We start from the raw sequence: 57,671 nt of genomic DNA, 5'->3' as shown, positions 1-57,671 counted from the left end.
ACACCGCCGATGTCGTCTCAGGAACAACGATTGGCGGCCAGCCGACTGCGACCGACGATCGCTCGTACCCGTGTCCTGTCCGTACTGGAACAGGCGGCGCCGCGCTGTCTCGATGCCAGTCAAATGTATCGCATCCTCTGCACGCAACTCGACAGCCTCAAACCGGCCTCGATTTACCGTGCTCTGAATGATTTATGGACCTCCGGCTTGCTGGTCCGTACGGAGGGCGCACAAGGCCGCGCACTCTACGCGCTCAAGCCGGACAGGAAGAACCTTCAGAACGACACCGTGCGCTGCGACTGTGGCGCGCGGTTGGTTTTTATTGAGGATCGGGCATTGCACGAGCATCTCCGATCACTGGCGACCAAGGAAGGCTTCGATCTCGACAAGGAGCCAGCTTTTACCATCACCGTGACGTGTGCGGAATGTCGGCCGTTACGCAGGAGAAGAGAGTAGGTGACCTTAAACCGAGGTCGCCCGATCTGACAGTGGCTCGCCGCTTTTTGCTGCCAGGCCTCCATGCTCGGTGGACGACGGCACGCTCCACTCAAGGTGAGACTTAATCGGGAAGCACGATGCCGCGTACGGCATCAGACTGCGCGTTTGTCGTTCGATCGGAAAGGTATCGTGCTGGCGGCTTGCCTACCGCCTTGCGGAACATGGTGATGAACCCGCTGGCATTTTCGTAGCCCAGTTCCAGCGCCACCGTTTGCACGCTTTCGCCGATGGTCAGACGTTGAAGCGCAAGGATCACATGCAGTTGCCGGCGCCAGCGTCCGAAGCTCATGCCGATTTCGTGCAGCAGAAGCCGGCTCATGCTTCGCTCGCTCATGCCAATGCGGGTGGCCCAATCGCCCTTTGAGGTTTTGTCGGTAGGATCGGCCAACAGCATTTCCGCGAGCCGGCGCAATCGCGGATCACGCGGCATCGGCAAATGCAGGTCTTCTACCGGAGCCGCCGCCAACTCATCCAGCAACGCGGCAATCAGTCGGTCTTCCCGGCCTCCCGACGGGTATGACGCGGGGAAGCCGGCCACCTTCAGAAGCAACTCGCGCAGCAATGGCGAGACGGAGATCGTGCAGCAGGTTTTCGGAAGATCCGGTGCGGCATCAGGCTCCACGAACAGGCAATGACATTCGGTTTCACCGGATCCCCGTGCCGAGTGGGGCAAGTCTCCCGGTATCCATACCGCGCATTGCGGCGGCACGATCCAGACACCGTTTTCGATTTCGCAGTTGAGGATGCCACGGACGGAGTAAAGCAGTTGCGCCCTGCGGTGCCGATGCCTCGCATGTTCCCAGCCCTTTGCTACCGACATGGCACTCAGGGCGACAACGGGCCGGGGCAGGTTATCCACGTCCTTGGCCACGGCCGGATCGGTGATGGCAATGCTTGACATGATGCGTATCGGGCTTCGGGTCCAAGATGAGGCGCTGGCCTAATTGAAAAATATTATGGCCAACTTGTGCAATGACGTCCAGCTATTCCGTCGGTATCGTGTGATTGACCACGCTGGTCGTTCTGCTCGCCAGGGCTATTGCGCTTCCGGTCCGGAGGGGTATCCCATTTTCTTGACGAAGTGGGGCTGCCAGCTATTTCCCGTGATGCGCCGAAGGAGTATTGGCATGTTGATTGACGCCTCGAAGTTCCCCTTGGTCTGGATGCGACTAAACGCACCAGGCACCGCCCCCACAATCTCGCCTTTTGCCGAGTTCGAGGGATTGCTCGCACGGAAGGAAGTTTTCGTTTTACTCAACGACGAGGGGCTTGATAAAGGCGAACACGAACATTCGCCGGAAGAAAGGAAGCAAACCTCGCTTTGGATGAAACGCCACAAGAGCGAATTGCGGACCTTCGTCAAGGCAGGGATCTACATCGAACCGAATAGCGCCAAGCGACTGGCGACCAAGGCGTTTGCTCTGGTGTACGAAAAATTTTGGGGCTATCCCATGCTCACGGTTGCGACGAAAGACGAGGCGCTGGCCCTGGCGCGGAGGTTGTTGCTGGACGAGCAAACGGATGCATGGTCGCACTAGCCCCGACTAATGAGGTCGGTCGGAATCTGGGGGCCGGCGCGTTAAGAGGCGGTACGAGCACCGAAGAAATGAGGCAGGTCAATGGCATCGAAAACGGTCGAAACCGAGCGCTCCGTCTCCGTCGGCAGCAAGATTCGCTTGCTGCGCCAGCGCCAGGGTCGCACGTTGGACGACGTCGCGACCGTCTCGCAGCTTTCCAAGCCCTTTCTTTCGCAGGTCGAGCGAGATCACGCCAGCCCGTCGATCACTTCGCTCGCGAGCATCGCGAAAGCGCTGGGCGTGTCAGCCAGCTATTTCATCGATACGCCGACCGAGGAAAGTTGCGTGTGACGCCGTAAGGATCTGCGGTACTTCGCCTTCGCCGATTCCGCCGATCTGCTCGCGCGCCTGTCGATTCGGCCGGGCGACCGCCAACTCGAAGCGATTCTCGTGCGCATGTCGCCCGGCGAGCGACCAGGCAAAGCAACCACGCACGCGTGCGAGGAATTCGTGCATGTGCTCAGCGGTGAAGTGACGATCACGCTGGAAGGCAAAACGTTCGTGCTCGGCGTGGGTGACAGCGCGCACTATGAATCCACAATTCCGCATATCTGGACCAACACGCGCGACGACGAAGCCGTGCTGGTCTGGGTCGGCACGCCACGGCTGCTTTGACCGGCGCGCGGCGCGCACATGGACGCGCGGCGACTTTTGTGAGGCCGTAGACGCTTTTCGTGCCCCCACCATCGCTTCCGGCCCCCCCTCCGATCCGTACCTCGACTCCTTTCCCCCGCGAATGGCGTTTCCGGCAGACCCAAGCCATGATGGTTGAGCGAGATCATGTTGCTTTCTGGGTCACGGGAAAGACCCACAAGAGTTGATGGGTGATGCGTCGCGCGTGTTCAGCGGCCGGCGTCGTAAGGCGAACGGCGTCGGCGCCGCGTGGTGGGGCAGAGGGAAATTCGCTGATGTCACGACACACGGAACTTGTGCTCAATTCCGGCGATATGCTGGCGCCCCCATCATCGCGCCAGTTACGCCGCCATCGACATACAATTCGGCGGCTTGCACGTAAGACGATTCATCCGAGCATATAGCACGAGGAGTGCTGACTGCGCTTGCCGCTGAAACGCTCATTCATTGCGCTGCTGGTTGCCCAGTTCCGTCGAGACACCTGGGCAGGGCCGTGACATTCCCAAGGACGACTTTTCTGAGAATTCCCGGGGCCACGGACATCTTTTCTGAGACGAGAGGCGCGTAGATTTCTCAAAAAAGATGTCCAAGCCCTTGATCTGTCTAGGGGACCAAAGACACCTTTTCTGAGAGCCCACAGTTGTTACGTGTTTGTCTCGCAGAAAAGATGTCCGCGGTCTCAATATGTTGTCTTTGAATAAAAGGCGACATTTCACAGACTACGACGGAATCCGACCTTCGGGGTTCCGTTCAAAATATTGGTGGGAATCAGGTTACACTCGATCACGGCCCCTAGGGAGCGGCCGTCGCGAGGCTCTCAGCATTGCCTCGGGCGTGGCCATCAGATCACCAGTCTGTCGTTGCAGTGATTGAGCGAGCGTTTTGGCACTTCTGAAATTTTCCGCTTCGTTGTGAGCCGCGTCTGATGTTGTTCGGCCAGTTGTCACGTGAACCAAACTCAATAGAGCGTCGCAGTTATAGCAAGCTGGGAAATCGTCCCCGGCTTCGCCGAGCGTATTGGTCGTTAGTCTTAGTGTAAAGATGACAGTGTCCGCTGGGCTCATATTGTTATTCAAGGACCAGTTAAATGCCTGAACCTCTGCATGTAGTGCAGGGATTCCATAAAAATTGGAGAGCATGCCTCCATTGCGACTTTCAGTCTCCGCGATGTGTAGGCGTGTAATTTTTTCAATGCCTTTGTGAAGATGGTTGGTGCCGTAAGCTTCTTTTATGCTTGAAATTAATGTGTCTTTGTTTGTAACAGAAAAATTTGCCCCTTGTAGCTCTATGCCGTCAAACGATTCTTTTTGACTTAAGCTTCCTTTAAGATTAACGAATTCACTTTTGTATGCTTGGCTTTTGAAATTGAATGCGGCTGCAAATGCATTGTATGTTTTTAAATCGCTGTTTCTTGGTTTTAGCTCGATATCTCTTTCTAGTTTTTTTCGTGGCTTTAGTTTGTTAAATTCAGTGGTATTATTTTGGGCCTTCTTCAAGAAGGCTTGCGCTTCTTGGGAAACACGCTCGTAAGCGTCCCGAACGCCTCTGCGTGCCATTACTGCAGTGTTCACGCGATGACGATCCGGTGCTTCCGCCAAGTCGAGCCAATCGGCGACTCCGTAAAGCCCCGCCACATCCGCTAGCGTCACCGGATTATTCCGCACCATACGATAGAGGTTGAGCCCATCAATAGTTCCGGCGGGGTCGGGGTTGAGCCAGCGGCCGAGCCAGGGCTGGTAGTAGCGCAAGCCGTAGTAGTACAGCCCGGTGGCATCGCGCTCCTTGCCCGAGTAGCGGTAGTGTTTCAACTGCACTTCGGCGGCATTCTTGCCGATGACGTAGCTGGTCCCGCCATAGGGAAAATATTCCTCGTAGGTGATGACGAGGCCCGTCGCGTCCAATTCGAACACGGCCGACCCCAGGTAGTTTTCCAGCTGATAGCGGACCTGCGGCGACGGCACGCCGGACGGAGGCGCGCCGATCGTCCAGTTCAGGCGCTCGGCGAGGCAGCGCTCGCCGTCCATGACGCGGATCGTGCGATATGCGTCGTCCACCGTGCCATTGGTGGCATGGCGCCGGATTTCCATGCCGTCGATGTAAAGCGTCTCGTCGACGTTTTCCGTTGTGCCGCCATTGCCGTAGCGCCGGGTGATCTTGCGGATGCGCTGGCCCTGGGAATCATAGACGTAAAGTTCGATATCCGAAGGACTGCTGTCGCGTTCGACGAGCGTCACGCTGACGAGCAGATTGTCGTAGCGCCAGGTGACGGCCTGCTTGCCCGCCATGGCGATCTGATTGCCGTTGGCGTCGAAAAGCGTATCTACCCGAGCCGGATCGGTGGTCAGGGCCGCTGCCACCGCGCGGTTGCTGGTAGGCGAGACTGTCATGTCGGAAGTCGCCGGCACGCTGCCCTGATGGGCGATCTGGTAAAGATTGCCCGAGGTGTCGTAGCGATAGCGCCGCGTATAGTTCTGCAACGCTTGGCCATCGTTCAGCGCGGGCAGCGAAACGAAGTGATCGCTGTCGCCGGCCGACAAGGCCGGATGCTCGCGTCCGGTCGCCGTGATCAGGCGATAGACCGCATCGTAGGCATAGGTACTGACCGGATCGACCTGCTGGTTGGCATGGAACACCGTGGATTGCGCGTCGTCCGCGACGGCGGTGATATTGCCGACCGGGTCATAGTAATAGCGCAGCGACTGCAAGGTCGCGCCGTCGCTTTGCCGGACCGAAACGACGGTCGCCAGGAATTGCGTGGTCGGTTCATAGGTGTACCGCGTAACGACGCCGTTGCCATAGACGATCTGCCGGCGCTGGCCGTTGGCGTCGTAGGTGATGCTGTCCGCATAGGTCTCCGAAGCGGTTGAATCCGATGGCGTCAGGCTGACGGCGTCGACATGGCCGGCGATGTCGTAAACATAGGTCACCAGATCGGGACTGGCGGCGTCCGCACGCTCGACCGCCTGGGTGCGAATCCGCCCCAGCGCGTCGTAGGTCCGGCGGGTCAGGTAGATGTCGACCGGATCGAGCTTGCTCCAGTCGGGGATTGCGTCCGTGCCCTGGAGCAATTGCCGCTTCTGGTCCAGCAGCTCGCCGCCGATCGTATAGGCGTCGAATGTCATCACGCCGGCGGCGTCGGAAATCTGATAGATCTGCTCCCGCAGGTTGTGCCCCGCATCGCCGCTGACGCTTTCACCATAGATCGTCTTCCGGGCCACATAGGGCGCGCCGCTCGCTTCCTGCACGGTCAGCTCCAGCGGGCGCTGAAGCGCGTCGTAGGTGGTGGTCTGGATCGTGCCTTTGGCGTCGCGGCCATAAGCCGGATTGCCGGCGGCATTGTTCAGCAGCCACCTGACGCCGCTGTCCACGCTCGTGCTGGCCAGCTTCTGGCCGTCGAGGCCATAGACCACGGTCAGGTTTTCCAGCCCCGCGGCGCGCATCCGGTCGTCGGCGCTGGCGACCAGCCGATTCATCGCATCGAAGACATTGCGGGTCGTCAGGCCGGAAGGGAGGAGCGACGGCGCCGGCGGCTGCAGGGTCTGGGTAATCCGTACCGCGTTGCCGGACGGATCGAACTGGCGGATCGTCGGCGTGTCGTTGAACAGGGTGGCCTGTTGCAATGCCGCGCGTTCCAGCGCATCCAGCAACGGATTGTCGATATTCGCCTGGTAGTAGCGTGATTCCACGACCGTGTCGTCGGCGTCATAGAGCCGCTCCTCCCAAGGCGAGAATTCGACCTTGGTGAAGAACCCCTTGGGCGTGTCGACGCGGATCTCGCGGTCCAGCGGATCGTAGTGGATCAGCGGGCTGACCCCGAAGCGGTTCATTTCGGCATTGTCGATGTAGGCCCAGCCGTCGGCGAAGAACGGGTCGTATTGCTTGATCGGATTGCCCTTGTTGTTGTAGACGACTCGGCCGGAAACCAGCCAGCGATTGTCGCTTTCGACCTGCGTCACCGAACCGTCGGGATTGACGCGGTAGCAGTTGCCCGGGTCGACGTAGTCGATTTTCTGGATGGCCCGCCCCAGGCCGTCCGAATATGCGGCGACGTACCGGGTGCGACCGGACGTGCCATATGTTTCGGCAGCCAGCGCGACCGAATGCACCGGTGTCGGCGTGACGAGCGCGACGATGCGGGCCTGCACCGCAGCCGCCGTCTGCGCTGGAATGCCCGGCAGAACCATCGGGCTGTCATCGCCTAAGGTGCGAAAGCGGTGCAGGACGGCGCCACTGCGAGCGATGTAGAAGCCGTCGATCAACGCTTGCCAGAGCGCGTCGGAATTCACGCCCAATCCGGCGAGATCCGACGGAGCGATCCGTCCGCACCAGGAGAACAGCTCGTAAGCCGAGAAGGAGGCGGTTCCCTGGAGATAGACCTGCGGCGTCGCCATGGCCGCAGCCATGTCGAAGGCCGGGGCCGTATGCGCGAGCGTCAGCGGCGCAAAGCCGACGGGCCCGGTGATCTCCGTGCCCTGCACCGAGGTTGCCCACACCCAGCCCAGCGCGTTGCACAACGCCTGGGTCACGGTGCCGTTCGGGTCGGTCATCTGCCAAGGGCCGACGGTCTGGTAGTCGATGCCGGTGACATGGTTGACGTTGCCCAGCGGATCCTGATTGCGCACGACGAGCAGGTCGTAAGGATCGTAGAGGACGGCGGTCACGCCGCCGAACGGATCGACCGTGTCACCGGGCAGGTAGTAATCGTCGGCGCCGAGGAAGGTTTGCAGCAGTCCGGGATTCCACCACAGGCCGTCCGACTGGAGATACTGGCAGGTTCCGGCCAGCAGGGTCGCGAGCTGATCGGGCGCAAGCGCGCCCGCGAAGGCTGCGTTGAGGTCCGTCGGCGTGCCCAGTGCGTTCTCGATACGGCACAACAGGCCTTGGCCTGTCGCCTGGCCCAGCGGCAGCGGCTGCTTCGCCGCCGGATCCCAGTAGTACCGACGCTGGCGGCCCAGCAATTTCAATTTGCCGGCCGGGGCGAGCAATGCGGCGTCGACCTGGGCCGAGATTTCGTCGAAGGTAAAGATCTCGCCTGCAGGCGGCACCGGCGCAACCAGCCACCCATCCGACTCGTCGATATCCAAACCGAGGAGACGCAGATCGGGGCCGGTCAGGTCGGCCACGCGATGGGTCTGGACCGTTATCCGCAACTGCACCTGTTCGGGAAGGCGGTCGGCCGCCGATGCGCGGCGGGCGTAAGCGATCGAGCAGGCGCGCGTCGTCGCCCCGTAGGCGTCGACTGCCAGGGTGACATCGTGGGTGACGCGCGGGTCGGTCAGGTTGCGTTCGTAGTGCAGCGTCAAGGTTTCGAGCGGATAGATGAAGAAGGCGCCGTAGCCGTCTTCGGCGACTGCCTGGTCCTGGCGCACGCCATAGGTTGTTTCGGTAACCTGATAAGGGACATTCGACTGCGCCGAGCCGTCCAGGCCATAGACCTCCTCGCGCAGCACCATGCCCTTCAACGCATAGTGCGCTTGTCGCATCGTGTCGCCGTCGGGATCAGTATCCGAATAGGTGAAGCGTGCCGGCGGCAGGCGCGACGCCAAGGGGTCGCCGTGAAAATAGTCGACGTCGAACTCGTTGCACGGACTGGCACCGCCGCCCCAGGCGCCCGTGTGGTACCAGCTCCGGGTCAATGACGGCGGCGCGTACCCGTCAGGGGCGGCGTCCTTCGTGTTTGCCAGGTAGTCGTCGAGGCCGAGGCTGTCGATGCAGTCGACCTGGCCGAAGCCGCAAAATTCGCGCTCGACGGGGTCGTAATAGCCGTGGCGATAGTCGTAGCGGGACACGAGGCGAGTGCCCGAGACTGCATCCAGGACCTCGACCTCGTCGACCACCTGCACCGGGAACGGCAGCTCGGTGGCCCATGGCATGCCGGCCTGCCGATCGCGCAACGCGTGGTAGGTCGATGCCCGATACGAGAGATGAGTCACCAGACCTGTATTGTCATCCGCCATATTCAGCAGATAGGGCTTGGTTCTGCAACCGAAATCGTAGGCGATATACAGTCTGGGGCCGTCCGCCGGCGCATAGACCAGAGCGGTCGTGCCATTGCCGCGCACATCGGCGAATTCAACCTGGGCAGCCGGCTGCCAGCCGCCCGGCAACGGGATGGATACCGCGTCGGCGAAGCTGTTGCCGCTTTGATTGACGTAAAGGTCGATGTGGCCGTGATGAAGATAGAGCAGGTCTGTCGTGCCCGAGCCATCGATATCGGCCAGGAAGAGCCGGCTGGCATCGAAATCGTCGCCGAAATGCGGTGCATTGCCCAACGCGATCTTCCGGCCGAACTTGCCGTAACCGAGATTGGGCCAGACCTCGACCGAACCATTCGTGATCCTGACCAGATGTTCTCGGCCGCTGCCGAAGATATCGGTCATCCGCACCAGGACCGTGGCGGATTCCTCGCCGCTCATCGGCATGTCGCCGGCCCGCGGCAGGACGAGGGCGGGGCGATACCCTTGCGCACCGCGCGAAGGATAGACGCTGACGGTTTCCGGGTCGAGGCGCAGAAGGTCGGTCAGCCCGTCGCCCGTCATGTCGGCAGTCATCGTGTCGGGCTGGAACAGATCGGTGGGCACGGCCGGCAGGGACAGGAAGGGCGCCCACGAGCCATCGGCCTGCGCCTGGGAGAATCGGGTGCCGTCCGGCGCCGCCGCAACCAAGGCCGGACGGCCGCACCCCGTGATGTCGATCAGCGCGGTGTCATCGGCGAGCCCCAGGCCTGGAAAACGCGCCGGAGCACAGGGTGGCGCATAGCAAATGACTTCGTCGGAGACATCGGGGCCGGCCTGCGGATTGGGCTGCGGGCCCAGCGGCGCCAGGAAGAGAACCGTGCTTTGCAGCCGGAAAAGAATGCCGGGAATGCCTTCGCCGTAAAGATCCGCCAGTTGAAACGGCCCGGGCGGGGTGACTCCGGGCACCGGCCGACCGAAACCATCCACCATCGGTTCGAACTGGCCGGTCGAGGGGGCAAAGGGGGTGTAGCCAAGCTCCAGCGGTGGCAATGCCTGTGTCGTATAGGCGTCGCCGTTCAGACGACAGCCCAGCGCTTCGATCATGCGCAGTTGCGTCAGCACCGGCGATTCGCTGTAGCTGAAGCGTGTCATGTGAACCAGTACCGGCTCAGGGCCCAGCTCCGCGAAGCGATGGAACATCAGCACGTGGCGGCACAGGCGGTAGGTGCGTATTTCAAAGCCGGCGTTGTAGATCGAGAAAGGATCGGCACGCGCCGCCCACAGCGCACCGGCCGGCGGCCGGTACGGGTCGGGTGGCAGAGGGTCCAGCGAATATTCGCCATAGTCGAAGACGATTTCGAAGTGCCACGAGGCCTGGTCGAGGTCGTTCAACGCATGGACCGGCCGGTCATTGCCATAGAGAATTCGGTCCGGATACTTGTTGGCATTGGGCGCGCGTCCGTGTTCGTAGATCGCGGGCGGGACGTTGTCGTCGTTCTCGGGCCGATAGCGGTACGCGACGGCATCGCCGCGCGCCATCAGCTCCGCGTCGATCAGCCAGGAGAAGATATGCGTGGGCGCCGACGGATCGGCGATCCTCGATGCATCGTCGCGGCCGAAGAAGGTCTGGCTGTTGTCGCCTCCGAGCACGCGCCAGAAGCTTTTCTGGCTCACCGGGTCGATCCAGTGCTCGATGGCCGCGAACGTCGATTCGACGCGGGGCCGATAGGTGAACACGTCATGGCCGTCGCGATGGCCGACGGGAACCAAAGCGTCGCACACGAGCGGCGTGCCGTCGGGCAGCAGGAAGGTATCCGTACCGTCATAGCGCGGTTGGCCGCTGCTGGTCTGACGGGTGATCGCCGGCAGGCCGATATCGAAGCCGAGCCCGTAGAGGCCGTTGCCGCTGCCGGATCGATATTGCAGGGTGACGTCGGGCGCGCCGCCGCGGCAACTCGTGACGGGAATGGGAACGGAGAATGCCGCGGCGCCCGTGAAGCCGCCATTCTGGAAATTGGCGCCGATGCCCTGAATCGCGCCGCCGCCTTTGGGCAATGCGACGCGGGCTGCCTTGATCCGGGCGCCGTCACCAGCCGGCGCGCCGCCGTCGCCGGATGCGGGCACCTCGGTTTGCGGCGCGACCGGCTCCGGAATCATACGGGTGCCTCCGACAGCGGACTGCCCCAGCGGCTGAAGCCGGGGCGGTTCGGATCCTGGCCGGGACAGCGCTCATCGGCCAGCCGGGCCTTGTTTTGCGTGACGCAGCCGCACAGCCCGCAGATCTTGCGATTGGCCGCGCCGCCGGTCAGGGCCGCGGCGATTTGATAGGCGACCTTCCGTTCCGGCTTCGTATGATGCGGACAGGCGTCGCACGCGGCCAGCCGTGCCGTATAGAGGGCATCGTCGGCCGTCTTGAAGCCGCTGCGGCCCCAGGCGACGAAGGATTTGGCCGCCTTGATCAGCAGGGCGGCGCTGCTCTGGTCCTGGGGCGTCTCATCGGGAAGTTGCTGTGCCGTGCGCTGGCAGACCTCGGGATGGTCCAGCAGATGGTCGCGGAAGGCTGGCGCGCGCCGGGCGGCGAACAACGTCGTCGCGTAGGTCGGATTGTCGATCACGGCGGCGAAGACCTGTCGCGAGACGGGACGGCCGAGGCCCAGGTAATGGCCCAGGCTTTCGCAGCCTTCTTCGACGCTGGTCAATGTCTGGAAGTCGGGTGGAATGGTCGTATCGGTCATGGCGAGATTTACCGGGAAGCAGAGGTTCACTCCGCTCCCCATACCGGAGCATGGGGAGCGGCTCCTTACGTTGCGTTACGGCGTGTGGAAGCCGCTGCTGACGTAGTTCGGATCCAGCGTGTTGCCCTCGCTCGATTTGACGTTGGAGGCCGTGACGGTATAGGCGGTCTTCGGGGCAAAGCCGCCCGTGATGGTCACCTTGTTGCTTGCCTGGCCGTTGCTGATCTTGAGGATCTGGTCCATGTGCGGATGGAAGAAGTAGTTATCCTTGTCTTCTGCCGAGGCCATGTCGATCGGCGCGCTGAAGGTCAGCGTGACGCCCGAGTCATCGGTCGAGGACGTTGCGGACAGCAGCCTCAAGTCGGCTGCCGGCGGGCCGCCGGCGCACACCGGCAGCGGATTGAAACCGATCGCCTGGCGATAGGTCGTGATCCGGCAGTCGAGATTCGTCGGATGGCACCCGGGGGTCGGTTGATCGGCCCTGGTCGGAATCAGCTTGAAGGTGGCTTCGACCTGGCTGATCGCATCGAAGATCACGTCCGGATAAAGCCGATTGAATACGGTCTGCAGCGGCGCGGGCGCGTAGTAGTCCGCCTCGGGCTTGCAGACGAAACCGGTCGGTTGTTGCGCCTGATTCGGGAAGCGGCTGACCAGGTAGCCCAGTACCAGCGAAAGGCCCTGCCATTCCAGCGGTACGGCGCGCACGAGACCGCCCTGCACCAGGACGTATTTGGTCGTGCCCAGATAGAAGGCGTAACCGTTGGCCTCGCGTGCCGACGCGTCGAAGACGAAATGGATATCCGGGAAAAACGCGTGGAAGAGCTTCATCAGCCAAAGGCAATCGCCGGCGCGCTGCGGGTTCCGCGTGACCGGATGGAGGCCCCCGATCCTCAATTCATCGGCCTGAATCTCGGTGAGGAAGCCACCTGTCATCGCAGCCGGCGGGACCGCCAGGGTCGCACTGTGATCGCCGTGCAGGGTGACCGCGCCGCCTTGGGCATTCGGCTGCCGAATCACCTGATGGGCGCCGGTCGCCGTCGCCAGGAATTGCGCGAAGTCATGGCGCGGCCGCGCAGCCAGCGTCACCGCGGCATTGGCGTCGGCGGCCTGGTCGTGCCCGCGCGTGGTCACCGCCGGATAAACACCCGGCGCGGTCGCCAGCCCCTGCTTGACCAGATCGTCATAGAACGTCTGCACGGCGAAATCGCCCGACAGGATGCCGTCCGTATCGATCAGGTGGCCGTCGAGATTGATCGGCTTGCCGATCGAGGTCGCGATGTTCCACACGCCGCCGGTATAGGATTTGATCTCCAGTCTGGTGACGGCGGCGGTCGTGCCGTCGGCCAGCAGAAGGCCGGTGCCGACCGACAGCATCTGGGCCTGAATCAGCTTGCGCGTGTCCGCCAGGAGGAACGTGTGATTCAACGTCACGGTGACCGTGCGTTCGTCCGCGCCGATCTTGAACGATACATAGGCCATTTCGGGCTGCACGCTGATGGCCGAGGTGCCGTCCGAAAACGCGACGCTGCGTTGCTGCGATGCGCCGGTCGGATCGAAGGCCAGGACGGGGTCCTGTAGCGCGAGCGTTTGAATGGCCTTCGTCTGCGTGGCCGACACCGCAACCGGCGTGTCGAAGGCCAGGCACGAGCAGGTGCAATTGCAGCAGTACCCGGTGTTCGGGTCACAGACGAGGACGAGGTGGTTGACCTGCCAACCCTCCTTTTTGCAGGTTTCGTTGATTTGCTGGGAGTTGGCGCTGCAATGCTGTGCTGAGCAAGTCGGTGTTGCCATGCGACCCTCCGAAGTTGACGTTAGAGTGGTGAGACGGGCCGTCCGCAAGCGCATCGCTCAGGGGCGGCGGGCACTGTAGGTCGGCAGAAGGCCGATCGACAGAACTTTGGCGAGGTCGATCAGACCGGTCACCGCATCGGCCAGGCCTGGCGGGACGCCGCTTTTGGCCACGATCAGCGACCAGGGTTGATCGACCCAGTCGTTGATGCTCTGGCCGGTCAGGCTGGCGGCGCCGTTCACGGCATCGAAGGTCAGCGACAAGCTGGTCGCGCTGTTGCCCGTGCCGATCCGAAGCGTCGCCGTCAAGGGGCCGCCCATCGATACGCCTTGCGCCAACTGCAGGAGGGCGTCGATCTCGGTGATCTGATTCAAGTTCAGATTGGCCGGGAACCAGTCCTGCGCCATCACGATGTCGCAGGACTGCTGGGTCGCGCCCGCCGGGGGGTGGGTAAAGCCGAACCACGCGGTCGGAAAATTGGCCGCCAGGTTGAACGCGCGCTGGCCCTGGAAAGGAATGCTGTTTATCTTGTTGCGCACCTGGGATGCGAAGACCGCGCCTCCGTCCTGCGCGGTATAGCGCAGGCGGATGACGACGTCGGTCAAGGTCGAATAGTCGATGCGATTGGTGTCGAGCGGCATTTCCAGGCGCCACGACGAGATGGCGCCGGTGCCCTCGAACGGCATGTACCGTTCGTCGTTCAGTTCGTCCTGGAACGTGCCGGTATCGCTCAGCCCGGTGGACAGCGCGACCTTTTGACTGGCTCGCCAATTGGCACGCAGCACGCTGGTATCGGGCGTCGCCGATCCCAGGCCCAGCAGATAGTCCGCGCCGTTGATATCCGGCTTCAGGAGGATCTGGCTGCCGGTCTGCATCAGGATTGCCTTGATGTTCTGGTTAGGGCCGAGGATCGCCGGTATGGTCACCGCGACCGATTTGATCTGCCGGGCGTACTGGCCGGGATAATCCAGATCGAACAAATATTCGCTGAACCGGATATCGCACGTGCCGGTGCGCTGGAATCGCAGGAAGGCTTCCGGATCGAGTGCGAGCAGTGAAATCGTCTTCTCGATTTCAAGGCGCCGATTGTTGCCGCGGTAATAGCTCGACGTCATCTGGGCGAGGCTGGCGGACAGCTGCTCGCCGGCGAGCAGGCCCTTGCGCAGCCCGTCCCAATAGTCGAAGGTGATGAACTGGTCAACCGTATTGGTTTCGAACTGATAGCACTGCTGGGCCGACACGGCCAGTTCGAGCGCCATCCGATAGGCCTGGCCGTAGATCGTGCTGAGCCGCGAAATCATCCATTGGTAAAGCTCGGCATTGGTGAATTTGCGGCGCAGGAAATCGTCGACCTCGACCGCATTGTCCTGATTGCGCCGGTGAATGGACAGTTGATGTTGGGCGATCTGCAATTGCAGATTGGCCGCACGGATCTGGCTGTCCAGCACCTCGACGTCGAAACTGGCCTGGATCAACTGCTGTTGCCAATCCTGGTCGCGCCGCTCGAAGCCGCCGACGGTCTGGCTGACCTCGCCGACGCCTTTGGTGGTCTGGGCCAGGATGTCGAACACCGTGGCGGCCGCGTGCAGGCTGCTGCCGATTTCCCGGCCGCCATAGGTCATGGCGAAAGGCGAGCCGATATCCGGCACCAGGAAGGCGCCCGAGGCAAAGGCTTCCAGCACGCCGCTCGTCGTGCCGAAAACGGTCGACAGGATCTGCATGGCGATCTGCAGGCGCTCGACCGGCAGCAGGCCGGTATCGATCAGTGATTGATAGAAGTCGCGCCGGGACGTCGCGGCTTTGTGCGACACGGTCAACCCGGCAATCTGTTCCTGGTTTTCCGAAATCTGCAATTCCAGCGACTTGGTGGTCAGGTTCAGGATCTGGACCGTCTGAATCGCGTTCAGCCGCGCCAACGCTTCGGCATCCTTCTTTTCCAGGGCGGACAGGAGGAGATTGCCGAGCTGGCTGAGCTGGGCGGAAAAGTCGCCGGCCATCCGCGCGATAGTGGAGAAGCGATAAGGCGGCGCACCGGACTGCAACTGCTCGGCGACGCGCGCGCCCATGCCGGCGGCTGCGGCGCGCACCAGCGCCATGGGATCGATCGGCGGCTCGAACAGCGCCAGTTGCCGCACGACACCCTGGATGTTCATGCAATGCCGGATCTTGTAGAGGCGGTCTTCGACCAGATCCCAGTATTTCATCAATGCGCTGTTTTCCGGCGCGCAGAAATAGGCATCGAGTTCGTTGACCGGAACGTAGCGATCGGCCTGGTCCAGTTGCACCGAGCTCTTCGACGTCGGCGGTGCCACGTTCTCCATGTCGATCAGGAATTGCGGGATATCGGTGCCGTATTTCGCCTGGATCTGATTGAAGGTCGAGGGTGGTTGCTGGGTGCAGGCACCGACATCGACCGGTCGCGGTCCCAATATGTCGCGCGCCAGGACATAGAGGAGGGTCGCCTGGGTGATCGATTCCCAGCTGTCCTTGGTGAATTCGAAATCGCCCCATTCCAGCAGAATGTCGATGTAGCGCATGACGATCGCCTTTTGATAGGCACTGCCACGCAAGCGGGCGATCACGTGCGGCTGGAACGGGTAGTTGTTGTAGGCCCTGATCTGGGCCGTGTCGGTCAGGATCGACTTCAGGGATTCGACGTCGAAGGTGCGGAACGGTATCAGGCGCCAGAAGCGCTTGGACTGGTCGCTGACCGTCGGATCGGAATTGATCGGCACGGTGGGGTTGAAGATGTATTCCAGCCAGCTCCGTGCTTCCGGATAGCGCTGATTGGCCCGCAGCTGGTTGGCGATCAGCCACGGGCAGTAGAGGAACATCTCCCAGAAGTACAGGCCGTAGGGGCCCTTGTAATCGATCGTGTCGCCGGCGAGGTAGGCGGGAGGATCGATATTCGGCGGCTGCTGGCCGTCATCGTAGAAGCGCGTGAACGGATAGATCGGAATGATCGGGGTGGCCTGGGTCTGCGGCTGAAGCAGTTGGGGCACGCCGCCGACGAACAGCGCCTTGTTGAGGCGGGCGGTCGCGCCGGTCGACAGCCGCTCGGCAGACCAGACGATGTTGTTGAAGTTGCCGGGCGTGTCGGTGTATCTGGTCGAGATCAGATTGGTCTGATTGGTTTCGCCTCCCGCATTGACGTTGGCGTAATCCTCCAGAAGCTTGATCCCCGGCTCGGTCGACCGGATCATGAAGGTCTCGTCGCCGTTGTCCCAGATGAACCAGAACGGCTGATTGATGGTCGGCGCGGTGAAGCCCGCGCGGTCGTTGACGTTGTAGAGAAGCGTCAGGTAATTGACGGGCGTCCAGGGGTAGTCGGCGCCCTGGCCGACGGCATTCATGAGGAACACGTTGCTGAAGTCGGCGATTGTCATGACCGAACTACCGGCCGGCACGACCGTGCGCGGGACGATGGGCACATAGGGCTTGGGCGCGCCGGGCGCCATGTCGTAGATGCCGTCGATCACGTAGGTCGGCGACACATCCAGCCCTTGCAGCAGCAGCCGGCCCTGATTGACGTAAGTCGAACCACGCAGGCCCTGATTGGTGGCCTTGACCGCGTACAGGCTCGACTCATAGATGTTGGTGGCCAGCGCGTAGGCGTCGGGATTGGTAATGACGCTCGGGTCGGGCTGCGTCGGATCATTGGGCGAGCCGCCCGGCAAGTCATAGAACTGGCCGTAATTGACGAGGATCGTATCCTGGGCGCCGTTCTTGCCTTTGATCAGGAAGGGCACGGCCGTCTGCCATTGGACCTGGCTGACGTTGAAGTTCGCCGGGTTGATTTGGGCCGTTTTGTAGTTGCCCTGCATCGGGGCAAAGTTGATCGTGAAATGATCCAGCGTCTGCGGCAACATCCATTTGCCGCTTTGGTTGATGAAACTGTATTTCAGCGTGGCGCCGGTATCGAGCGAGTTGGTCGCGCCGCCCCCCTGGATCTGCGAGGCCGAGGTCGCGTTCTGCTCGACCCAGAACAGGAACATCCGGTCGTACGCATAGAGCGGCGCGGCGCGCGGCGTCGGCATCGTCAGATCGATCTTCTCGAAGGCCGTCCAGCTGGTGTCGTCGATCTTGCGCTGCGCGTAGTAGTCGTAAGGCTCGGTCGCGGTGCGTGAAAGCAGGTAAAGCGTCGGGGTCATCGCGCCCAGTGCATCGGGATCCGGCATCACGCCGCTATAGGAGCCGACACGCTTCAGCGCGGTCAGCGCGCTGAACGATTCGAAGTACTCGACGTAGGTGTCGTTGACCGTCTCGGGCGTGATGTCATTGGAGGTCAGGGTGTCCTCGGCCGTCTGGAACTGCTGCGTTTTGTCGGGACGCAGGCCGGGCTCGAGGTAGTTTTCCGGATAGAGAAAGACCTTTCGATTGGCTTCCCATAACCGGTAGGCGCTGAGCCATGTCCACCAGACTTCCGGAATGGCCACGTCGGTAATGCCGGGCTCCAGCATCATGCGGGCGCGCTGCATGTAGAGCTGTACCGACTGGATGGCTTGCGCGATATAGGAAATATCGGCGCAGCCGCACATTTCGACGTCGATCAGCAGGTACGTGTAAAGGCTTTCCGAATCGGTGATCACCGGGTATTTCTTGCCGAGACTGAAAACCGCATACGGCATCAGCGCATCGCGTTTAGCCTCGTTGACCGCATTTTCGATCGGCCGATAGGCGGCTTCCCATTGCGGTCCGCCGTAGCGCGCCTTCAGCGAGCCAATCGTCGCGGTAGCGGCATGGTTGTATTCCGTCCAGGCGACGTTGTCGACTTGGGCCGGCAAGGCATTGAGCCGTGCCAGGGTCAGCGCGCCGTGGATATCCAGGCCGAGGCTCGAAGCGGTCTTGAAACACGCCGCCATTCCCGCCAGGCCCATCACCGTGTTGTAGCTGGATGCGGTGCCGAACAGGGCCGTGCGCAATTCGCAGATCTGGTCGATCGGCCAACCGGTCATGAGCGACAGGTCCTTGACCTTGGGATCGCTCGCGCAATCGCCCTGGTCAGGCGCGGCGAAATAGGCCGGCAGGCGCCCGTCGTTGTCGTTGAAGTCCTGCCGCAGCTGCCGATAGGTCCAGAGCGCACGAATATTGGCGAGGCTGAGGGTGGTCAAATCGGCAATGCCGAAAGGCACGGGACATTGGACGACGAAGGTGACGTCGTCGGCGGTCAAGGCCAGTTGTTGAAATAGCGTGACGAGGCGCGTCATCAACGCCATGAAGTCCTGCAGCTTGACCGGCGGTGAATTGCCATCAGGCGGCGTCAGGAAGGCCGCCACGTAGTTGTCCAGTTTGACCGCGGCGGCGACGGCCGGCCCCAGTGCGAGCATCGTGCCCGTGTCGGACCCCAGCGCGACGCCCAATTGCTCGGACAGGTGAAAGCGCTGGATGCCGCGATTGGGATACTCGACCGTGGGGGCGCCGCCGAAGTTCAGCAGCACGTCCACGACATGGTTCAGCCGGTCCCGGGTGGCCAGGAGAATCGCGCGCACGTCGGCGATCATCGCCAGGCGGTCGGGGAGGCCGGTGAACAGGTAGGCCAGATTCGTCGAGGACGAGAATCCGGCGCTGAGCACGCCCTGCTGGTTCAACACCTGGTGCGTGATCAGGTCGCCGTAAGCGCTCTGGGATTGGGTGGCGGAAATCAGCGGCGTGATGAAGGAGTCGCCGTGCAGCGGGTCGATGAACGCGATCGCGGCAAAATCCACCGCCTTGTCCAGCACCGCGCCATGAACGGTCAGGAAGCCGGCCTCGGAGGCGGAGAGCTGGAGGAAGTAGGATTGCGACTGGTCGGCGGTGATGTCCTGGTTGATGAAGCCATCGCCGAGAACCAGCCAGTTTTGTGCCGTCTGCCACAGGGCGGCCAGGAAGTTCGGCAGGTCGGCGGAGAGGAACGCGGGCGAGAAGTTTTTCGATACCCTGCCGGTCATGCCGTAGTCCAGCGCATGGATGCTGAGACGCGAATGCTTCAGCCATGCGGCCCAACCTGCCGCGCTGATGGTCGTATCGAGGTCGGCGGTTGCGCCGATATTCAGCAACTGCAGCAGGGTCAGGTATTCAGTCACCGTCAACCCGGTCTGGCGCGCCAGCTTGGCATAGGCGTACAGCAGCGTCATGTTTGGCACGGTCAGCGGAATGGCCGTGGTGCCGGCGGTCAAGGCCCCCGAGGCGATCAGCCAGTTCAGCGCCGCCTGACCGATGGCGGTCAGGTCGTTGTCGACGACGTTGAGGCCCGAACGCAGGCGCGACCGGACACCCGCCACCTCCGGCCCCGTTCCCGCGTCGGCCGCCGGCGTCCAATTGGCGACGCTGTCCTGGTAAAGGGGGTTGCCGGCGTACAGCGGGTGGTAGATCGGCAATGCGTCGGATGGCGTATCCGCGGTGGGGATCACCACCATCGCGGCATTGCTCTGGGCCTGGGTGAACGCCGAGCCAACCGTCAACGTCGTATTGGTGGGGATGGTCGATACCACCCGTACCTCGCCATTGACGCGCACGCGCATGCCGGGGGATATCTGCGTGGTGAAGCTGGTTTCGGAGCCGGTTACTGTCGTGCCGGCGGCGGCGATCGTCACGGAGCCCTTGGCCGTGAAAGCCGGCATCGATCCTGCCGGCGTACCCAGGACCGACGGCGCGTTGAACAACTGGTCGAACGGATCGAGCGGCCGCCTCGGGTCACCGACGCCGATCGTCTTCAGTGGCTGGAAGAGGGCGCTGGCTTCCAGCAGCGTGCAGGACAGGCTCTCGGCCAGTTGTTGCGTCCGGCCAATCCTCGAAATGGCCGCAGCGTCGATTTTGCCTTGGCCGACCGTCTGGATCATCCAGTCGAGATCGGCTGAGGCAATGCCGCTGGCGTTGGCAAGGCGGATGAAACGGTTCAGCCTGTCGAGCGCTGACAGGTCCATGTTGGCGATACGAGAAACCGGGTGGTTCGGGTCGGTTTGATCGACCGTGAGCGCGAGGCAGGTCTGCGCAGTTTTGCCCTGGTTGACGAACAATTGCACCGCGATGCCGGCAGCTATTTCGGCATCCGACAGATTCTGCGACAACAACCGGGACAGCGCCTCATAGGTCATGCCCGTGCGCTGGCAGAAGACCAGCGACGTGCCGAGATCGGTCGGCGGGGACAATAGCTTTCCATCCGCAATGCCGTAATAGGGGCCGATATCCGTGGGGGTCGTCAGGACGGTGGTGACGATCTTCTGCGTGGTCGGGCTGAGGCCGATCGCCTCCCGGCCGATCGCTTCGGGCCCAGGCAAGTTCGATGCGGGCGGCGTCTCGTTTCTGGCCGCGAAGACGTCATAGAGCCGCAGCAGCGTCGTACCCAACGCCGCGCTGTAGAGCCGGGTCTGGGTCAACGGCAGGATGGTAGGAAGCGCGAACGGATAGACCTGGGAGGTGAACGCGCGGAACACGTCCGGCCATTGGGTCGCGCCCGCGATATTGGCCTCCAGCGTCTCATTGACGATCTGAAGGTAGGGCACGACCTGCCGGGTCATTTCCGGCGTCAGCGGAATGTTGCCGATATCGGGCCGGCGCTGCGCCAGGTGGCAGCCGTCAGGAATGCCGGGGTTGTAGGTCGCGGTATCGATGTACTGATAGACCACGCGCAGCAGGTCGACGAGATAAGCTGCCGGACTGAAGATCGATTGGTCCGGATCGCAATTGCAATAGTCCAGTGAACCGAAAAAATCCTGATAACTGGGGATGCCCTCGACATAGTCGAGCATGTCGTTGCCGACCGTGTTCATGGCGCCGGCGCGATAGGCAGCCGAGCCAACCGAATAACGCAGGGCGAAAGCGGCGTTCTGTGCGCGAATCTTTGCCTGGACCGCGCTGCGATGCAGGGTGCGGGCATCATCCTCGGTCAGGCCCAAGTGCCACATGTGCTCGACGATGAATTGCTGCTCGGAATTCTGAGCGATCTTGTGTGCCGAGGTCAGCCCCGCGGCGACCAACCGGTCGGCCAACTTGCTGTCGTTAGTGATTCGCAAGAGTCGCTGATACGTCTTCAGCATCTCTATCTCATGCGTTGCCAGCGTGTCCAGGCCAGGGGTTTCTTCCGCAGGGTGCCGGAAGAAATCATGCGCTACGAGATCGAAATCCGGATTGCTGTTTACGACTGCGGAAAATCTTCCATCGGCAATATCGTTTAGATAAACCACAATAAACCCCTGTATTGGCTAACAGGCTGTTGAAAAGCCGCCCGCAGTTGTCGTCCGGGTGGAAACCGCAAGCCCGGATCGCCGATTCGCTGACGCGGATCGGCACGGCAAATTCCGGTATGGGACTGCTACCAATCGCCAGCGAGCTCTGTGACTCGGTGGCCAGAAACGAGACGCTTGAAGCTCAAGTCGCATTCGATGTGGCGAGATATTCCGTTCACTTGAACGACGCCACAGTGTTCTGCGTATTGCCAATGCTGCCAACGAGGATGTATCTGAAGACGAGCTGTTTTTCGGTAGATCGTGGTGCGCCGTCGATTGCAGCAACGGGCTTGTTCAGCCTGGCTGATTTGTCGAACGTACTGCCGATGCTTGGTCTTGGCGGGATTCTAGGGAAGGGCTTCTGGCACGATTTTCTCCTGAGTCCTTCTAATGCAATTGGCGAGACTTCGGAATTTTTCTGATTTTCTTGTGCGTCGAATGAAAATAAACTGGTCTCTGAGAAACGCCAACTGTAAAAATTGATAGGTAAACGGTCTGACTGGTATTTCCCATGTGATTTTTGGGTGAAATCGAAACGAATTCTATAATTGTGCATTTTTGCATCTTTGAATTTAATTCGTGATTCTTCGCCGATTTCTGCATCTATCGAAGGAAAAATGACCTCGTGCTTGAATGAAGACTGGCGGCTCGCGAAAGCGCAGTAGCAAATGTAGGATAGATTTTCTCCCGAATCGATTACACGTGATTACGGCGAGTGTCAGGGAAACGCTTTTATCGACGAAGCGCCGCGTGAAGGATGCTCGCGCAAGCATTGCGACTCGCCATGGATGCGCTCAAGCGCGTGGAGGCTGGACTAGCGGTACCGGACCGGTGCCGGGAGTCGGGCATCAGCACGGCGACGTTCTACAAATGGCGCTCGAAGTACGGCGGCATGGACGTGTCGCTGATCGCGCGGATGAAGGAACTGGAAGCCGAGAACGGGCGGCTGCGCAAGATGTACGCCGAGGAGATGCTCAAGGCGGAGATCGTAGCGGAGGCGCTCGCAAAAAAGGATTGAGGCCATCTTGCCGGCGCGAGATGGCCAAGCGAGCGGTGTCCAGCCGGGGCGTATCGATTCGGCTGGCGTGTGAGGCGTTCGGGATCAGCGAGACCTGCTACCGGTACGTCCGGGTGCGCGATGCCGAGAACGACGAGATTGCCAGTTGGCTGCTGCCGCTGACCGACAACCATCGGAACTGGGGTTTCGGGCTGTGCTTCCTGTACCTGCGCAACGTGAAAGGCTTCGGCCAGAATCACAAGCGGGTGTACCGGATCTATCGCGAGCTTGAACTGAACCTGCGAATCAAGCCGCGCAAGCGGCTGGTCAGGCAAGCCCCAGAACCGCTGGCGGTACCGTCCACCGTCAACCAGGTCTGGTCGAGGACTTCATGCACGACCAACTGGCCGATGGGCGTAGCATTCAGCTGTTCAACGTGATCGACGGCTTCAATCGCGAGGCGATTGGCATTGAGATCGACTTCTCGCTGCCGTCGGAGCGAGTGATCCGCGCGCTGCGACAGATCATCAGTTGGTGTGGCCGACCGAAGGCGATTCGGTGTGGTAACGGGCCCGAGTACCTGAGCGCGGCGATCACCGAATGGGCGAAGTAGTACGACATCAGGCTCGACTACATCTAGCCGGGCAAGCCCCAGCAGAATGTCTATGTCGAGCGATTCAATCGGACCTTGCGGTACGAATGGCTGTCGCAGTACTACTGAGAAGACTTGGACCACGTACAGCGTTTCGCGACCGACTGGATGTGGACTTACAATCACGACCGCCCGAACATGGCCTTGGGCGGATTTACACCAAAACAGCGGCTGGCCATGGCCGCTTGGTTTCTACTTCCGAACCCCGTGGAAAACGGGGGATTACCGGCCAGCCGCGCGAGCGTTTGGTTTGTATATCGATATGCAAGGCGGCCGCGAAGCGTTGTGCCGAGACGATCGGCGCAGCATCCTCTGGGTCCCTCAAGGACGCCATGAGCTGGTCGAAACTTCCGGGTGGTGTAGAGCCGCGCGCTGCGTAGGGATCCATGGTCGATTCCACGGCGCACACCATTTGCACATTTATAGCGCCAGCAGATCAGCTCTGCTGGACGACGAAACGCACTTCTACAGCACTGCTTGTTGCCAAGTTTCGACGAGGCGCCTGGGCGGGACCGCAACATTCCCAAAGACGATTTCTCTGAGAATTTCCGTGCCCAAGGACATCCTTTCTGAGACGAGCAGCATGCAATCGTCTCAAAAAAGATGTCCAAGTCCTTGATCTGTCTAGGAGGCCAAAGATAGCTTTTCTGAGAGCCCACAGCTATCTTTCAGAAAAGATGTCCACAGTCTCACTATGTTGTCCTTGAACATAGACCAGACAAGTAACACTGCCGACTGATCTCATGCCTTCGGGCCTGATCTGCGCGGACAAGGCTGGCGACACCAACGCGTTCGTGTCCGATCCGAAGCACACTGGCATGACTTTCCGCTGATCACGCCAGGAGAAGTACTGCTGCCGAAAATCCATGATTCCGCTAGCGACGATATCGCGCGGCTGACAGCGTTTCCGACATTCGACGAACCACCCTCGCCGCCTGAAGCGAGGCTGCGGCGAAGTATCGAATCATGGTCGTCCTTGTTCGTCTGAGCGTGCGTGAGCAGAAACGCGCAACTATCGGGACGGACCGGTTCACCAGAGTGTCAGAACGTCGTTCACGAGCATGGTTCACACGAGCGTGTGCTCGTATTCGTGCAACAACAATGGATCTACTGATCCCGCACGGCCACGTCGCTCGACAGGCGCGCAGCGATAGCGCGCGCTGCCAGGTCCAGCAGAAAGCCCAATACGCCGATCACGAGTATGACGGCCATCAGTTCCGAATATGCCAGCCGGTCGCGTGTGTCGAGAATCAGATAGCCGAGTCCCGCGCTCACGCCGAGCATTTCCGCCGGGACCAGCACGATCCACAAGATGCCGATCGCGAGGCGCACGCCGGTGAGCACATGCGAAGCGATGCCCGGCACGTAGATGTGCCAGAGCATTTCCGCGCGCGTGGCGGCAAGACTTTCGCCAAGCTGGATCCAGCGCCGGTCGAGATGCGCGACGCCCGATGCCGTGCTCATCACGAGTGGCCAGACAGCGGCGAACCCGAGCAGGAAATGCACCGCACGATCGCCGACGCCAAGCGACATCACCGCAAGCGGCATCCACGAAAGCGGCGAGATCATACGGAGAAACTGCAGCGTCGGCGAGAGCGTCCGTTCGAGCCAGCGCAGACGACCGAGCGCGAATCCCAGCGGCACGCCGACCACGACCGCCCACGCAAGCCCGACAGCGATGCGCTTGAGACTGGTCGCCACATGCACGAGCAACTGATCTTCGGCTATGAGCGAGGGCAGGGCTTCGAAGGCCCGCTGCGGGGCGAACTGTGCGGCCATCGCATTGTGGCCCGCGAGCAGCGTGACGGCGAGCCACCAGAGCGCCAATGCGGCCGCCAGCCCCGTGCCCCCCAGCACGACGCTGCGCCAATGCGTGGACGCAGGCGCACGGCGCCGCGCGGACGACGACGTTTCCCGGACAAGCACGCTAGACAACGATCGTCTCCTTGCGCGTATAACCCGTATCCAGACCGAACGCCGACAAGCCCCCCAGTGCTTCCATGCTCTTCTTCACGAACCGGTCGTCTACCAGATCGCTTGCGACCCGTTTCGGATCGAGCGACGCGAGGAATTGGCTCGCACCTTCCACTTGCGTCGTTTTCAGCCGGCGCACGAGCTCTTCCGTGTAGCTCGGATACGGGTACGGCTGAAAGTCGATGCGCTTCGAGCCCCAGTTCGCGTGCTGGATTGCCCGATCGCCGAGATAGCGCCCCTCATCGGCTGCTTGCGGCGCGAGCACGCGTGCGAGCAGTTGCGATGCGTGCGGCGTGTAGCGATTCGGGCCTTCTTTCGACAGCAGTTTTGCTGCCTCTTGCGGATTGGCGCGCGTCCACAGTTGCGCTTTGACGATCGCATCGACGACTTTCTGCGACCACGCCGCGCGTTGCGTCAGGTCCTGCTCGTGCATGAAGATCACGCAGCATGCGTGGTTGCGCCACACGTCGCCCGTGAAGCGGAGAATCTTGCCGACGTTCAGTTGCTCGGCCGCCGCATTGAACGGCTCGGCGACGATATATCCCGCGATCTTTTTCGAGGCCAGCGCGGGCGGCATGTCGGATGGCGCCATCACGACCAGGTTGACTTCCTTCGGCCCTGGCGAGCCCGAATGCTTGAGCACGGGCGTCAGACCTTGCGCGCGCAGCATGTCCTGCAGCACGACGTTGTGAATCGAATACCAGAACGGCACGGCAACCGTCTTGCCGCCGAGGTTTGCCACGGTGTTGACGTCGGGCGAAACCGTCAAGGCCGAGCCATTCACGTGATTCCATGCGACGACCTTCGCGGGCGCCTTGCTGCCGTAGCGCGCCCACACGGTCATCGGCGACAGCAGATGCACGACGTTGACCTGCCCCGAGAGGAAGGCCTCGACGAGTTGTGCCCAGCTTCGCAAGAGCGTCGGCTTCTCCGCCTGAATGCCGGCCGCATCGAAATAGCCGTTGTTGTGAGCCACGAGCAGCGGCGTCGCATCGGTGATCGGCAGATAGCCGATGCGCACGGGCGCATTCGGATCGGCTGCCGCGCGCGCCTCGAACGATTTCAGAAGCGGCGCCGCACCCGCGACGCTAAAGAGCGACGCGAGCTTGAGCCATTCGCGTCGTGACATAGGTACGTTGCACATGAAGATTCCCCGCTTGTGTCTGCCGGATTCAAGCCGCCTCTGATATCGAGTTCTGCAGCGCTTGAAGAATGGATATGCGCAGCTCGCCGAGCGAGCGCACCTGCGTGTGCCGCGGCTGCGGAAGTTCGACTGCCCAGCGTCCGACCAGCGTGCCGCGATTGCCGAGCAGCACGATCTGATCGGCGACGAGGAGCGCTTCGTCGATGTCGTGAGTGACAAAAAGCGCTGACGCGCCCGTGTTTCGCACTGCGGCGATCAGAAGCTGCTGCATGTCGGCGCGGGTCACTTCGTCGAGCGCGCCGAACGGTTCGTCGAGCAGCAGGGCGCGCGGCTCCCGGGCCAGACAGCGCGCCAGGGCCGCGCGCTGCGCCATCCCGCCTGAAAGCTGCGAGGGCAGCGAGTGCCGCGCATGTTCGAGTCCGACAGCGGCCAGTGCGCTGGTCACGCGTTCCTTCCGGTGCGCACGCGTCAAGTGCGGTTGACGCGCGAAGGTGAGCCCGAACCCCACGTTGCGCTCGACCGTGAGCCACGGCAGCAGACACGGGTCCTGAAACGCGAGTGCGACTTCGGGGCGGGGTCCGGCGACCGTCTCGCCGTCGACGCGAATCGTGCCGGATGTGGTTCGCGTCAGACCGGCGATGGCCCGCAATAGCGATGACTTGCCGCAACCGCTCGGCCCGAGCAGCGCAACGAGTTCACCGGGTGCGACCGACAGGTCGACGCCGTTCAGCACGCCGCGCGAGGCATACCGGAGCGTGACGTCGCTCGCGACGATATGCGCGCCTCGTGTCATGCCGCCGCCGTTTGTCGATGCCGCGCGAGCTGCGTTTTCAACTGGACGAGGCTCGGTGTCACGATGGGGATGAACGAAGCCTCGCGCACGCGTCGTGCACCGCCGCTCTGGCCGCGCAGATAGCCGCGTCCCCCGGTGGCCTGTACTTCGAGCGAGACCGCGTGCGTGACGGTATCGACGAGCGCGATGCGCAGTTCGAACATCGTCGCGGGCGAATGGAAGAACGTGCCGTCGAGCACGCCTTGCTTCAGTTGCGCTGCCTGATGGGCGAGCTTCGTCTCGAGTTCGCGAATCTCCGCGCCGATCGATTCGCGCGACGCCTCGCTCGCCTCCAGCGCAGCCAGCAATGCACGTCGCGCGAGTCCGATCGACATCCCGCATTGCAGACCGAGAAATGCCGGGCGCAAGCGTGCAAGCCAGGCCGGTGCGTTGGTCGCGAGGCGATACGTTTCGGCGAGGACGGTGTTGCTCACACGCAGCGCGGCCGTATTGCTCGCGCGCAGGCCGATCAGGTCGAGATCTTCGCTGCGCTCGACGCCGGGCGCGTCGTGCGGTATGGCGAAGATGGAGGGCGGCGAGCCGTCGTCGTGATCGAACGCAGCCGCGGCAAGGAAACCTTCATGCCGCAGGTTCGTGATCCACGGCAGGCTGCCGTTCAGCACGAACGAGGTTCCCCTGCGTGCCGCATGCATCTGCAAGGGCTCGATGTCGGACAGATACTTCATCGCGTTCGAAAGACCCGTGGCTCCCGCGATCTCACCGTTGAGCAGTGGCGCCAGCCAGCGTGCGCGCAGTGCGTCGTTATCGCTTTGCAACACGTATTCGATGAAGGTGCGATGTCCCCATAGCACGAAGGCTGCCGTCAACGAGCGTTGCGCGACGGCGGCCACCGTATCGATTGCGTCCGCGATCGTGCCGCCCGTGCCGCCCGACGCTTCCGGCACGCCGACGGCGACCGCACGCGAGCGCACCAGCTGCGGCAGGATATCTGTCGCGCGGGACGTGTCGACGTCGAGTGCCTCGGCGTTCGCGTCGAGCCAGGCGTCGAGCGCCTGGAAGCTCACCGGCGCGTTCATGCTGCCCGGGCCTTCGGCTCCCAGCGATACGCTTCGAGCTGCGGATTCAGTGCGTTGCGCGCCAGGTTGTTCGCGAAGTTGCAAAGCGTCGCGAGGCTGACGCCGAGTATCACTTCGAGCGCGCCGGCGTCGCTGTAACCGGTGGATTTGAACGCGGCGAGCGCTTCGTCGGACACGGCGCCGCGCGTCGCGATCACTTCGCGTGTGAAGGTAGCGACGGCATTCAGGCGTACATCGGACAGCGCACCCTGGGTGCGGATTTCATCGACGAGTGCTTCGGGCAATTGCGCCTTCTTCAGCGCGGCAGCCGTATGGCCGGCGACGCAGAAACCGCAGCCGTGAATCGCGGCGGCGGTGATTTGCACGACTTCGCGCTCGGCCAGCGTGAGACCGCTGCGCGAATTGATTTCGCCGACGGTCAGGTACGTTTCGATCGCAACCGGTGCATTGGCGAGTGCGGCGACCAGATTGGGCAAGAAACCATTGGCGGCTTGCGACTTCTGGAGGAAAGGACGGCTGGCTTCAGGTGCGCTTTCGACGGTTTGGAGAGGCAGGCGACTCATGGCGTTCTCGATCGGAAAGCCATCATTGTTGGCGGCGCCGGTCGGGCCGGCAATGCGCCGCCGTCTCGCTTTCATGCGCGTTTGTCTCAAGTCAATGTACGGGTGTTGCGCCGATGCTCTCGGGCTCGCGGCGGCATGTACCCGGCGGCAGGCCGGTGACGCGTTTGAACGCCTGTGCAAAGGCGGATTCCGACTGATAACCGACATGCTCCGCGGTGCTGAGCGTCGATGCTCCATGTCGCAGCATTTCCGCCGCGACCTTCATGCGCAGCAGCGCAAGGAATTGGGCGGGGGGCTGTCCGCATGCCTGCGCAAACTGCTTGCAGAAACGTGCGCGGGACATGTGGCAAAACGCCGCCATCGCGTGCGTGGTCCAGTCGTCGCCGGGCTTCTCGATGATCGCGCTGACGAGTGGCGTAAATTCGGCGCGACGCATGACCGACCACAGGCCAGGCGCAAAATCGTCGTTGCTCGCGACCGCACGCAACGCGTAGAAGAACAGGACATCCGTCAGACGATTGACGAGCGGCGACGGCGCGTCTTGCGCACGCGCCGCTTCGGCGCGGATCAGGTCGAACAGTGTGCGCGTGCCCGCCATCTTCGCGTCGTTGTGCCGCGCGACGATGTGATCGGGCAGAAGACTCGTGATCGCATCGCCGAGATCGGAACGGAATTCAAAGAAACCGCACGCCAGTGCGACGCCATTTTGTGAAGGGTCGTGCGCGGCGAGCGGCGTCATTGCGCCGATACGCACGGTGTATTCGTCATCGGACGGCACGTTCGAGTCGGGCGTGAGGCAATGCACCATGTCGTGCATCAGGAATACCGCATCGCCTGCGACGAGGTGTGTGCTTTGCGCGGCACGGCCGTTCCTGGCGGGCAGGTGCAGCCAGCATGCGCCTTCCAGCACGAGATGGAAGCTCGCTTGCTGATGGCCGGCCGTCGATGCGCGATATACGCCGCAATACCGGCCCACGTGGAAGAGGGTACTGCGCAGTTCGAGTCCGGAGAGCAGCCAGTCGGCAGCCTGTTCGGCGGAGGTCGGCATGATGGGCGAAAGCAGCGAGGCCATTGGGAAGTCGACTGCGAGCCGTGATCCTAGCGTCGTACCGTTGCGTCGTAAAACAAGCGATCGTGGAAAGCATATATGCTCGCGGCATATGTGCTCCGTGGCCTTGGTGTCGACAGGTCGGTACTTTTGCCCTGCGTCGCGCCGATTTCGAACGGACGATGTGTTTCCTCGCGCCCGCTTTCGGCCACGCTGCCGTCGACGATTTGCCGGACTGAACGCCTGCGCCAACAGGCTTCGTTTCGAACAAGCTGCCGAGCGCGCCGTCGGCAAGGAAGGCGCACGTTGGTGCGGTCAGAGAGCGGCCAGCAACCGGAGTTGATGTTCGCTTTCGGCCCCGCGAACCAGTGCATAGGCCCGCATCTCCATGCGCTCAAGGAGCGAAATGGATTCCGAGCCGGAAAAGCTGCTCCATGCGTCGTCCGCGATCGAGGTCGGCGCGCCGTGGGCTTTCGCGAATGCTCGCAGGAGAAGGCTTGCCTCGCGGCGCAGGACATGGCGGTCAGCGTTCAGAACATACGGCGGACAGTCAGCGCGTAAAACGAGGTAGTGCGGAATCGCCTTGCGATCACTTTGCATGATGGCGAAGAAGCAGATGTGTCGACATGTTGACCCCCTCCACAGGGGACGACTCACTACACGGCAAGCGTCGCCGGCATGACGCATGCATCGCGGCGCAGCTGCTCGACCGCATCACGCTACCGTACACGCTTCGACCCGCTGACCGGCCCCGCCGGATGTGATGAGGGCGCATTTCGGGTTCGATGTTTCCCTCTCCGCCCGAACGAGGCTTTTCATTTCCGCCGCCGCAGCCGGCTCAGCAGCTCAAGCGCCATCGTGTCGGCGTCGTTGTTGATCATTTCCGCTTGCAACAGCAGGCCGCCAACACGGACGGCTGCATCCCAGCTCTCTTCGGTCATTGCCTGATGGTTGCGCGCAAGCTGTTCGGCAAGCGTCAGGAGCGCCGCCATCCTTGCTGACTCGCCGGAAGCCCGGCGCTCCTCTCTCCCGGCAATTAGCCGGAACAGCCCAAGGACCGACTCGGCGGTAACGAACGGGATAGTCATCCGGACTTTATACGCCCTTTCCTTCCGCTCCGCCCATATATTCGCGGCATACCGGTTAAGGCCCATCATGGCCGTAATGGGACTACACTGAAGGCGCTTTCGCAGGAGGAGACAGTGATGACAGACTTTGACCTCCCAAACACCTTCCGGGGGCTGCCGCTAACCGCGGAGCAGGACGCGGAGGTGAGGCACTACATAAAGGTCCGAATCAGGCGCGGCCTGCCGTGGGACACGCCGGAGCTGAGCGCGATGCTCAAGGACATGCTGCTTCCCCCGGGTGACGGCAACAGCGATGTCGACTCCCCGGAAGACGAAGCTAAAGCGGCCGCTGAGCGCGCATCGGCCTCGGTTGACGAAGCGATGGAACCCATCGAGGCGAGTGAGGAGCGGAATGCGGCCATGGAGTCGGAAAGCATGAAAGGACCCAGACGATAAAACCGCAGGCAATGACGCTTGCTGCCGGGTAGCGCCGTATGTGCGGGATCGCGAGGTATTCCGCATGGATTCGGCGCGCATGATTTCAACGCTTGAACGGGTGCCGTCGGCCCCCGTGACGTCGAGCCCGCGCATCTCCGCTGAACACGAGGGGCCGAATATGCGGCTGATCGAACCGGATGAATACAGAGACTTTCTGGCGACCCTGGAGCGCCATGGTTTGGCAGAGGGCGATTTCGATTTGCAGGAAACGGACACGACCGACCCGAAGGGTGACGAGAACCTCGGTCTGCAGGGCTACGTCACGATAACCAGATGCTCGACGCAGATTACGAAGGAATACGTGATCGGCGACGAAAGCGACTGGCTACTGCATTTCAGGAAAGATCTCGAAGCGGGTGCCTTCGACAGACAGGAATGACATCCCGACGCGACGCGCCGCACTTGGGAGGAAGTTCGGTTGACGGAACGTGGAACGCATGCGGCCCGATGGCATCAGCGCGGGAAAGATGAGCGGCGCAGTGGGGGCGCATCCCTTCAGAAGGTCAGCGCAATACGACGCTGCTCGATCCAATGCGAGTGCACGGGAGCGACCCAATAGTCAATTGGCCCGCCCGAAGACGAACTGGATGCCAGGATCTCGTTCTGCTCGTCCGAAGCGCCAAGTCCTGTCGCCAGTTCATCGCAACCCACAACGCCAACCTTTGACCTGCTCCCCACGCTTCGCGCGGTGACGGTGCAGAGTCCGTTCTTGTGGTGATGATCCCGCTTGAGGGCGTGCTTGCCAGGCGATGCTCTCGACCGATTTTCGACGGCGTCAGTCTGCCTTGGCCGCAGCATGTATTGCCGTCCGCCTCGATTCCGGCGATGCCCTCATTGTCCGGGCGGCTGGCGTGCCACCCGAAGTTCAATTTGTCGATGCCGAGAGATCATCGGCCCAATGCGCGTCGAGCCATTCGAGCGCCCAGTTTTTCGCAAAGGCAATCGCATCCTCGCGCACGTCGAAGCCAGCCAGATCTCCGCTCAGTTGAACGTCACACTCACTGCCGTCCGCACGATTGATGCTGATCCGCGCGTGTGCCATGTATTCCCCGTCGGCCCTGCGCGGTGTCGGGTCGATATGGAATCGGGTTGAATCGAGTTGCATTTGCCTTCTCCCTTCAATCGCTGCGGGGCCACTTGGCCACCGCGAAGCATTTCATCGCGACAATCGCGAATGGCGCGGTCCAGCTCCGCGCGAGCGTCAAACGACAGGAACGGCTCGATGACACCAGAACCATCGTGTCGAATCCATTTCAATGGGTCTTTCCTGTTCGTCTCCAGCCTCCCGACGTTGCCGGCGCGCCAAGCGCCAGGCGTGTTTGAGTCTGTGGCGGCGCCGCGGACGCAGAAGCAGGATGGACCGAGGAGGAGATCAGGACGCGCTAGCGAACATGCTCATGTCCTGTAGACACGCATCGATCAGGCGCTTCGCATACGCAGTCGATACGCGTCGCGCTCGTCCGCATTGCGCGGTTTCGATGAGAGGCCCGATCACGTTCGGAGGGGGGGCGCCATCAGTGGCGCGGGAATCGGTAGCGAGTCAGTCAACAAATGCAGCTTACGCCCATTGGCGAACTTGTACAGCGAAAGCTCAGTGCGAACCGCCGGATGGCCTGCTGCATCGATTGTGCGCAGGGCGGGCCGGCCCAGCCAAGTGTGAACAATCTCCGATGCGCGGGAGGATGGTGCCCTGATGTAATCGTCGACACACTTCAATTAGAAATTCGAAACATCTCGAAGACACGGAGGCAAGGGTGCGCGGCGGAGCGAGCCTTGCCGATCGAGGCGTGTTCTTGTGCTGCCGCGAAATGCACCGACCGAAACAGCTTGACAGGGTGTCTGGCCCAGCGTACGGTCGATCTCTGAAGCCTTCAAGAAGCGCGATTGCTGCTCATCATTGACCGCGGAACGCGGTACTCGTTGTCCTCTCCCTCCTTGATCCTTTTTCGTGCATCCCTATCGGGGTGCATACATGCGTCCAATATCAGGAGACTTTCCATGGATACCGGTACCGTCAAATGGTTCAACGACAACAAGGGTTTTGGCTTCATCACGCCTGACAGCGGCGGCGACGATCTGTTCGCGCATTTCTCGGAGATTCGCGGCGATGGCTTCAAGACGCTGGCTGAAGGACAAAAGGTCAGCTACGAGACGAAGCGCGGGCCCAAGGGGCTGCAGGCCTCGAACATCATTCCTCAGTAATCCGCATCATTCGCCGGTCCTGCATGTGGGATCGGCCACGCAGTGATCGGTCGGAGATCTTTCGCATAAGACGACCTGCGCGGATAGGTGCGAACGTGCCCCGCAACAAGGCGCTCCAAGGATTGGCAGGTGCCCGGCGCGGCGCTGAACCGGGTGCCGCCCAAGGCACGTTCTACATCCACCGAATCGAGCGGAAAGAAGCGCTCCGCCGAGAGGCGATAACCAGGCACGTTAGCGCCCCGACGAGGTACGGCCCGCACGTCGTGCTGGTACGCGCCTCCATGCACAAGCGTTTCCGATATTTGCACTGAAACCGTTCCCTGCCGGGGACCGGAAATCCGCACGCCGCTGCAATTGCGGCGCGTCACATTGATCGGAGAAATTGATTTGGCAAAGGAAGAATTGCTGGAACTGGACGGCGTAGTGGATGAGGTGCTTCCGGACAGCAGGTTTCGCGTTACCCTGGAAAACGGCACGGTCGTTGCAGCATACGCATCGGGCCGCATGCGCAAACATCGCATCCGCATTCTCGCTGGCGATCGGGTCAGGCTGGAATTGTCGGTCTATGACCTGACCAAAGGGCGTATCAATTTCCGGCACAAAGACGAAGGGGCTTCGTCCGGTTCGCCTCGAAACCGATTTGCTCGACGCTAGCGAGGCGCGGTGCCGCGCGTCGCCGGCCCCCGGCGCATGGCCGTGATGTTTTCTCAAACAGATTGACGGACACGCGGCCGCATTGCGCAACTGCCGCGCTACGCGCTGATGGACGTCGTGTCGCCAATCGACGCTGCGTAGCGACCCAGCCGCCCAGGCAGGTTCAATCGATGCCTTGCGCCTTTCCGTGCTCCAGCACTTGTTCTTCGAGCAAAGTGCGCGCGAGCGCTCGAGCGGCGTCGCGCGCCTCCACGTCCGTCGCAAAATTCCCTTCGGTATCGTATTGCTCGAAGGAGCCTGGATCCTCTCCGATGTGGTGCAAGTGGACGATTCCGCGATAGCGCCCAGACACGGTCTTCATCACGCGAAGGCGTGCTACGTGCATATGGGTCGTACACACTTCATCATCCATGATGCCTTCCTTGCCAAGACCCCTGGCGAGACAACGACATGGCCGGCTTCACTCGCCCGCCGGCCTCGGTGAGCCTGATCCCCGGCAAACTTCGGCATGGCGGGGTGATCGCCGCCCGCGCAGAGACGTCAGTGTTTGCGATGCATCCACCCCAAGTGATGGGAATCCAGCCACTGGACGATTTCCATACTTGAATGTTCGCTTTGGTAACGGCGCGCCAGCGCGACTGCAACCACCGCGATCACCGCAAGACCAACCACCCAACCAATCATCGACTGAGTCATGACAGCCTCCTTCTGGAATGCGGCCATGACTGAATTTTAGGCGTTTCGGGGGAAGGATTCCGAAGTCTTGCGCCACGCCGGGCGGACGAACCGCCTCGCGGCCGACGCGAACGCGCGCAGCCGCGTGGCCGGTTCGTGTCCGTGAGGTGAACAAACCATCGCGCCCGTACGGCGCGTAACCTGCCGAACCCGTCGACGCGGAACGTCACGGGTCATTGGCCGCAGTAGCGGGCAGCCCGCCGGCGGCCGTCGCCACCCAGCTCACCGCGTCACGATCGCAGCACGCCAACCCTCCTTCTCCCCAACGGCTCGCCATAGGCGCATCGGAATACGAAGCCAGGCAGCCGCGCGACAGTCCGTCCCGATTCCGTCCGACAAAAACGCGCCCCGAACGCCGTCCGTAGGGGATTTCCCGGGACTGCCAAATACACGTTGACTGCCGAAATTCGGGCTCATATATTGAACATGTTCCTTCATGTTCCTTACATTGAGGACGAGTGCGGACGAGGGTCACACGACCCGTGACAGATCGTCAGGTCAACTTTCATTTATTGGGAAAGCGATGAAAACCCACGCCTATGCGGGTTGTGCTGCCTTGTTGGTATGCGCTGGCGCGCACGCACAATCGTCCGTGACGATGTACGGCATCGTCGACGAGTTCGTTCAATACGTGAATACGGGAAAAGGATATACGGCCGCCATGGGTTCCAGCGGCGAGTGGGCAAGCCGATTCGGCCTCAAGGGAAGCGAGGAAATCGGCTCCGGGCTCAAAGTCAATTTCCAGTTGGAGAATGGTTTCAATCCAAACGATGGGTCCATGGCGTCACCGTCGCAGATGTTCAATCGACAGGCGTGGATCGGCATATCCGGGAATTGGGGTGAATTCAGGATGGGGCGCCAGAATTCGCCGGTGTTTTACGATCAAGGCTATCTCGACGCGTTCGGCGCCTCCACGCAGGCCTCGGGTTTCAGCAACCTGATGACGTACGTCGTTCGAACCAGCAATACGATTTCCTATCAATCCCCAGTCGTGGCGGGCCTGCAGGCGGGCCTGTACGTCGGTTTCGGAACCGAGGGCGGATTGCGTTCGGGCGGTTCCAGCTACCAGGCCGATCTGCAATACAACCAAGGTCCGATCGCGGCGGCGGTCGCGTGGCAGGCCGTAAGAAACAAAGCCAGCAATTCGACCGATACCGCGATAGAAGCCGGCGCGTCATATCAAATCGGAAAGGCGACCATTTTTGCCGGATGGAATGCGTCGCGCTGGACGGATATCGGATTGAACGTTCGAGTTTATGGCATTTCAGGTAAATACCAGATAACACCGGCGAGCATGGCGGCTTTAGGCGTCGCCATGCTGCGCGATCAGACGGCGGCAAATAACCACGCCCGTCAGATCAGTGCGATGTATCAATACGACTTGTCGAAACGAACCAGTCTCTACGCGACGATTTCGTATCTGGATAATCGCAACGAGGCGAGTTACACCCTGGCCGGCTCGGCCAACCCCGGATTGCCGCTTGCCTATCCCGGCGCACCCGCGCGGGGCATTTCGCTCGGCATGTTCCACAAGTTCTGACCGCTTGCGTCCGCCTGATCTTCCGATACCATGAACATGTATGACCCAGTGCTCTCTATGCTTCGCACCCGGACGAGCCGCTCGTCGGTGCGGCGTGTGAGCGTGACCGGCTATCGGAGGATGCGGATGAAAAAGCGAACCAACACCATCACGATGTCGAAGGCGGACAAGGTGGCGGAGACGTTGCGGAAGGAAATACTGTCGGGACGGCTGACGCGCGGCCAGTTGCTGCGCAGCGAGAGCGAGCTGATGGAGCGCTTCTCCGTCAGCCGCAACACGGTTCGAAAGGGGCTCGACGCGCTGTCCAACGACGGCCTGATCGCCCGAAAAGGCGGTGTCGGGTCGTTCGTCACCTACGACGGCCAACTGCTCGACAGCGAGCTCGGCTGGTCGAAGTCGCTGGAGAACGCCCCGGTGGGTGCGCAGACGCAGTTGCTGCGCATCGCGCTCGTGCCGGACGACGCGCTGGCCAGCCAGATCGGCGTCCAGCAGCAGATGTTCATCGCGGTGGACAGGCTCCGGTCGGAGTCGGGCACGGGCAAACCCATTTCGTACGAGTGCAGCCGGATTCCGTTTTCCGACGAGCTGTCGGACATCCCGCTGCAAGGCCTGATCGAAGGCTCGCTCAATCGCACGCTCGTGGAGCACGGCATGGTGCCGGATCACGGCGAGGAATGGGTGGAAATCGTCGGGCTCGAGCCGGCCGATGCCGACGTGCTCAAGCGAGCGCCGGGCACGCCGTTTCTGCGTACCCGGCGCCTGACGCGCGGACAGGACGGAAACCCGATCGAGTATGTGGTCAGTCTGCTGGATCCCACGCACTTTGCATTGCACCTGGAATTTTGACCGATGAGCGAGACAGTGAATCAAGACCAGCTTGACCGCGCCGCCGGCGCGCTGCTGGGCTGCGCGCTTGGCGACGCCGTGGGCATGCCCACGCAGCTCCTGTCGCCTGACGGGATTCGCGCGATTTACGGCGACGTGACGGGGTTTGTCGCGCCGACCGCCGACCATCCGCTGTCTGCCGGGCTGCCGGCCGCGACGATTACGGACGATACCGAACAGACGCTGCTGCTGGCCGAAACGCTGCTGCGTTCCGGCGCCGCGTTCGACCACGCGCGGTGGGTTGACGCGCTGATCGCCTGGGAGAACGATATCCGGGCGCGCGGCGGGTACGACCTGCTCGGGCCGTCCACCAAACGGGCGCTGACGGCGATCAACGCCGGCGTCCCGGTCGACGAGGCCGGCAAGGCCGGCGATACGAACGGCGCGGCGATGCGCATCGGGCCCGTGGGGATCGCGACGCCGCTCGATCCGCTGATGCAGCTCGTCGAGCGCGTCGCGGATACCTGCCGGGCGACCCACAACACCAATCTCGCGATCGCGTCCGCGAGCGCCGTGGCCGCGGCCGTCAGCGCCGGCATCGAAGGGGCCGACGTGCATGAAGCCGCGCATGTCGCGATCGAAGCCGCCACGCTCGGCGAGCGCGAAGGGCATTGGGTGGCCGGCGCGTCGATCGCCGGCAGGATCCGTTGGGCGGTCGACCACGTGCTGGGTTGCGACCGGCGAGCGGCAGTCGAATTCATCACGGGGCTGGTCGGCACCAGCGTCGCCGCGCAGGAGTCCGTGCCGGCCGCATTCGCGGTGCTCGCGGCAACGGGTGGCAACGTGTGGGAGGCCTGCCTGATGAGCGCGAATCTTGGCGGCGACACCGATACGATCGGCGCGATCTGCGGAACCATTGCCGGTGCCTGCCAGGGCAGGGCGAAATTGCCGGCGGCGATGGTGGCCGAGGTCTGCCGCGTCAATGCGCTGGATGTGGAGCCGATCGCGCGAAGGCTGCTGACAGCCCGGCACGCGTTCGCCGCGCGTTCGCGCAGCGGGGCATGACGCACATGGCCCGCATCGTTCACATGGGCAGCGCGATCGTCGATCTCACGTACGAGATCGACCGCGTGCCTGCGGCCGCGACCGAGGTGCAGGCGACACGCGCGCACGTCGACGTCGGCGGTGCGTTCAACGTCATGGCGGCAGCACGCGCGTACGGCGTGGCGGTCGTCTACGCCGGCCGGCACGGGAACGGGCCGTTCGGCGAGCGCGTGCGCGCGCGGCTGGGCGGCGCGGGCATCGAGGTGGTGCAGCCGATTTCGGACGACGGCGATACGGGGACGTGCGTCGTCCTCGTCGACGCTAACGCCGAGCGCACGTTCGTCACACATGCCGGCGTCGAGAGCCGGCTCGAACGCGGCGATCTGGAGCGCGTCGACGTGATGCCCGGCGATTACGTCGTGCTGTCCGGGTACATGTTGTCCTATCCGGCCAGCCGGGACGCGCTGTGCGACTGGGTCGACGCATTGCCGTCGCACTGCACCGTCGTCTTCGATCCGGGCCCGCTGGTGCAGTCGATCCCGCGCCCGCTGCTCGAGCGGACGCTGCGCCGCGCCGATTGGCTCAGCTGCAACGCCGACGAGGCATTCGGGCTGTCCGGCGAGCGCGAGCCGCTTCAGGCGCTGCAGGCGATGCGGCGCACGTTCGATCTGGCTGGCGCGGGCGTGCTGCTGCGGCTCGGCGCGAACGGATGCCTGGTCGATCAGGACAGGCGTCACGCCGACCATGTGCCGGGCATGCCGGTGGTGGCGATCGACGCAAACGGCGCGGGCGACACCCACCTCGGCAATTTCGTGGCGAAGCTCATCGATGGGTGCGATGCGCTCGACGCTGCCCGTTACGCGAATGCCGCGGCCGCCTATGCGGTCACCCGGCGCGGCGGCGCGGTGGCGCCCGACCCGAAGACGGTTGCCGCTTTCATCAGATCACATCACAACGGATAGGGCCGGTTGCGGCGCAGCGCGCCGCGCGAATTCAACCTATTTCTTCTGGAGTCTTAAAGATGACGACGATCAAGACCATGTTCGGCTTCGCGCTCGCCGCGGCCGTGGCGGCCGCCGCGCTGTCGGTGTCGCACGATGCGCGCGCCGACGACGTTCACGTGCTGAACTGGAAGGGATACGGGACGGACGAGCCGTGGGCGCTCAAGGAATTCGAGGCGCGCACCGGCTACCACGTCGTCAACGATTACTTCAATTCGGAACAGGAGATGCTGACCAAGCTGCGGACCAATCCGGGCACCTACGACGTCGTGATGGTCAACAGCGCGTTCAACCAGCAGGCGCGTTCCGAAAACCTTCTGCAGCCGATCGTCGTGACGGGCATGTCCAACGTGCCCGATCTGGATCCGCGGCTTCGCCACTCGCCGATGCTCGAGGTCGGCGGGCAAGCGTACGGCATTCCGTGGGTATGGGGCGTCACGTCGTTCGCGGTCAACAATACGAAGATTCGAACCACGCCCGATTCGATCGAATCGTTGTGGAATCCTGCCTACAAGGGGCACGTCGGATTGCGCGACGATGCGATCGAAGCCGTGCAGTTCGCCGCGCTCGCGACCGGCCAGAAGATCAACGACATCCGGAACCTGAATGCGGTCAAGGCGAAGCTCACGGCGCTCATGCCGCAGTTGAAGACCTTCTGGAGCTCCGAAAACGACTGGAACCAGTACACCGCGTCGGGCGTGTTCTACATTGCGAGCTACTGGAGCGGATCGGCGGCGCGCGCGCGCAACAAGTTCTCGCTGCCGGTGACGTTCGTCGTGCCCAAGGAAGGCGCGATCGGCTGGCTCGACTCGCTGTCGATCCCGAAGGGCGCGCGCAACGTGCCGGGCGCGAAGGCGTTCATCAACTACATGATCGATCCCGGCTTCTATACGCAATGGGATGCGCGCGTCGGGGCGCCGGTGTCGGCCAACGTCAAGGCGGTCGCGGCCCTGCCGGCCGCTTCGTTCAACCGGGCGGTGCTGTCCACGGCGACGACGCGCGCGCGGATTCAATTTCAGGAACCGATCACGGACGACAAGCGCAAGACGTACCTGCAGCTGTGGCAGGAAATCAAGGCGCAGACCGAATGACGGGACGACACGGATCGATGCTCTGGAGACTGCCATGCGAATTGCGTTGACGCCGCGCGGCGAACGGCCATTTCTTCGTGCGATGACCCTGGCCGGGCCGGCCTACGGCTGGCTCCTGCTGGCGGTCTTCCTGCCGCTGTCGGTCATGCTGCTGCTCAGCTTCATGACCGATGTGCCGGTCGCCGGCCGGTCGTGGTCGCTGACGCTCGCGAATTACGCGACCGCCGTGACCGATCCGCTGTACCGGACGATGCTGGCCCGCTCGCTCTGGCTCAGCGCGCAAGTGACGGCGATCTGCACGGCGCTGGCGTTCCCGTGCGCGTACATGCTGGCCAAGGTCATTCGCGGGCGGGCGCGGGAGGCGCTGTTCCTGCTGATCATCCTGCCGTTCTGGAGCAACGGCCTCGTCCGGATCTTCTCGTGGAGCATGGTGCTGCGCAGCGGCGGCATCCTGGATCTCCTCGTCAATCACGTGTCGCCGTGGAACGTCAGCGTCGATCTGATGTTTTCCTATCCCGCCGTCGTGATCGGCCTCGTCCAGTCGTATCTGCCGTATTCGGTGCTGACGACGTACCTGAGCCTGCAGGCGATCGACGATTCGCTGATCGAAGCCGCCCGCTCGATGGGCGCGAGCCGGGCGACCATCCTGCGCCGCCTGATCCTGCCGCTGTCTGCGCCGGGGCTGCTGGCCGGCGCGGCGCTGATCTTCGTGCCGGTCGTGGGCGCATTCATGGAGCCGCGGCTCCTCGGCGGGCGCAAGGGGACGTTTTTCGGCACCGTCGTCGAGGATCAGTTCGTCGCGGTGTTCAACTGGCCGCTGGGCGCCGCGCTGGCGTTCATGCTGCTGGCCGTCGTGCTCGTCATCCTGTTCGCAGGCGTGCGGCTGTCGAGGAGGGGGGAATCGCAATGAAGTCGCTTGAATCCGGAACGCCGCTGCGACGCGGATTGACCGGCCTTCCCCGCGCATCCAACGGCGGCGGCCGCGCGCTCGCGCGCCAGGGCGCCGTGCGCGGCCTGCTCGGCCGGCTGTACGTCGTCGCCATCATCGGGTTTCTGTATCTGCCGGTCGCGATCATGGCGCTGATGTCGTTGAACGCGTCGCCGCTGTTCGAACTGCCGATTCATTTCACGTTCGACTGGTATCGCGCAGCCATCGGCGACAGCCAGTTGATGGACGCGGCGCTGAGGAGCGTCAAGCTCGCGGTGTCGACGATGGTGCTGTCGACGGCGCTCGGCGTGATGGCCGCGCTTGCCTTCTATCGCTACGAGTTTCCCGGCAAGCGGCAGATGCAGGCGCTGCTGTTTCCGCCGATGGCGATTCCGTGGCTCATCACCGGGACGGCGATGCTGATCTTCTTCTTTTCGATCGGCATCGGGCGGGGCCTGCACGCGATCTTGCTCGGGCACGTTGCGCTCGCGCTGCCCTACGTGATCATCGTCGTCGGCGCGCGCCTGAAGACTTTCCCGATCGAGCTGGAGCAGGCGGCCCGCTCGCTGGGGGCGACCGGCTGGCAGATCACGTGGCGCGTGACGTTGCCGAACATCGCCCCCGGCATCGTGGCGGGCGCGCTGTTCGCGTTCGCCGTGTCGTTCGATCAGTTCGTGGTGTCGTATTTCCTGTCCAGTCCCGGGCAAACCACGCTGCCGGTGGAAATCTACAGCGCGATCCGCAAAGGCTTCACGCCGGCGATCAATGCGATCTCGACGCTGATCATCATGATTTCCATGGGCATCATGGTGGTCGTCTCGCGGCTTTATCGATTTGGTGGAGAGCAGTGATGGCAGAAGTCAACGTATTGAACGTCAGCAAGCGGTATGGTGACGCGCGGGTGCTCGAGGACGTGTCGATCCGGTTTCCGGAGGGCGGCCTGTACGGTTTGCTGGGCCCGTCGGGCAGCGGCAAGACGACCCTGCTGCGCATGATCGCCGGCTTCGTCTTTCCCGACAGCGGGCAGATCGAGATCGGCGGCCGTTCGGTGGAGCGCATTCCGGTGGAGCGGCGCGAAATCGGCATGGTGTTCCAGAACTATGCGCTGTTTCCGAACATGAACGTCGGCGAAAACGTCGCATTCGGGCTGTCGGTGCGCGGCGTCGATCGCGACGAGATCAAGCGCCGCGTCGACACGGCGCTCGACCTGGTGCAGCTCGGCGCCTATCGCGAGCGGCGCATTCATCAGCTCTCGGGCGGGCAGCGCCAGCGGGTCGCGCTGGCGCGCGCGGTCGTCACGCGGCCTCGCGTGCTGCTGCTCGACGAGCCGCTCAGCGCGCTGGACAAGTCGCTGCGGGTGGACATGCAGGTCGAGCTTCGACGCATCCAGAAAGAAGTCGGAATCACGACGCTGTTCGTGACGCACGATCAGGAAGAGGCGATGACGCTGAGCGACCGGATCGGTATCCTGCGCAACGGGACGCTGCTCCAGGAAGGCAGCGCGCGGGACATCTACGACCGGCCCCGGACGGAATTCGCGGCGACGTTTCTCGGCGATGCGAACGTCTTTTCCGGGGAACGCGAGGGCGGCGATTTCCGCCTCGCCGACGGCAATGTGCTCAGGCTGCCTCGCGATCACGAGACCGGCACGCAGTGCAAATGCGCGGTACGGCCGGAAAAGATCGCGATTCACCGCATCGGCGACGCCATTCCGGACCCGGCATGCAACCGGCTCCAGGCGCGCGTGCGTCAGCAGGTGTTCGCCGGCGTGAACACGACCTATATCCTCGGATGGCACGACCAGACGCTCAAGGTTCACGTGCAGAATCGCGGGCGCGACGTCATTCCGGTCGATTCGGACGTTCTGCTGAGCTGGGCGCCCGAGGACACGGTGCCGGTTTACTGATTTCAGGCCGCTGCCCGGTCGAGCGGTTGCGACGGGCGGCCGGCGTGCCGCAGCGTGAGGAGAACATGTCGCGAGCCAAGCCTCGAACACCGGGACGGCCCGTTCCTGGATGGATGAAGAAGCAGATGCTGCTTCAATTGCCGGCCGGCTACATCCGGCAGCTTTCGCTGGCAAACCACCTTGCGCTCGTCGGCTGCTGCTCCGAGGCGAGCCTCAGGCATTCGCTCAATGAGCTGATCCGCGTCGTCTACCTGTCCTATTTCCTGTGGGAAGCCGGTTATGCGCACGCGCCGGCGGCGCTGTTTCTGGATGCGGAGCGTGCACTCGATGACGCCGTCCTGCGTGCGACGGAAACCGGCGTATGGCGGCTGGCCAATGATGAGGCGGATATCCTGAAGCAGATCGTCGCCGTGCACGACGATCAGCTCGCAAGGGTGACGGGGCGCGCCTACGTCGAGGCCAGGCGACGGCTGGAGATGCTGTTGAGCGCGTCGCCGACGGCCTCGCCGATCAGGAAGCGATGGGCCGAATGTGCGGGTGCCTCGGATTAGCGGTCGCGCGCGGCATGCGGTGCATCCGCGCGCCGCGTCGATCAGCGGTTGACCAGCCTGGCCGGAAACGCGAGCGCCAGCGCGCAGCCGACCAGCATGCACGCGGCGAAACCGTACAGCCCCGCGCTTTGCGAATGGAACGTGTCGCGCAGCCAGCCGATGAAATACGTGCTGCCGAACCCGCCGAGGTTGGCGATCGAGCACGCGAACGCGATTCCGCCCGCGGCGGCGGACCCTTTCAGGAAGGTCGACGGCAGCGCCCAGACGACGGGCATCGCGGCGGCCGCGCCGGCATTGATCAGCGAGAACAGCAGCACCGTCGCGAGCGTGCCGTGCGAGCCGGTTGCCGCGACGGCCAGCGCGGCGCCCGAGACGAGAAACGGCACGACGATGTGCCAGCGCCGCTCGCGCGCGCGGTCGGAGCTCGCGCCGCAGTACAGCGTGCCGATCACGGCGGCGGCGTTCGGGATCACCATCAGCCAGCCGATCTGGTATGCGTCCTTCACGCCCGTGTCGCGCAGGATGCTCGGCAGCCAGAAGCTCACCGCATAGAGGCCGAGCAGCACGCACAGGTCGATGAGGCCGAGCGCCCAGACCTTCGGGTCGGTGAACGCCTTGCCGAGCGCGTGGCTCTTGTTGCCGGACGGTTCGCTGTCGAGATTCGCGCGCAGCACTTTCTTCTCGTCGGCGTTCAGCCACGACGCCGACTCGATGCCGTTCGGCAGCCAGCGCAGCACCACGAAGCCGAGCACGATCGACGGGAGCGCTTCCAGCAGGAACAGCCACTGCCAGCCGCCGAGCCCGTGCACGCCGTCGAAGAAGCGCATGATCCAGCCGGAGATCGGGCTGCCGATCATGCTCGACAGCGGCAGGCCGACCATGAAGAACGCGACGATCCGCGCACGGCGCGCGTCCGGAAACCATTGCGTGAGATACAGCAGCACGCCGGGCAGGAAGCCCGCCTCGGCGACGCCGAGCAGGAACCGCACGACGTAGAACTGCATCGGCGTGTGCACGAACATCGTCGCGCCGGACAGCAGCCCCCACGTGACCATGATGCGGGCGATCCAGAGCTTCGCGCCGACGCGCTGCAGGATCAGGTTGCTCGGCACTTCGAACAGGATGTAGCCGGCGAAGAACAGGCCGGCGCCGAGGCCGTACACGGCGTCGCTGAACTTCAGCGCATCGAGCATCTGCAGCTTCGCGAGGCCGATGTTGATGCGGTCGAGATAAGCGGCGAAGTAGCACAGGCAGAAGATCGTGATCAGCCGGATCGCGACCTTGCGGTACAGGTTGCCGTGCTGTGCGTCGCCCGCGGGGACGGCGGCGCTGGAATGTACGGTAGACATGGGATTGCCCCTGCTCTGATGTGGCGGTTGGGAAGAATGCCGGGCGACGCGAGTCCGTGCAAAGCGCTCGCTTGAGTCTGTATAGCACGCCAATTAAGTAGCGTACACACTATAAAAACCGATCCGATCGCGAGGCTGGGAAGCAGGCTTTGAGGAACGCGAAGATCGGCATAATTCCATATTAATAAAGGTGTTTTTCTGGTTGAGTGAGATCGTTTTCAGATACGGGGAAGGCGGGGCGGTACGCGCCAGAATGGTGCGTATACGCTTTAAAAACCGGGCGTCGCCGGGGCGGCCATGATCTTCCGCAAGACCTTGCCGGGCAGGCGGGCGATGTCGTCGGGTTCAGGGTGTACACTCGTTACCTTTCAGTTTCAGGCCGCGCCGGCAACCTTACTTTCATGGCGTCATCCAGGGATTCCTACGACTTTCACGATCAGATCGGGCATTTGCTGCGCCGTGCCTATCAGCGGCACGTCGCCATCTTTCAGGAGGCGATTCCCGATTCCGATCTTACTGCCGCGCAGTTCGTCGCGCTGTGCGCGGTCAAGCAACAGCAGGCGTGCTCGCTGAACGACATCGTCAAGGCAACTGCGATCGATCAGGCGACGATCCGCGGCGTCGTCGATCGGCTCAAGGCGCGCGCACTGATCGAGGTGATGCCCGATCCGGATGACGGCCGCAAGCTGCTGGTGCGCGCGACGGCGGCCGGCCTCGCGCTGATCGACCGGACGGTGCCGTTCGCGAAGCAGGTGACGGAGCGCACCTATGGCGCGCTCAATCCGGGCGAGCGCGTGGCGCTGCAATTCCTGCTGCGCAAGATGATGGAATCCGAAGAGGCATGATCGTGCGCCGCCGCGCGGCGCTCACGCGCGCCCCGCTGCTGCGGGCCCGGCCGGCTCGGGCGCGAGCAGCCGGCCTGCCGCGCGCAGGCCCGCGCGGATCGTCTCCGGCGTGAACGGCGGCGCGTAGAAGCGCACGCCCGTCGCATCGAAGATCGCGTTCGCCAGCGCCGCCGGGCCGGGCACCGATGCGGATTCGCCCGCGCCGAGCGGCGGCTCGCCCTGCCGCGGCATCAGCACGACGTCGACGGCCGGCACCTCGTCGAATGTCAGGATCGGATAGCTCGCCCATTCGCGCGACGCGACCTTGCCGTCGACGAATCGCACGCGCTCCTTCAGCGTGCGGCTCAGCACCTGGATCACGTTGCCGTGCACCTGGTGGCGCACGCCGTCCGGATTGATCATCGTGCCGGTATCCTGGCCGACGGTGATCCGCTCGACGCGGATCTCGCCCGTCGCGCGATCGACCGTCAGGTCGACGACCCACGCGGACCAGGCCGCGCCGAAGCCCGGAAAGCGGCTGTGCACGTAGCGCGCATACGCGATGCCGCGGCCATGCGCGATGCGTGCGTCGTTCGGCGCGCGCCGCGTGCGGGCTGTCCACCCGGCGCGCGTGGCGACTGCTTGCAGCAGCTCGGCGGCGCGCGCGTCGTTCAGGTGGCGCAGGCGGAATGCCAGCGGATCGACGCCGGCGATTGCCGCGCATTCGTCGGCGAACGCATCATGCGCGAACGCGTTCGGCAGCGCCGACACGCCGCGAAACCACGATGCGCGGACGAGCGGCGCGAGATCCTCGCAGACGAAACGGCGATTCGGGCACGCGTACGGCGACACGGCGGTGCGGTCGCCCATCTCGAACACGCGCGGCGCCGGCGCGACCACGCCGGTCAGCAGCGATGCGAGCAGCGGCGCGTCGTTCGACGGATAGCGGGTCGAGAAGTCGTAGCCGAGCAGCCGGCCGTCGCGGCCGACCGTGCCGGTCACCTGCATCACCTGGCCCGCGCCCTTCGGTTCCCACATATGCTCGTCGGCGCGCGACAACTGCACGCGCACCGGTTGCCCGACCGCGCGCGACAGCAGCAGCGCGTCGCCGCACACGTCGTCCGCGCCGTTGCGGCCGTAGCAGCCGGCCGCTTCCATCCGCACGATGTCGAAATCGGCTTCGTCGCGCGCGACGAGGGTCGCGAGATCGCAGCGCAGCGACGCCGGGTTCTGCGTGCCGGACCACACGGTGATCCGGCCGTCGCCCGGTGCGCGATAGTCCGCGACTGCGCACGACGGGCCGATCGAGCCGTGCATCTGGTACGGCCACGCATACGTGCGCGACAGCGTGATCGCATCGGGCAGCGCGCGGGCGGCGTCGACGTCGCCTTCTTCCAGCAGCAGGCGCCGCCGCGCCGGGGCGGCCGAGATCGCGGCGGCGGGGGCGTCGAGCGGCGGCAGCGCGGGCAGCGGGCGCCACGTCACGCGCAACTGGCGCGCCGCGCGTATCGCGTGTTCCTCGCGTTCGGCGACGACGCCGACGAAATCGCCCGCGACGACGACGGCGCGCAGGCCGGGCACGTCGGCGACGGATGCGCGATCGACGTCGACGAGCGAGGCGCCGACGAACGGGCCGCTGTCGATGCCCGCGTAAGGCGGCCTGACCACGCGGCCGTGCAGCATTCCCGGCACGCGCACGTCGTGCACGAACGTCAGCGTGCCGGTCGCCTTCGCCGGAATGTCGACGCGCGGCGACGCGCGGCCGACGACCCGGTACGTCGCCGGATCCTTGGTGCGCGCGTTCAAATCCAGTTCGAGCGCGATGCGCCGCCCGGCGACCAGCTCGGCGAACGTCACGCGTCGGGCCTCCGGCGCGCCGGTCACGAAGATGCGGCCGTCGTCGCTCGACAACCGTTCGGCGTCGACACCGAGGCGCCCGGCCGCGAGCTGGAGCAGCGCGTGCCGCGCCTGCGCGGCCGCGCAGCGCAGCGGTACCGCGGAAATCTGGATCGTCGCGCTGGCGATGGTCGGGCCCTGGTTCGGTGTCGTCGCGGTGTCGCCGAGCACCATCGCGACCCGCGCGGCGGGCACGTCGAGCTCCTCGGCGACGATCTGCGCGAGCGACGTGCGGATGCCGGTGCCGAGATCGACGTGGCCGTTGAAGCCGAGGATGCGGCCGTCGTCGAGAATCGCGACGAACGCCTCGGGCCGGTCGGGCACATACGACGACGGGCTGCCCGGCTGGCCTGGCGCGGGCTTGACGGGCGGCGCGGGCTGCCGGATCACGGTCAGGCAGCCGTCGCGCGCGAGCAGTTCGGAAGGGTTCACGGTGAGGCGTTCCAGTCGGGCCGATAAGGGGCGGCATCGGCGTGCGTCTCGCCCGATGCCGCCGTGCCGCCGCATTCGATGCACACGAATGTAGGTGGCCGGAAGCGGCGCGTCAATCGCGCGGCGCCCGCCCGTGGGCTACCGCGCGGCGGCCGGCGCGTGCGCCGCGTCGATCGCCGCGATCGCGGCATCGAGCGGCATCACCGCCGCGTATTTCTGCTGCATGTCGAACAGGTTCGCGTCGTGCGGCGCGATCGCGCGGTCGCCGACGCAATCGGACAGCACGAGCGGGCGGAAGCCGTGCGACATCGCGTCGACGACGCTCGCGCGCACGCAGCCGCTCGTCACCGCGCCCGCGACCAGCAGCGTCTGCACCGCGCGCTGCGTGAGCCAGGGGGCCAGCTGGGTGCCGAAGAACGCGGACGGCACCGTCTTGCGCACGACGAGCTCGCCGTTGGCGGGCGTGAGCTCGGGCACGATCGCGCTGTTCGGGTGATCCTCGGTCAGCGTCGCCATGCCGGGCACCTTCAGCGAGAACACGTTGTCGTCGCTGCCGTCGGCCGCGTACACGATGCGGCTGTGCGCGACCGGCCAGCCGCGCCGGCGCGCGAGCGCGAGCGCGTGCGTGGTGCGCGCGATCGCCGGCGCGATGTTGCCGCCGCCGAAGGTCGCGGGATCGGCGAAGCCGACGACGAAATCGACGATCAGCAGGCCGATGTTGCCGTGCGGCGGCAGCGGCGTGCCGAAGCCCTGCTGCTGGTAGACGTGCGCTTCGGCGTGACGGGAGAGGTCGTTCATCGCGGGTCTCGGTCGGTCAGGCGGGTTGGTCGAGCACGCGGCCGTCGCGCACGACGGTCTCGCCGTCGAGCGCGACCGTGCAGCGGCGCAGCGGAATGTCGATGTGGCAGGTGGTCGTGCGACTGCCGCCGCCTTCGTTGTTCGGGCCGAGCGAGAACAGGAAGTTGCCCTCGAACGCGCGCGCGTCCATCCCGATCGTCGCCTCGCGGTCGTACAGGCCGAGCGTCGACCAGCGCGCGCGCGGCTGCAGCCCCCAGCCGACGTGCGAGATCGCGTAACCCTCCGGATCGGCGAAGGTTTCCATGTAGTCGCGCAGCAGGTCGGCGTCGACGCCGCCTTCGATGCGCGTCGCATAGCCGCCTTCGACCGTCAGCACGATCGGCTCGCTCACGTAATGCTTCTGCGGCAGCAGGATGTCGCCGCGATCGATCACGATCGTGCCGTGCGCGGTGCGGTCGTTCGGGTAGGTCAGCGCGAAGCCGCTCGGCCAGTGGTCCCAGCGGCCCGGTGCGTCGACGAAGCCGTATTCGGCCGTCGGCGGGAAATCGCCGAGCGGGCACGTGAGCGCGGTGCCGGCCGCCGACGTGACGCGCATCTCGCGCGCGGCGGCGATTTTCGTGGCGGCGGCGAGCACGCGCGTGCGGTCGGCCTGCGTGGGCACCATGCGCGCGAGCACTTCCGGCGGCTCGACCGCGAGCAGGATCTTCGTGCCCGATTTCAGGATGTCATGCTGCTCCGGCGAGAACAGCAGCGTCATCAGGTCGAGCACGAGGTCGCTCGCCTTGAGCGCGGCGATTGCCGCGCGGTTGCCGGTGAGCGGCGTGGTGCCGAGATACGCGAGCGGGTCGCGGCTGAACGCCTTGTCGCCGTTGACGGGCGGCAGGTCGAGCCGGTTGACGATCGCGCCCATCGACTGCGTCGCGATCAGCGCGCACGACAGCGTCTGCGGATGGGTGGCCGGGCTCGTCAGGATCGTGACGGTCTGGCCCGGTTCGAGGCGCGACAGCGTGAGCACCTGCTTCCACGCGTCGATCAGTTGGATGTCGCTGACTGGCATCGTCGGCTCCGGTGAATGCGTGAGGGAAAGGAATCAGGCGGCCAGCGGCGCGCCGAGGAAATCGCCGAACGCCGCGTAGAAGCCCGCCGCGTTGTCCCACGGGATCATGTGGCCGGCGTCCGGCACGCGCACGTGCCGCATCGACGGCGTCGCGCGCTGCAGCTCGGCGACGTCGTCGTCGCGCACCACGTCGCCGCGCGCGGCGGTGATCAGCAGCGCGGGCACGTCGAGGCGCGCGGCATCCGCGTGGAAATCGTCGGTGTGAAAGCCGTCGTACGACGCGCGCACCGCGCGCTCGTCGCACGTGTGCAGCCACTCGGCGCGCAGCTGCCGTTCCGCGTCGGTCCAGGTCGGGCAGAACGCGCGCATGCCGTCGGCGTCGGTGCCCGCGCGGGCGAGCGCCATCGAGTCGATGTACCACGGCAGCTGGCCCGGATACGGGCGCCGGCCGGGGCCGGACACCGGCGGATCGACCAGCACGACCGAGGCGAGCCCGCGCGGGCCGCGCAGCGCGGCGCGCGCGGCGATCCGCGCGCCCATCGAATGGCCGACGAGGCTCACGCGCGACAGGCCGAGCGCGGCGACGAACGCCGCGACGTCGTCGGCCTGCGCGTCGAGGCCGTAGTCGAGGCCGGGCGACGCTTCCGACAGCCCGCGGCCGCGCACGTCGAGCACGTAGGTGTCGAACGCCGCGCCGAACACGTCGCCGACGAAGCCCCACGTGATCGCGGGGCTCGTGATGCCGGGAATCAGCACGATCGCGGCGCGCGCCGCGCGTGCGCCGCTCGCGCCGCCGTAGCGCAGGTAGTGCTGGCGGATGCCGTTCGCATGGACGTTCGCGCCGTACAGGAAGGTGGACATGAATGGGCTCCGTCGAAAGAGGGCGCGCTCAGTACGCGCCGGACAGCAGCGCGCCCGCGCCGGGCACGATCGGCTCGAGGTCGAGCTCGCGCAGCATCGCGTAGGTGGTGGCGATCGCCGCGGTGATCACCGGCTTGCCGGTCATCGCCTCGACCTTCGCGACCGCGGGCAGCGACGGCATCTGCACGCATGCGGACAGCACGATCGCATCGGCGTCCTGGTACGGCAGCGTCTTCACGATGTCGGGCAGGCGCGCGGGGTCGTGGCGGCCGACGTCGAGGTTGTCGGGAATCTCCAGCGCGCGATAGGCGAGCACCTCGTAGCCTTCATGGCGGATGTAGTCGACCACCAGCTCGGTCAGCGGCAGCATGTACGGCGCGACCACCACGATGCGTTTCGCGCCGATCACCTTCAGCGCGTCGACGAGCGCGCCCGCGCTCGTCAGCACCGGCGCCTGTGCGCCGTTGTCGGCGGTGTGCTGCGTCAGGCGCGCCTGCGACACGCGGTGATAGCCGTGGCCCATCGCCATGATCGCGACGAGGCACGCATAGCCGAGCACGTCGACGCGCGCGTCGCTCAGCTCGAGCGCGCAGCGGTCCGACTCGGCGTCCATCGCGGCCAGTTCCTCCTTGACGACCTTCTTCATCCGCATCCGGCTCGAGTGATACGTGAAGCGCTCGGGGCGGATCGTCTCGCGCAACCGCAGCATCGCGGGAATCTCGGTTTCCATCGTCGTGTTGGAACTCGGCACGATCTGGCCGATGCGGTAGGTCTTGCTCATGGCGGAAGGCTCCGTGGCGGGTAAGGGTGGGCGAGCGCACTCGGGTTCGAACAAAGTCTAGCGTGTACATTTGAAAACTACAACGTGTCAAAAGCCGGGTGGTGTTCTTTAATGGTTGCTAGAAGCGGTGAATATGAAGTTTTATAGGTGTTTCCCCGTATGGGTCGGTGCAAGCAAACAATCTCCTTGTTTGAATAATTATGAGTGTGTACGCTACATCTACACGTAATCGGCCCGCTCGATGACCTTCGACATGGCGGGCTCACGATCAGGAGATCCGCATGAGCACACCCCGCATCGCAATCATCGGCGCCGGCCTCGGCGGCACGGCCGCCGCCGGCCTGCTGCAGCGCCGCGGCTACGACGTCGCGCTGTACGAGCAGGCGCCGGCGTTCTCGCGCCTCGGCGCGGGCATCCATCTCGGCCCGAACGTGATGAAGATCATGCGGCGCATCGGCTGCGAGGACGCGCTGAACCGCATGGGTTCGCACCCGGATTGCTGGACCAGCCGCGACGGGCGGACGGCCGACGTGATCGCGCGGATTCCGCTCGGCGACCATGCGCTGAAGGCCTACGGCGCGAGCTACCTGACCGTGCATCGCGGCGATTTCCATGCGCTGATGACGCAGGCCGTCACGCCCGGCACGATCCGATTCGGCAAGCGCGTGGCGAGCGTCGACGACACCGGCGACGCGGTGCGCCTGACCTTCTCGGACGGCAGCGTCGAGACCGCGGACATCGTGATCGGCGCCGACGGCGTGAATTCGCGGATCCGCGAGCACCTGCTCGGCGCGGAACCGCCGCGCTATACGGGGTATGTCGCGCACCGCGCGGTGTTCCCCGCGTCGCTGCTCGGCAACAAGCCGTACGACATGTGCGTGAAGTGGTGGTCGGAGGATCGCCACATGATGGTGTACTACGTGACGGAGAAGCGCGACGAGTACTACTACGTGACCGGCGTGCCGCAGGCCGAGTGGCCGGAAGGCGTGTCGATGGTCGACAGCAGCCGCGACGAGATGCGCGAGGCGTTCGCCGGCTTTCATCCGGATATCCAGCACCTGATCGACGTGTCGCCGTCGATCACCAGGTGGCCGCTGCTCGAGCGCGACCCGCTGCCGCTGTGGAGCCGCGGCCGCCTCGTGCTGCTCGGCGACGCGTGCCATCCGATGAAGCCGCACATGGCGCAGGGCGCGGCGATGGCGATCGAAGATGCCGCGATGCTCGCGCGCTGCCTCGACGAGGTCGGCGTGCGCGACTACCCGGCCGCGTTCGCGCTGTACGAGGCGAACCGCGCGGCGCGCGCGTCGAAGGTGCAGCGCGTGTCGCACGACAATACGTGGCTGCGCACGAACGAAGACCCGGCGTGGGTGTTCGGGTACGATGTGTTCGACGTCCCGCTCGTGTCGCCGTCGCCCGACAAGGTGGCGGCGGCCACCTGATGCGCGCGGCCCGGCCCCGGCGCGATCCCTGCCTGCGCGGCGGTCTCGCGCAAGGCCGGGCGCCGGCGCCGGCACGGCGTGCCGCAAGGTCCCCAGGCCCGTTTTCCGGATCAGCCCATGTCGCATTCCACTACCGTCGCGCGACCGCTCGCGCTCTGCGTCAATGGCGTGCCGCGCGCGGTCGACGCGGCCGAGCCCGATACGCCGCTGCTCTACGTGCTGCGCAACGATTTCGCGCTGAACGGCCCGAAGTACGGCTGCGGGCTCGGCCAGTGCGGCGCCTGCACGGTGCTGATCGACGGGCAGGCGACGCGCGCGTGCGTGGTGCCCGTCGCCGCGGCGGCCGGGCGGGCGGTCACGACGCTCGAAGGGCTCGGCTCGCTCGACGCGCCGCACCCGATCCAGCGCGCGTTCATCGACGAACAGGCGGCGCAGTGCGGCTACTGCCTGAACGGAATGATCATGAGCACGAAGGCGCTGCTCGATCGCAACCCGTCACCCGACGACGCCGCGATTCGCGACGCGCTGCGCTTCAATTTGTGCCGCTGCGGCACGCATCTCGAGATCATCCGCGCGGTGCATCGCGCCGCGCGATATCTGCGACAAGACGATGAACAGTGAACCGGCGACGCAGGCGCATGACGCGGACGGCGCGGACGGGGCGCATGCCGGCGGCGATGCGCTCCGCTACCGGCACACGCAATATCGATGGCCGACCGACGATCCGGCCGCGCACGCGGCGCTCGACGTCGAAACCCGCACTGCCTTCGACGGCCGCATGACGACATGGCGCTATCGCGCGCAGCTCGACCGATCGTCGGACGAATCGCGCGCGGCGGCCGCCGCGAACCGCGCGGATGCGCCGGCGACGTTCGTCTATCGGCACGCGCACGCATCGGTCGAGATCGACGATGCGACGTGCGCGATTCCGCCGCAGGCGCACGTGTTCGCGCGCGAGTCGTGCATCGACGAGCTGGCCGGCGACCTCGGGCGTGATCCGGTCGCGCTGCGGCTTCAGCATCTCGACCCGCGCGCCGATGCCGGGCCGCGCGAAGTCATCCGCATGGTCGCGGAGCGGGCGGCGTGGGGCGCGCCGGCCGGATCGGCGAACGAACGGCCGTCGTCCTGGCTTCGCGGGCGCGGCTTTGCCTTCGACGGCGCGGTGGCGGCGATTGGGGGGCGGGACGCCGGGCGGAGCGGATCAGCGGGCGGCGACGATGGCGGATCGGCGGCCAGCAGCGCGACGGCCGACGAACAGGCGAGCTGGACCGCGTGGGTCGTCGACCTGGACGTCGACCGCTCGACCGGCGACGTCGTCGTGCGGCGCGTCGTGGCGGGGCAGGGCTCGGGGCAGCCGGGTGGCGCGACGCTGACGGGATTGCCCGCGTCGCAGATCGAGGCGGCGATCTCGCGCGTGATGGGCGCACGTCTGTCCGCCCGACCGGCTCATGACGAGACGGACGGGCACGCGCGAGCGGCCATTTCGCACGAGCTCGTGGCGCTGCGCGGCAGCGCGGCCGATGCGCCTGCGCCTGCGCTGTCGGCGCGGGACGCGCAGCGCATCGACGAGGCCGCCGCGCCTGCGGCGGCGGCGATCGCGAATGCGTTGTACGACGCGACCGGCGTCCGGTTTCGCGCGCCGCCGTTCGATCTCGAACGCATTCGCGCCGCGCTGACGCGCGCCGTGCCGGTCGACGCGCCCGCGCGCGCATCGTCGAAGTCGGCCCGGCAGGCCGCGACGCCGCGCTGGCGTCGCTGGCTCGCGGGCGGCGGCGTGGCCGGCGGGCTGATCGGCCTCGCGTGCGCGCTGCTGCCCGGCCCCGCACCGATCGCGCCGGTGGTGGCGGGCGGCGCGGACGGCGCGATGTGGAGCGCGGCGACGCTCGAGCGCGGCCGGCAGATCGCGCTCGCCGGCGATTGTGCGGTATGCCATACCGCGCCGGGCGGCCGGGTCAATGCGGGCGGGCTCGCGCTCGATACGCCGTTCGGCACGATCTACACGACGAACATCACGCCCGATCCGGAAACCGGCATCGGCGCGTGGACGTATTCCGCCTTCGCGCGGGCGATGCGCGAAGGCATCGCCCGCGACGGCACGCATCTGTACCCGGCATTCCCGTATACGGCGTTCGCGCGCATGAGCGAAGCGGACATGCTCGCGTTGTATGCGTACCTGATGTCGCAGCCGGCCGTGAAGCATGTGCCGCCGAAGACGAAGCTGCCGTTCCCGCTCGACCGGCGCCGGCTCGTCGCCGGCTGGAACTGGCTGTTCCACGACGCGCAGCCGTTCGCGCCGGCGCCGGATCGCTCGGCGCTCTGGAATCGCGGCAAATACCTCGTCGACGGCGCCGGCCATTGCGGCGCGTGCCACACGCCGCGCAACGCGCTCGGCGCCGAGAAGGGCGGGCTCGCGTATCTGTCGGGCGGCGTCGCGGAAGGGTGGGCGGCCCCGTCGCTGGTCGCGTCGAAAGCGTCGCCCGTGCCGTGGACCGAAGGCGCGCTGTACGACTATCTGCGCACCGGCTTTTCGGCGCAGCACGGCGTTGCCGCGGGGCCGATGGCGCCGGTCGTCGCCGGGCTGGCGGCGCTCCCCGAGTCGGACGTGCGCGCGATCGCGCACTACATCGCATCGCTGTCGCCGCACGCCGATGCCGCGGCCGTCGCCGATGCGGCCGCCCGGCAGGCGCGCGGCGCGGAAGCGGCCGCGACGCTCGGCCTCGAAAACGGCCGCCGCGCGTTCGACACGGCCTGCGCGGTGTGCCATGCGGCGTCGGGCGGCGTCGGCCATTTCGGCGTGCGCCCGCTGATGGGGCTGAATACGAGCGTGAGCCAGGACGCGCCGGACAATCTGCTGCGCGTGCTGCACAACGGCATCGATCATCCGGCAACCGCCGGCCTCGGCTACATGCCGGGTTTCGGCGATGCGTTCGACGACCGGCAAATGGCCGAGCTGGCCGCGTACATCCGCGCGCGCTACGCGTCGGGGCAGCCGGCCTGGCGGGATCTGGAGGCGGCGTCGGCGCGGATTCGGCGGGAGCATCGTTGAGATTCGCCTGGTGCAGGCGTGCTTTCACGATCCTGGCGGCGGGCCACTGTACAAATGTCCATGATGTGGTTATTGTATTGCCAAAATACAATCGTATGACTCGATTGCCACCGCCTGAGACTGCCCTGCATGGACGATGTCGACCAAAAGCTCCTGTCGCATCTGCGCGTGAACGCTCGCGCGACCGTGGCATTTCTTGCGCACCGGCTCGGCGTCGCGCGCGCCACGGTGACCAACCGTATCGCCAGGCTTGAAAAGGCGGGCGTGATCGTCGGGTACACGGTACGCGTCAGGCCGGAGCATAGCGTTGCCGAGATTGCCGCGTGGATGAGCATCGTCGTGGAAGGAAACAGGACGCGCGAAGTCGTCGCCGCGTTGCGAGGGGAGCCAAGCGTGGCTTCGCTTCACGATACCAACGGGCGATGGGACCTGCTGGCGGAGCTGCGCGCCCCGACCTTGGCCGAGCTGGCCACATCACTCGAGCGGGTTCGCCTCATCAAGGGAATCATGGCCTCGGAAACGAGCATTCATCTGCAGAGCTACAAGGTGTAGCGAAGCGGCGACCGGGAATCCACCTTGAGAGGCGCCATGAGAATTGCCGTACTCGACGACGATCCGGCGGAGATCGACTTCGTCGGCAAGGCATTGCAGGCCGAGGGCCATACGTGCTACGCCTTCAACGAAGGCAAGGTGCTGAAGAAGCACCTGCAGCGCGAAACGTTCGATCTCCTGGTGCTCGACTGGAACGTACCCGACATGTCCGGCGTGGAGATCCTGAAGTGGGTGCGCGATCGTCAGATCGAGCATCGCGTGCCGATCCTGTTCCTGACGGTTCGCAGCGACGAGGCCGGCATCACGCGCATCCTCGACGCCGGCGCGGACGATTACATCGTCAAACCGGTGTCCGGCCCCATGCTGCGTGCCCGCGTCGGCTCGCTCCTGCGCCGCGCATATCCGGCCGACGCCGAGGAGGCGGTACGCGAGTTCGATCGGTTCCGCTTCGACACCACCGTGAAGCAGGCCTACTTCGACAGCAAGCCGGTGAGTCTCACGCGCAAGGAATTCGATCTCGCGCTGTTGCTGTTCCAGCATATCGACCGGCCGCTGTCGCGCGCGTACATTGCCGATGCGATCTGGAAGCAGATCGCCGACATTCCGTCGCGCACGATGGATACGCACGTTTCGATGCTGCGCCTGAAGCTCTGCCTGCGGCCGGAGAACGGCTACCGCCTGTCGCCGATCTACGGCTACGGCTATCGACTCGAACGTCTCGAGCGGAGCGACCCGTGACGACGCGGGCGGGCGCTGCCCGCGGGCGCGCAGTTCCGGCCTGATTGCAAACGACGCCTTCGTTTACGTCACGGTGCTGGCCAGTTCGAGGTGCTTGCGCATCAATTCCGCCGCACCCTCCCGATCGCCTGCCTCGAGTGCCGCCAGGATGCCCAGGTGCTCCAGGCAACTGATCTCCACACGCTTCGGCCCGTAGGCCCAATCGTAGTTCGCGAG

The 57,671-nt window shown here is 64.3% G+C and carries 45 protein-coding genes and 2 pseudogenes (2 of these 47 cut by a window edge); 24 read left to right on the top strand and 23 right to left on the bottom strand.

The window, feature by feature from the left end:
* Nucleotides 1-456 carry the 3' portion of a Fur family transcriptional regulator gene (locus tag ABFO07_RS28665; protein WP_347469070.1) on the top strand. Its footprint begins 117 nt before the window's first position, so 456 of the gene's 573 nt are visible here — the last part of the coding sequence; its start codon lies off the left edge, out of view; it ends in the stop codon at nt 454-456.
* 103 nt (nt 457-559) lie between these two features.
* Here ABFO07_RS28665 and ABFO07_RS28660 read toward each other — a convergent pair whose 3' ends face one another.
* Nucleotides 560-1,399: an AraC family transcriptional regulator gene (locus tag ABFO07_RS28660; protein WP_059697210.1), complete on the bottom strand. Its 840-nt coding sequence runs from the start codon at nt 1,397-1,399 to the stop codon at nt 560-562.
* Between the two features lie 226 nt (nt 1,400-1,625).
* On the opposite strand from ABFO07_RS28660, the gene ABFO07_RS28655 reads away from it, so the two are divergent.
* Together ABFO07_RS28655 and ABFO07_RS28650 are read left to right on the top strand one after the other, a co-directional pair.
* Nucleotides 1,626-2,036: a hypothetical protein gene (locus ABFO07_RS28655; protein ID WP_347469067.1), complete on the top strand. Its 411-nt coding sequence runs from the start codon at nt 1,626-1,628 to the stop codon at nt 2,034-2,036.
* 81 nt (nt 2,037-2,117) lie between these two features.
* Nucleotides 2,118-2,690: pseudogene (locus tag ABFO07_RS28650) on the top strand (cupin domain-containing protein).
* A 791-nt stretch (nt 2,691-3,481) separates the two neighbouring features.
* Here ABFO07_RS28650 and ABFO07_RS28645 read toward each other — a convergent pair.
* From ABFO07_RS28645 to ABFO07_RS28630, 4 genes are all read right to left on the bottom strand, one after another.
* Nucleotides 3,482-10,822, bottom strand: coding sequence for a SpvB/TcaC N-terminal domain-containing protein (locus tag ABFO07_RS28645; protein ID WP_347469065.1), 7,341 nt, complete (start codon nt 10,820-10,822; stop codon nt 3,482-3,484).
* Complete coding sequence (locus tag ABFO07_RS28640) at nt 10,819-11,400, bottom strand: hypothetical protein (protein ID WP_196483074.1); 582 nt, start codon at nt 11,398-11,400, stop codon at nt 10,819-10,821. The genes ABFO07_RS28645 and ABFO07_RS28640 overlap by 4 nt, the downstream gene beginning before the upstream one ends.
* A gap of 75 nt (nt 11,401-11,475) precedes the next feature.
* Nucleotides 11,476-13,191 carry an Ig-like domain-containing protein gene (locus ABFO07_RS28635; RefSeq protein ID WP_059882496.1) on the bottom strand — a complete coding sequence of 572 codons (1,716 nt, stop codon included), beginning with the start codon at nt 13,189-13,191 and terminating at the stop codon, nt 11,476-11,478.
* A 57-nt stretch (nt 13,192-13,248) separates the two neighbouring features.
* Entirely contained in the window at nt 13,249-21,204 is a 7,956-nt protein-coding gene (locus ABFO07_RS28630) for a neuraminidase-like domain-containing protein (RefSeq protein WP_347469062.1), read from the bottom strand.
* A gap of 176 nt (nt 21,205-21,380) precedes the next feature.
* Here ABFO07_RS28630 and ABFO07_RS28625 point away from each other — a divergent pair, with 176 nt between their 5' ends.
* Nucleotides 21,381-21,815, top strand: coding sequence for a hypothetical protein (locus ABFO07_RS28625; RefSeq protein WP_124546189.1), 435 nt, complete (start codon nt 21,381-21,383; stop codon nt 21,813-21,815).
* Nucleotides 21,816-22,150: 335 nt separating this feature from the next.
* Nucleotides 22,151-23,228 (top strand): annotated as a pseudogene (locus ABFO07_RS28620) (IS3 family transposase); the annotation flags it as partial.
* 921 nt (nt 23,229-24,149) lie between these two features.
* Here the strand turns inward: ABFO07_RS28620 and ABFO07_RS28615 are convergent.
* The 8 genes from ABFO07_RS28615 to ABFO07_RS28580 form a co-directional block, all read right to left on the bottom strand.
* The gene (locus ABFO07_RS28615; RefSeq protein ID WP_185633589.1) at nt 24,150-24,977 is read right to left on the bottom strand and encodes an ABC transporter permease; all 828 of its coding nucleotides are present in this window, start codon (nt 24,975-24,977) and stop codon (nt 24,150-24,152) included.
* Nucleotides 24,970-26,160: an ABC transporter substrate-binding protein gene (locus ABFO07_RS28610; RefSeq protein ID WP_059564272.1), complete on the bottom strand. Its 1,191-nt coding sequence runs from the start codon at nt 26,158-26,160 to the stop codon at nt 24,970-24,972. The genes ABFO07_RS28615 and ABFO07_RS28610 overlap by 8 nt, the downstream gene beginning before the upstream one ends.
* A gap of 28 nt (nt 26,161-26,188) precedes the next feature.
* Complete coding sequence (locus ABFO07_RS28605; protein WP_060363155.1) at nt 26,189-26,953, bottom strand: ABC transporter ATP-binding protein; 765 nt, start codon at nt 26,951-26,953, stop codon at nt 26,189-26,191.
* Nucleotides 26,950-28,029 carry an acyl-CoA dehydrogenase family protein gene (locus tag ABFO07_RS28600; RefSeq protein WP_347469059.1) on the bottom strand — a complete coding sequence of 360 codons (1,080 nt, stop codon included), beginning with the start codon at nt 28,027-28,029 and terminating at the stop codon, nt 26,950-26,952. The genes ABFO07_RS28605 and ABFO07_RS28600 overlap by 4 nt, the downstream gene beginning before the upstream one ends.
* On the bottom strand, nt 28,026-28,592 hold the full coding sequence (locus ABFO07_RS28595; RefSeq protein ID WP_347469708.1) for a carboxymuconolactone decarboxylase family protein: 567 nt from the start codon (nt 28,590-28,592) through the stop codon (nt 28,026-28,028). Before ABFO07_RS28595 ends, ABFO07_RS28600 begins: the two co-directional genes overlap by 4 nt.
* A 91-nt stretch (nt 28,593-28,683) precedes the next feature.
* Nucleotides 28,684-29,892 (bottom strand): AraC family transcriptional regulator, encoded by a 1,209-nt coding sequence (locus ABFO07_RS28590; RefSeq protein ID WP_347469057.1) that lies wholly within the window; start codon nt 29,890-29,892, stop codon nt 28,684-28,686.
* A 63-nt stretch (nt 29,893-29,955) separates the two neighbouring features.
* Nucleotides 29,956-30,240: a hypothetical protein gene (locus tag ABFO07_RS28585; protein WP_059564275.1), complete on the bottom strand. Its 285-nt coding sequence runs from the start codon at nt 30,238-30,240 to the stop codon at nt 29,956-29,958.
* Nucleotides 30,241-30,455: 215 nt separating this feature from the next.
* Nucleotides 30,456-30,632, bottom strand: a complete 177-nt coding sequence (locus ABFO07_RS28580; RefSeq protein ID WP_230942576.1) for a hypothetical protein — start codon at nt 30,630-30,632, stop codon at nt 30,456-30,458.
* Between the two features lie 213 nt (nt 30,633-30,845).
* On the opposite strand from ABFO07_RS28580, the gene ABFO07_RS28575 reads away from it, so the two are divergent.
* Together ABFO07_RS28575 and ABFO07_RS28570 are read left to right on the top strand one after the other, a co-directional pair.
* Nucleotides 30,846-31,163 (top strand): hypothetical protein, encoded by a 318-nt coding sequence (locus tag ABFO07_RS28575; RefSeq protein WP_059564276.1) that lies wholly within the window; start codon nt 30,846-30,848, stop codon nt 31,161-31,163.
* A 160-nt stretch (nt 31,164-31,323) separates the two neighbouring features.
* Entirely contained in the window at nt 31,324-31,584 is a 261-nt protein-coding gene (locus ABFO07_RS28570; RefSeq protein ID WP_059882545.1) for a hypothetical protein, read from the top strand.
* 486 nt (nt 31,585-32,070) lie between these two features.
* Here ABFO07_RS28570 and ABFO07_RS28565 read toward each other — a convergent pair whose 3' ends face one another.
* A complete protein-coding gene (locus ABFO07_RS28565; RefSeq protein WP_059564379.1) occupies nt 32,071-32,310 on the bottom strand; it encodes a hypothetical protein in 240 nt (79 codons plus the stop codon).
* A gap of 893 nt (nt 32,311-33,203) precedes the next feature.
* Here ABFO07_RS28565 and ABFO07_RS28560 point away from each other — a divergent pair.
* A complete protein-coding gene (locus ABFO07_RS28560) occupies nt 33,204-33,407 on the top strand; it encodes a cold-shock protein (protein ID WP_059564277.1) in 204 nt (67 codons plus the stop codon).
* 387 nt (nt 33,408-33,794) lie between these two features.
* Nucleotides 33,795-34,061, top strand: a complete 267-nt coding sequence (gene infA, locus ABFO07_RS28555; RefSeq protein WP_081059749.1) for a translation initiation factor IF-1 — start codon at nt 33,795-33,797, stop codon at nt 34,059-34,061.
* A 163-nt stretch (nt 34,062-34,224) separates the two neighbouring features.
* Here infA and ABFO07_RS28550 read toward each other — a convergent pair whose 3' ends face one another.
* Both ABFO07_RS28550 and ABFO07_RS28545 read right to left on the bottom strand, forming a co-directional pair.
* On the bottom strand, nt 34,225-34,473 hold the full coding sequence (locus ABFO07_RS28550; protein WP_230942325.1) for a hypothetical protein: 249 nt from the start codon (nt 34,471-34,473) through the stop codon (nt 34,225-34,227).
* A gap of 128 nt (nt 34,474-34,601) precedes the next feature.
* Nucleotides 34,602-34,757 carry a hypothetical protein gene (locus tag ABFO07_RS28545; protein WP_167361393.1) on the bottom strand — a complete coding sequence of 52 codons (156 nt, stop codon included), beginning with the start codon at nt 34,755-34,757 and terminating at the stop codon, nt 34,602-34,604.
* Between the two features lie 562 nt (nt 34,758-35,319).
* Between ABFO07_RS28545 and ABFO07_RS28540 the strand changes: the two genes are divergently transcribed.
* The 9 genes from ABFO07_RS28540 to ABFO07_RS28500 all read left to right on the top strand — a co-directional run bounded on the left by ABFO07_RS28540 (nt 35,320) and on the right by ABFO07_RS28500 (nt 43,682).
* The gene (locus ABFO07_RS28540; protein WP_059889951.1) at nt 35,320-36,336 is read left to right on the top strand and encodes a porin; all 1,017 of its coding nucleotides are present in this window, start codon (nt 35,320-35,322) and stop codon (nt 36,334-36,336) included.
* A gap of 36 nt (nt 36,337-36,372) precedes the next feature.
* Nucleotides 36,373-37,182, top strand: a complete 810-nt coding sequence (locus ABFO07_RS28535) for a GntR family transcriptional regulator (protein ID WP_260434657.1) — start codon at nt 36,373-36,375, stop codon at nt 37,180-37,182.
* A gap of 3 nt (nt 37,183-37,185) precedes the next feature.
* Nucleotides 37,186-38,226, top strand: a complete 1,041-nt coding sequence (locus ABFO07_RS28530) for an ADP-ribosylglycohydrolase family protein (RefSeq protein WP_347469051.1) — start codon at nt 37,186-37,188, stop codon at nt 38,224-38,226.
* Nucleotides 38,223-39,167, top strand: a complete 945-nt coding sequence (locus tag ABFO07_RS28525) for a PfkB family carbohydrate kinase (protein WP_347469049.1) — start codon at nt 38,223-38,225, stop codon at nt 39,165-39,167. Before ABFO07_RS28530 ends, ABFO07_RS28525 begins: the two co-directional genes overlap by 4 nt.
* Nucleotides 39,168-39,226: 59 nt before the next feature.
* Nucleotides 39,227-40,297, top strand: coding sequence for an ABC transporter substrate-binding protein (locus ABFO07_RS28520; RefSeq protein ID WP_080430644.1), 1,071 nt, complete (start codon nt 39,227-39,229; stop codon nt 40,295-40,297).
* Between the two features lie 34 nt (nt 40,298-40,331).
* Complete coding sequence (locus ABFO07_RS28515) at nt 40,332-41,207, top strand: ABC transporter permease (protein WP_059810851.1); 876 nt, start codon at nt 40,332-40,334, stop codon at nt 41,205-41,207.
* Nucleotides 41,208-41,302: 95 nt separating this feature from the next.
* A complete protein-coding gene (locus ABFO07_RS28510; protein ID WP_059810888.1) occupies nt 41,303-42,076 on the top strand; it encodes an ABC transporter permease in 774 nt (257 codons plus the stop codon).
* Nucleotides 42,076-43,131 (top strand): ABC transporter ATP-binding protein, encoded by a 1,056-nt coding sequence (locus ABFO07_RS28505; RefSeq protein ID WP_347469048.1) that lies wholly within the window; start codon nt 42,076-42,078, stop codon nt 43,129-43,131. Before ABFO07_RS28510 ends, ABFO07_RS28505 begins: the two co-directional genes overlap by 1 nt.
* A gap of 113 nt (nt 43,132-43,244) precedes the next feature.
* Entirely contained in the window at nt 43,245-43,682 is a 438-nt protein-coding gene (locus ABFO07_RS28500) for a hypothetical protein (RefSeq protein WP_347469046.1), read from the top strand.
* 41 nt (nt 43,683-43,723) lie between these two features.
* On the opposite strand, the gene ABFO07_RS28495 is transcribed toward ABFO07_RS28500, so the two are convergent.
* Nucleotides 43,724-45,031, bottom strand: coding sequence for an MFS transporter (locus ABFO07_RS28495; protein ID WP_060149550.1), 1,308 nt, complete (start codon nt 45,029-45,031; stop codon nt 43,724-43,726).
* Between the two features lie 401 nt (nt 45,032-45,432).
* Between ABFO07_RS28495 and ABFO07_RS28490 the strand changes: the two genes are divergently transcribed.
* The gene (locus tag ABFO07_RS28490; RefSeq protein WP_059564284.1) at nt 45,433-45,876 is read left to right on the top strand and encodes a MarR family winged helix-turn-helix transcriptional regulator; all 444 of its coding nucleotides are present in this window, start codon (nt 45,433-45,435) and stop codon (nt 45,874-45,876) included.
* A 21-nt stretch (nt 45,877-45,897) separates the two neighbouring features.
* Here the strand turns inward: ABFO07_RS28490 and ABFO07_RS28485 are convergent, their stop codons facing one another.
* The 5 genes from ABFO07_RS28485 to ABFO07_RS28465 form a co-directional block, all read right to left on the bottom strand.
* Entirely contained in the window at nt 45,898-48,183 is a 2,286-nt protein-coding gene (locus ABFO07_RS28485) for a xanthine dehydrogenase family protein molybdopterin-binding subunit (protein ID WP_347469044.1), read from the bottom strand.
* 138 nt (nt 48,184-48,321) lie between these two features.
* Nucleotides 48,322-48,981 carry an isochorismatase family protein gene (locus ABFO07_RS28480; RefSeq protein ID WP_347469042.1) on the bottom strand — a complete coding sequence of 220 codons (660 nt, stop codon included), beginning with the start codon at nt 48,979-48,981 and terminating at the stop codon, nt 48,322-48,324.
* Nucleotides 48,982-48,997: 16 nt separating this feature from the next.
* Nucleotides 48,998-50,038: a hypothetical protein gene (locus tag ABFO07_RS28475; RefSeq protein ID WP_059810856.1), complete on the bottom strand. Its 1,041-nt coding sequence runs from the start codon at nt 50,036-50,038 to the stop codon at nt 48,998-49,000.
* A 33-nt stretch (nt 50,039-50,071) separates the two neighbouring features.
* Entirely contained in the window at nt 50,072-50,899 is an 828-nt protein-coding gene (locus ABFO07_RS28470; RefSeq protein WP_059810857.1) for an alpha/beta fold hydrolase, read from the bottom strand.
* A gap of 28 nt (nt 50,900-50,927) precedes the next feature.
* Nucleotides 50,928-51,680 (bottom strand): maleate cis-trans isomerase family protein, encoded by a 753-nt coding sequence (locus ABFO07_RS28465; RefSeq protein WP_059810858.1) that lies wholly within the window; start codon nt 51,678-51,680, stop codon nt 50,928-50,930.
* Between the two features lie 281 nt (nt 51,681-51,961).
* Here ABFO07_RS28465 and ABFO07_RS28460 point away from each other — a divergent pair, with 281 nt between their 5' ends.
* The 5 genes from ABFO07_RS28460 (at nt 51,962) to ABFO07_RS28440 (ending at nt 57,455) form a co-directional block, all read left to right on the top strand.
* Nucleotides 51,962-53,119 carry an FAD-dependent monooxygenase gene (locus ABFO07_RS28460; protein WP_059564290.1) on the top strand — a complete coding sequence of 386 codons (1,158 nt, stop codon included), beginning with the start codon at nt 51,962-51,964 and terminating at the stop codon, nt 53,117-53,119.
* Nucleotides 53,120-53,236: 117 nt separating this feature from the next.
* Entirely contained in the window at nt 53,237-53,740 is a 504-nt protein-coding gene (locus tag ABFO07_RS28455; RefSeq protein WP_059564291.1) for a (2Fe-2S)-binding protein, read from the top strand.
* Entirely contained in the window at nt 53,730-56,165 is a 2,436-nt protein-coding gene (locus ABFO07_RS28450) for a cytochrome c (protein ID WP_347469040.1), read from the top strand. Before ABFO07_RS28455 ends, ABFO07_RS28450 begins: the two co-directional genes overlap by 11 nt.
* A 129-nt stretch (nt 56,166-56,294) precedes the next feature.
* Complete coding sequence (locus tag ABFO07_RS28445; protein ID WP_059961567.1) at nt 56,295-56,717, top strand: Lrp/AsnC family transcriptional regulator; 423 nt, start codon at nt 56,295-56,297, stop codon at nt 56,715-56,717.
* A gap of 36 nt (nt 56,718-56,753) precedes the next feature.
* Nucleotides 56,754-57,455, top strand: coding sequence for a response regulator transcription factor (locus ABFO07_RS28440; protein WP_060149546.1), 702 nt, complete (start codon nt 56,754-56,756; stop codon nt 57,453-57,455).
* Between the two features lie 63 nt (nt 57,456-57,518).
* Here the strand turns inward: ABFO07_RS28440 and ABFO07_RS28435 are convergent, their stop codons facing one another.
* Nucleotides 57,519-57,671, bottom strand: partial view of a GntR family transcriptional regulator gene (locus ABFO07_RS28435; protein ID WP_059882460.1) — the 3' portion only. Its footprint extends 723 nt past the window's final position; only the last 153 of its 876 coding nucleotides appear in the window; its start codon lies off the right edge, out of view; the stop codon is at nt 57,519-57,521.

The sequence above is a fragment of the Burkholderia stagnalis genome (assembly GCF_039848545.1).
Classification (GTDB): domain Bacteria; phylum Pseudomonadota; class Gammaproteobacteria; order Burkholderiales; family Burkholderiaceae; genus Burkholderia; species Burkholderia stagnalis.
Note: the sequence above shows the minus strand (reverse complement) of the source record. Positions and strands in the feature narration are given on the sequence as shown.

Coding starts and splice junctions, on each gene's coding strand:
- ABFO07_RS28660 (WP_059697210.1), bottom strand. CDS start 1,399: ATGTCAAGCATTGCCATCACCGATCCGGCCGTGGCCAAGGACGTGGAT.
- ABFO07_RS28655 (WP_347469067.1), top strand. CDS start 1,626: ATGTTGATTGACGCCTCGAAGTTCCCCTTGGTCTGGATGCGACTAAAC.
- ABFO07_RS28645 (WP_347469065.1), bottom strand. CDS start 10,822: ATGATTCCGGAGCCGGTCGCGCCGCAAACCGAGGTGCCCGCATCCGGC.
- ABFO07_RS28640 (WP_196483074.1), bottom strand. CDS start 11,400: ATGACCGATACGACCATTCCACCCGACTTCCAGACATTGACCAGCGTC.
- ABFO07_RS28635 (WP_059882496.1), bottom strand. CDS start 13,191: ATGGCAACACCGACTTGCTCAGCACAGCATTGCAGCGCCAACTCCCAG.
- ABFO07_RS28630 (WP_347469062.1), bottom strand. CDS start 21,204: ATGCTGAAGACGTATCAGCGACTCTTGCGAATCACTAACGACAGCAAG.
- ABFO07_RS28610 (WP_059564272.1), bottom strand. CDS start 26,160: ATGTGCAACGTACCTATGTCACGACGCGAATGGCTCAAGCTCGCGTCG.
- ABFO07_RS28605 (WP_060363155.1), bottom strand. CDS start 26,953: ATGACACGAGGCGCGCATATCGTCGCGAGCGACGTCACGCTCCGGTAT.
- ABFO07_RS28600 (WP_347469059.1), bottom strand. CDS start 28,029: ATGAACGCGCCGGTGAGCTTCCAGGCGCTCGACGCCTGGCTCGACGCG.
- ABFO07_RS28595 (WP_347469708.1), bottom strand. CDS start 28,592: ATGAGTCGCCTGCCTCTCCAAACCGTCGAAAGCGCACCTGAAGCCAGC.
- ABFO07_RS28585 (WP_059564275.1), bottom strand. CDS start 30,240: ATGCAAAGTGATCGCAAGGCGATTCCGCACTACCTCGTTTTACGCGCT.
- ABFO07_RS28580 (WP_230942576.1), bottom strand. CDS start 30,632: ATGGCGGCGCTCCTGACGCTTGCCGAACAGCTTGCGCGCAACCATCAG.
- ABFO07_RS28575 (WP_059564276.1), top strand. CDS start 30,846: ATGACAGACTTTGACCTCCCAAACACCTTCCGGGGGCTGCCGCTAACC.
- ABFO07_RS28570 (WP_059882545.1), top strand. CDS start 31,324: ATGCGGCTGATCGAACCGGATGAATACAGAGACTTTCTGGCGACCCTG.
- ABFO07_RS28565 (WP_059564379.1), bottom strand. CDS start 32,310: ATGCAACTCGATTCAACCCGATTCCATATCGACCCGACACCGCGCAGG.
- ABFO07_RS28560 (WP_059564277.1), top strand. CDS start 33,204: ATGGATACCGGTACCGTCAAATGGTTCAACGACAACAAGGGTTTTGGC.
- ABFO07_RS28550 (WP_230942325.1), bottom strand. CDS start 34,473: ATGGATGATGAAGTGTGTACGACCCATATGCACGTAGCACGCCTTCGC.
- ABFO07_RS28545 (WP_167361393.1), bottom strand. CDS start 34,757: ATGACTCAGTCGATGATTGGTTGGGTGGTTGGTCTTGCGGTGATCGCG.
- ABFO07_RS28540 (WP_059889951.1), top strand. CDS start 35,320: ATGAAAACCCACGCCTATGCGGGTTGTGCTGCCTTGTTGGTATGCGCT.
- ABFO07_RS28535 (WP_260434657.1), top strand. CDS start 36,373: ATGTATGACCCAGTGCTCTCTATGCTTCGCACCCGGACGAGCCGCTCG.
- ABFO07_RS28530 (WP_347469051.1), top strand. CDS start 37,186: ATGAGCGAGACAGTGAATCAAGACCAGCTTGACCGCGCCGCCGGCGCG.
- ABFO07_RS28525 (WP_347469049.1), top strand. CDS start 38,223: ATGACGCACATGGCCCGCATCGTTCACATGGGCAGCGCGATCGTCGAT.
- ABFO07_RS28520 (WP_080430644.1), top strand. CDS start 39,227: ATGACGACGATCAAGACCATGTTCGGCTTCGCGCTCGCCGCGGCCGTG.
- ABFO07_RS28515 (WP_059810851.1), top strand. CDS start 40,332: ATGCGAATTGCGTTGACGCCGCGCGGCGAACGGCCATTTCTTCGTGCG.
- ABFO07_RS28505 (WP_347469048.1), top strand. CDS start 42,076: ATGGCAGAAGTCAACGTATTGAACGTCAGCAAGCGGTATGGTGACGCG.
- ABFO07_RS28500 (WP_347469046.1), top strand. CDS start 43,245: ATGAAGAAGCAGATGCTGCTTCAATTGCCGGCCGGCTACATCCGGCAG.
- ABFO07_RS28495 (WP_060149550.1), bottom strand. CDS start 45,031: ATGTCTACCGTACATTCCAGCGCCGCCGTCCCCGCGGGCGACGCACAG.
- ABFO07_RS28490 (WP_059564284.1), top strand. CDS start 45,433: ATGGCGTCATCCAGGGATTCCTACGACTTTCACGATCAGATCGGGCAT.
- ABFO07_RS28480 (WP_347469042.1), bottom strand. CDS start 48,981: ATGAACGACCTCTCCCGTCACGCCGAAGCGCACGTCTACCAGCAGCAG.
- ABFO07_RS28475 (WP_059810856.1), bottom strand. CDS start 50,038: ATGCCAGTCAGCGACATCCAACTGATCGACGCGTGGAAGCAGGTGCTC.
- ABFO07_RS28470 (WP_059810857.1), bottom strand. CDS start 50,899: ATGTCCACCTTCCTGTACGGCGCGAACGTCCATGCGAACGGCATCCGC.
- ABFO07_RS28465 (WP_059810858.1), bottom strand. CDS start 51,680: ATGAGCAAGACCTACCGCATCGGCCAGATCGTGCCGAGTTCCAACACG.
- ABFO07_RS28460 (WP_059564290.1), top strand. CDS start 51,962: ATGAGCACACCCCGCATCGCAATCATCGGCGCCGGCCTCGGCGGCACG.
- ABFO07_RS28455 (WP_059564291.1), top strand. CDS start 53,237: ATGTCGCATTCCACTACCGTCGCGCGACCGCTCGCGCTCTGCGTCAAT.
- ABFO07_RS28450 (WP_347469040.1), top strand. CDS start 53,730: ATGAACAGTGAACCGGCGACGCAGGCGCATGACGCGGACGGCGCGGAC.
- ABFO07_RS28445 (WP_059961567.1), top strand. CDS start 56,295: ATGGACGATGTCGACCAAAAGCTCCTGTCGCATCTGCGCGTGAACGCT.
- ABFO07_RS28440 (WP_060149546.1), top strand. CDS start 56,754: ATGAGAATTGCCGTACTCGACGACGATCCGGCGGAGATCGACTTCGTC.